At 71.1% G+C, this 57,047-nt stretch carries 52 protein-coding genes (2 of these 52 running past the window's edge); 29 read left to right on the forward strand and 23 right to left on the reverse strand.

Going from position 1 to position 57,047, the window contains the following annotated elements:
* Positions 1-156 carry the 3' end of a ThiF family adenylyltransferase gene (locus tag ACWCYY_RS10605; protein WP_449795679.1) on the forward strand. Its footprint begins 984 nt before the window's first position, so only the last 156 of its 1,140 coding nucleotides appear in the window; the start codon falls outside the window, past its left edge; the stop codon is at positions 154-156.
* A gap of 199 nt (positions 157-355) precedes the next feature.
* Here the strand turns inward: ACWCYY_RS10605 and ACWCYY_RS10610 are convergent, their stop codons facing one another.
* Together ACWCYY_RS10610 and ACWCYY_RS10615 are read right to left on the reverse strand one after the other, a co-directional pair.
* On the reverse strand, positions 356-1,723 hold the full coding sequence (locus ACWCYY_RS10610; protein WP_449795680.1) for an aminotransferase class V-fold PLP-dependent enzyme: 1,368 nt from the start codon (positions 1,721-1,723) through the stop codon (positions 356-358).
* A 287-nt stretch (positions 1,724-2,010) separates the two neighbouring features.
* Positions 2,011-2,835, reverse strand: a complete 825-nt coding sequence (locus ACWCYY_RS10615; protein WP_449795681.1) for a LuxR C-terminal-related transcriptional regulator — start codon at positions 2,833-2,835, stop codon at positions 2,011-2,013.
* 285 nt (positions 2,836-3,120) lie between these two features.
* On the opposite strand from ACWCYY_RS10615, the gene ACWCYY_RS10620 reads away from it, so the two are divergent.
* The 11 genes from ACWCYY_RS10620 (at position 3,121) to ACWCYY_RS10670 (ending at position 14,350) form a co-directional block, all read left to right on the forward strand.
* Positions 3,121-4,593, forward strand: a complete 1,473-nt coding sequence (locus ACWCYY_RS10620; protein WP_449795682.1) for a nitroreductase family protein — start codon at positions 3,121-3,123, stop codon at positions 4,591-4,593.
* A 3-nt stretch (positions 4,594-4,596) separates the two neighbouring features.
* Positions 4,597-6,033: a class I adenylate-forming enzyme family protein gene (locus tag ACWCYY_RS10625; protein ID WP_449795683.1), complete on the forward strand. Its 1,437-nt coding sequence runs from the start codon at positions 4,597-4,599 to the stop codon at positions 6,031-6,033.
* Positions 6,034-6,056: 23 nt separating this feature from the next.
* Positions 6,057-6,326, forward strand: coding sequence for a hypothetical protein (locus ACWCYY_RS10630; protein WP_345290321.1), 270 nt, complete (start codon positions 6,057-6,059; stop codon positions 6,324-6,326).
* The gene (locus ACWCYY_RS10635) at positions 6,319-7,068 is read left to right on the forward strand and encodes a dihydrodipicolinate reductase C-terminal domain-containing protein (RefSeq protein WP_345290320.1); all 750 of its coding nucleotides are present in this window, start codon (positions 6,319-6,321) and stop codon (positions 7,066-7,068) included. Before ACWCYY_RS10630 ends, ACWCYY_RS10635 begins: the two co-directional genes overlap by 8 nt.
* Positions 7,065-7,799 carry a class II aldolase/adducin family protein gene (locus tag ACWCYY_RS10640; protein WP_345290319.1) on the forward strand — a complete coding sequence of 245 codons (735 nt, stop codon included), beginning with the start codon at positions 7,065-7,067 and terminating at the stop codon, positions 7,797-7,799. The genes ACWCYY_RS10635 and ACWCYY_RS10640 overlap by 4 nt, the downstream gene beginning before the upstream one ends.
* Complete coding sequence (locus ACWCYY_RS10645) at positions 7,796-8,530, forward strand: 4'-phosphopantetheinyl transferase family protein (protein ID WP_345290318.1); 735 nt, start codon at positions 7,796-7,798, stop codon at positions 8,528-8,530. The genes ACWCYY_RS10640 and ACWCYY_RS10645 overlap by 4 nt, the downstream gene beginning before the upstream one ends.
* Entirely contained in the window at positions 8,527-9,699 is a 1,173-nt protein-coding gene (locus tag ACWCYY_RS10650) for an acyl-CoA dehydrogenase family protein (protein ID WP_345290317.1), read from the forward strand. Before ACWCYY_RS10645 ends, ACWCYY_RS10650 begins: the two co-directional genes overlap by 4 nt.
* Before the next feature lie 17 nt (positions 9,700-9,716).
* Positions 9,717-11,348, forward strand: coding sequence for a GMC oxidoreductase (locus ACWCYY_RS10655; protein WP_449795684.1), 1,632 nt, complete (start codon positions 9,717-9,719; stop codon positions 11,346-11,348).
* Positions 11,345-12,331, forward strand: coding sequence for an aldo/keto reductase (locus tag ACWCYY_RS10660; RefSeq protein ID WP_449795685.1), 987 nt, complete (start codon positions 11,345-11,347; stop codon positions 12,329-12,331). The genes ACWCYY_RS10655 and ACWCYY_RS10660 overlap by 4 nt, the downstream gene beginning before the upstream one ends.
* Positions 12,332-12,393: 62 nt before the next feature.
* Entirely contained in the window at positions 12,394-13,170 is a 777-nt protein-coding gene (locus ACWCYY_RS10665; protein WP_270147342.1) for a class I SAM-dependent methyltransferase, read from the forward strand.
* Positions 13,171-13,432: 262 nt separating this feature from the next.
* Positions 13,433-14,350: a PEP/pyruvate-binding domain-containing protein gene (locus ACWCYY_RS10670; protein ID WP_449795686.1), complete on the forward strand. Its 918-nt coding sequence runs from the start codon at positions 13,433-13,435 to the stop codon at positions 14,348-14,350.
* A gap of 53 nt (positions 14,351-14,403) precedes the next feature.
* On the opposite strand, the gene ACWCYY_RS10675 is transcribed toward ACWCYY_RS10670, so the two are convergent.
* On the reverse strand, positions 14,404-14,907 hold the full coding sequence (locus ACWCYY_RS10675; protein WP_345290313.1) for an FBP domain-containing protein: 504 nt from the start codon (positions 14,905-14,907) through the stop codon (positions 14,404-14,406).
* 234 nt (positions 14,908-15,141) lie between these two features.
* On the opposite strand from ACWCYY_RS10675, the gene fusA reads away from it, so the two are divergent.
* The gene (gene fusA / locus ACWCYY_RS10680; protein WP_345290312.1) at positions 15,142-17,274 is read left to right on the forward strand and encodes an elongation factor G; all 2,133 of its coding nucleotides are present in this window, start codon (positions 15,142-15,144) and stop codon (positions 17,272-17,274) included.
* A 144-nt stretch (positions 17,275-17,418) separates the two neighbouring features.
* Positions 17,419-18,015 (forward strand): TetR/AcrR family transcriptional regulator, encoded by a 597-nt coding sequence (locus ACWCYY_RS10685; RefSeq protein ID WP_345290311.1) that lies wholly within the window; start codon positions 17,419-17,421, stop codon positions 18,013-18,015.
* Between the two features lie 58 nt (positions 18,016-18,073).
* Here the strand turns inward: ACWCYY_RS10685 and ACWCYY_RS10690 are convergent, their stop codons facing one another.
* On the reverse strand, positions 18,074-19,288 hold the full coding sequence (locus tag ACWCYY_RS10690; RefSeq protein ID WP_449795687.1) for a PP2C family protein-serine/threonine phosphatase: 1,215 nt from the start codon (positions 19,286-19,288) through the stop codon (positions 18,074-18,076).
* Between the two features lie 254 nt (positions 19,289-19,542).
* Between ACWCYY_RS10690 and ACWCYY_RS10695 the strand changes: the two genes are divergently transcribed.
* The 5 genes from ACWCYY_RS10695 (at position 19,543) to ACWCYY_RS10715 (ending at position 21,758) form a co-directional block, all read left to right on the forward strand.
* Complete coding sequence (locus ACWCYY_RS10695; RefSeq protein ID WP_345290309.1) at positions 19,543-19,908, forward strand: PRC-barrel domain-containing protein; 366 nt, start codon at positions 19,543-19,545, stop codon at positions 19,906-19,908.
* Between the two features lie 65 nt (positions 19,909-19,973).
* Positions 19,974-20,147, forward strand: a complete 174-nt coding sequence (locus tag ACWCYY_RS10700; protein WP_345290308.1) for a CsbD family protein — start codon at positions 19,974-19,976, stop codon at positions 20,145-20,147.
* A gap of 146 nt (positions 20,148-20,293) precedes the next feature.
* Positions 20,294-20,668 carry a helix-turn-helix transcriptional regulator gene (locus tag ACWCYY_RS10705; protein ID WP_345290307.1) on the forward strand — a complete coding sequence of 125 codons (375 nt, stop codon included), beginning with the start codon at positions 20,294-20,296 and terminating at the stop codon, positions 20,666-20,668.
* Between the two features lie 111 nt (positions 20,669-20,779).
* Positions 20,780-21,178 (forward strand): STAS domain-containing protein, encoded by a 399-nt coding sequence (locus ACWCYY_RS10710; protein ID WP_449795688.1) that lies wholly within the window; start codon positions 20,780-20,782, stop codon positions 21,176-21,178.
* Positions 21,179-21,575: 397 nt separating this feature from the next.
* On the forward strand, positions 21,576-21,758 hold the full coding sequence (locus ACWCYY_RS10715) for a DUF6479 family protein (protein WP_345290305.1): 183 nt from the start codon (positions 21,576-21,578) through the stop codon (positions 21,756-21,758).
* Between the two features lie 87 nt (positions 21,759-21,845).
* Here ACWCYY_RS10715 and ACWCYY_RS10720 read toward each other — a convergent pair whose 3' ends face one another.
* Positions 21,846-22,001, reverse strand: a complete 156-nt coding sequence (locus ACWCYY_RS10720; protein WP_345290304.1) for a DUF6131 family protein — start codon at positions 21,999-22,001, stop codon at positions 21,846-21,848.
* Positions 22,002-22,061: 60 nt separating this feature from the next.
* Positions 22,062-22,289: a DUF6296 family protein gene (locus tag ACWCYY_RS10725; protein ID WP_449795689.1), complete on the reverse strand. Its 228-nt coding sequence runs from the start codon at positions 22,287-22,289 to the stop codon at positions 22,062-22,064.
* Positions 22,290-22,877: 588 nt separating this feature from the next.
* Between ACWCYY_RS10725 and ACWCYY_RS10730 the strand changes: the two genes are divergently transcribed.
* Positions 22,878-24,071 carry a carboxylate-amine ligase gene (locus ACWCYY_RS10730; protein WP_449795690.1) on the forward strand — a complete coding sequence of 398 codons (1,194 nt, stop codon included), beginning with the start codon at positions 22,878-22,880 and terminating at the stop codon, positions 24,069-24,071.
* Between the two features lie 32 nt (positions 24,072-24,103).
* Here the strand turns inward: ACWCYY_RS10730 and ACWCYY_RS10735 are convergent, their stop codons facing one another.
* Positions 24,104-24,592 (reverse strand): DUF6328 family protein, encoded by a 489-nt coding sequence (locus tag ACWCYY_RS10735; protein ID WP_449795691.1) that lies wholly within the window; start codon positions 24,590-24,592, stop codon positions 24,104-24,106.
* Positions 24,593-24,599: 7 nt separating this feature from the next.
* The gene (locus tag ACWCYY_RS10740) at positions 24,600-25,013 is read right to left on the reverse strand and encodes an ATP-binding protein (RefSeq protein WP_449795692.1); all 414 of its coding nucleotides are present in this window, start codon (positions 25,011-25,013) and stop codon (positions 24,600-24,602) included.
* Between the two features lie 238 nt (positions 25,014-25,251).
* Between ACWCYY_RS10740 and ACWCYY_RS10745 the strand changes: the two genes are divergently transcribed.
* Positions 25,252-26,055: a SigB/SigF/SigG family RNA polymerase sigma factor gene (locus tag ACWCYY_RS10745; RefSeq protein ID WP_449795693.1), complete on the forward strand. Its 804-nt coding sequence runs from the start codon at positions 25,252-25,254 to the stop codon at positions 26,053-26,055.
* 24 nt (positions 26,056-26,079) lie between these two features.
* On the opposite strand, the gene ACWCYY_RS10750 is transcribed toward ACWCYY_RS10745, so the two are convergent.
* The 11 genes from ACWCYY_RS10750 to ACWCYY_RS10800 all read right to left on the reverse strand — a co-directional run bounded on the left by ACWCYY_RS10750 (position 26,080) and on the right by ACWCYY_RS10800 (position 40,655).
* Positions 26,080-26,394: a DUF3040 domain-containing protein gene (locus tag ACWCYY_RS10750; RefSeq protein WP_449795694.1), complete on the reverse strand. Its 315-nt coding sequence runs from the start codon at positions 26,392-26,394 to the stop codon at positions 26,080-26,082.
* 1,257 nt (positions 26,395-27,651) lie between these two features.
* Positions 27,652-29,313, reverse strand: coding sequence for a hypothetical protein (locus tag ACWCYY_RS10755; protein WP_449795695.1), 1,662 nt, complete (start codon positions 29,311-29,313; stop codon positions 27,652-27,654).
* Between the two features lie 235 nt (positions 29,314-29,548).
* Positions 29,549-30,871, reverse strand: a complete 1,323-nt coding sequence (locus tag ACWCYY_RS10760) for a cellulase family glycosylhydrolase (RefSeq protein WP_449795696.1) — start codon at positions 30,869-30,871, stop codon at positions 29,549-29,551.
* 344 nt (positions 30,872-31,215) lie between these two features.
* Positions 31,216-32,868 (reverse strand): cellulose binding domain-containing protein, encoded by a 1,653-nt coding sequence (locus ACWCYY_RS10765; protein ID WP_449795697.1) that lies wholly within the window; start codon positions 32,866-32,868, stop codon positions 31,216-31,218.
* A 61-nt stretch (positions 32,869-32,929) separates the two neighbouring features.
* Positions 32,930-33,544: an SGNH/GDSL hydrolase family protein gene (locus tag ACWCYY_RS10770; RefSeq protein WP_449795698.1), complete on the reverse strand. Its 615-nt coding sequence runs from the start codon at positions 33,542-33,544 to the stop codon at positions 32,930-32,932.
* 78 nt (positions 33,545-33,622) lie between these two features.
* Positions 33,623-34,927: a glycoside hydrolase 5 family protein gene (locus tag ACWCYY_RS10775; protein WP_449795699.1), complete on the reverse strand. Its 1,305-nt coding sequence runs from the start codon at positions 34,925-34,927 to the stop codon at positions 33,623-33,625.
* Positions 34,928-34,988: 61 nt separating this feature from the next.
* On the reverse strand, positions 34,989-36,182 hold the full coding sequence (gene manA / locus ACWCYY_RS10780; protein WP_449795700.1) for a mannose-6-phosphate isomerase, class I: 1,194 nt from the start codon (positions 36,180-36,182) through the stop codon (positions 34,989-34,991).
* Between the two features lie 94 nt (positions 36,183-36,276).
* Positions 36,277-37,305: a LacI family DNA-binding transcriptional regulator gene (locus tag ACWCYY_RS10785; RefSeq protein ID WP_449795701.1), complete on the reverse strand. Its 1,029-nt coding sequence runs from the start codon at positions 37,303-37,305 to the stop codon at positions 36,277-36,279.
* Positions 37,306-37,402: 97 nt separating this feature from the next.
* Positions 37,403-38,284, reverse strand: coding sequence for a carbohydrate ABC transporter permease (locus tag ACWCYY_RS10790; protein WP_449795702.1), 882 nt, complete (start codon positions 38,282-38,284; stop codon positions 37,403-37,405).
* Positions 38,281-39,246, reverse strand: a complete 966-nt coding sequence (locus ACWCYY_RS10795; RefSeq protein WP_449795703.1) for a carbohydrate ABC transporter permease — start codon at positions 39,244-39,246, stop codon at positions 38,281-38,283. The genes ACWCYY_RS10790 and ACWCYY_RS10795 overlap by 4 nt, the downstream gene beginning before the upstream one ends.
* A 101-nt stretch (positions 39,247-39,347) precedes the next feature.
* On the reverse strand, positions 39,348-40,655 hold the full coding sequence (locus ACWCYY_RS10800; RefSeq protein ID WP_345290282.1) for an extracellular solute-binding protein: 1,308 nt from the start codon (positions 40,653-40,655) through the stop codon (positions 39,348-39,350).
* A gap of 349 nt (positions 40,656-41,004) precedes the next feature.
* Here ACWCYY_RS10800 and ACWCYY_RS10805 point away from each other — a divergent pair, with 349 nt between their 5' ends.
* From ACWCYY_RS10805 to ACWCYY_RS10815, 3 genes are all read left to right on the forward strand, one after another.
* A complete protein-coding gene (locus tag ACWCYY_RS10805; RefSeq protein ID WP_449795891.1) occupies positions 41,005-41,997 on the forward strand; it encodes an ROK family protein in 993 nt (330 codons plus the stop codon).
* Between the two features lie 3 nt (positions 41,998-42,000).
* A complete protein-coding gene (locus tag ACWCYY_RS10810; protein ID WP_449795704.1) occupies positions 42,001-43,026 on the forward strand; it encodes a LacI family DNA-binding transcriptional regulator in 1,026 nt (341 codons plus the stop codon).
* Between the two features lie 106 nt (positions 43,027-43,132).
* Positions 43,133-44,161, forward strand: coding sequence for a LacI family DNA-binding transcriptional regulator (locus ACWCYY_RS10815; protein ID WP_449795705.1), 1,029 nt, complete (start codon positions 43,133-43,135; stop codon positions 44,159-44,161).
* A 28-nt stretch (positions 44,162-44,189) separates the two neighbouring features.
* Here the strand turns inward: ACWCYY_RS10815 and ACWCYY_RS10820 are convergent, their stop codons facing one another.
* On the reverse strand, positions 44,190-45,230 hold the full coding sequence (locus ACWCYY_RS10820) for a LacI family DNA-binding transcriptional regulator (protein WP_449795892.1): 1,041 nt from the start codon (positions 45,228-45,230) through the stop codon (positions 44,190-44,192).
* Between the two features lie 364 nt (positions 45,231-45,594).
* Here ACWCYY_RS10820 and ACWCYY_RS10825 point away from each other — a divergent pair, with 364 nt between their 5' ends.
* From ACWCYY_RS10825 to ACWCYY_RS10845, 5 genes are all read left to right on the forward strand, one after another.
* On the forward strand, positions 45,595-46,896 hold the full coding sequence (locus tag ACWCYY_RS10825; protein WP_449795706.1) for an ABC transporter substrate-binding protein: 1,302 nt from the start codon (positions 45,595-45,597) through the stop codon (positions 46,894-46,896).
* A gap of 236 nt (positions 46,897-47,132) precedes the next feature.
* Entirely contained in the window at positions 47,133-49,547 is a 2,415-nt protein-coding gene (locus tag ACWCYY_RS10830; RefSeq protein WP_449795707.1) for a glycoside hydrolase family 2 protein, read from the forward strand.
* Positions 49,548-49,713: 166 nt separating this feature from the next.
* The gene (locus tag ACWCYY_RS10835; RefSeq protein WP_449795708.1) at positions 49,714-50,637 is read left to right on the forward strand and encodes an MOSC domain-containing protein; all 924 of its coding nucleotides are present in this window, start codon (positions 49,714-49,716) and stop codon (positions 50,635-50,637) included.
* 423 nt (positions 50,638-51,060) lie between these two features.
* Complete coding sequence (locus ACWCYY_RS10840) at positions 51,061-52,332, forward strand: tyrosine-type recombinase/integrase (RefSeq protein WP_449795709.1); 1,272 nt, start codon at positions 51,061-51,063, stop codon at positions 52,330-52,332.
* Positions 52,333-53,329: 997 nt separating this feature from the next.
* Complete coding sequence (locus ACWCYY_RS10845) at positions 53,330-54,205, forward strand: S-4TM family putative pore-forming effector (RefSeq protein WP_449795710.1); 876 nt, start codon at positions 53,330-53,332, stop codon at positions 54,203-54,205.
* Between the two features lie 3 nt (positions 54,206-54,208).
* Here ACWCYY_RS10845 and ACWCYY_RS10850 read toward each other — a convergent pair whose 3' ends face one another.
* From ACWCYY_RS10850 to ACWCYY_RS10860, 3 genes are all read right to left on the reverse strand, one after another.
* Positions 54,209-55,066, reverse strand: a complete 858-nt coding sequence (locus ACWCYY_RS10850) for a CBASS oligonucleotide cyclase (protein WP_449795711.1) — start codon at positions 55,064-55,066, stop codon at positions 54,209-54,211.
* 576 nt (positions 55,067-55,642) lie between these two features.
* Positions 55,643-56,296 carry a YdcF family protein gene (locus ACWCYY_RS10855; RefSeq protein ID WP_449795712.1) on the reverse strand — a complete coding sequence of 218 codons (654 nt, stop codon included), beginning with the start codon at positions 56,294-56,296 and terminating at the stop codon, positions 55,643-55,645.
* Positions 56,293-57,047, reverse strand: partial view of a GntR family transcriptional regulator gene (locus ACWCYY_RS10860; RefSeq protein ID WP_449795713.1) — the 3' portion only. 40 nt of this gene lie beyond the right edge of the window; only the last 755 of its 795 coding nucleotides appear in the window; the start codon falls outside the window, past its right edge; the stop codon is at positions 56,293-56,295. Before ACWCYY_RS10860 ends, ACWCYY_RS10855 begins: the two co-directional genes overlap by 4 nt.

Consider the following 57,047-nt stretch of genomic DNA (forward strand, 5'->3'; position numbering starts at 1 on the left):
ACCGACCGCAGGATCGTGTTCCTGTGCCGGTCCGGGATCCGCTCCGCCGAGGTGCTGGCGGTGGCCAGGCGAGCCGGCCGTCTGGACACCGCGCACCTGGGCGGCGGCATCGTCGCCTGGGCCGAGCGGATCGACCCGTCGCTGCCGACCTACTGACCCCAGGGAGACTACGCTCCGTAATCGACTTCCTGGTTCGTGGCCGCCCGGACCCCGCCCGGGCGGCCTCCCTTCGGCCTACCCAAACAATATTCCCGGCGGAAATCGACCGACGCGCACCAGTCGCTTTCCGAAAAGAAATGTGCGCCCGCGCACCCGAATTCCTCGGGCAATGCGGGCGCACATCTCGGCGTTCCCGTCAGCGCACCGGAACGCAGCGGCCGCCCTCGGTCCGGTAGGTCCAGCGGGCGCCGTTCGCGACCAGGTCCGCCACCGCTGCGACGAACCGGTCCAGGTGCTCCACGGGGGTCCCCGCCCCGAAGCTCATCCGCACCGCGTTGGCGGGCCGCTCGCCCGGTCCGGCCGGCTCCGGGGCGGCGCACTCCTGGGGCTGGTCCGGGTCGGCGCCCAGCAGCCGGCGCACCATCGGGTGGGCGCAGAACATGCCGTCGCGCACCCCGATGCCGTGCTCGGCGGACAGCGCCGCCGCCAGGTGGGAGCTGTTCCAGCCGTCGACGACGAGGCCGATCACCCCCACCCGGGGGCTGGTCCGGCCCAGCAGGGAGAGCACCCGCACCTCGGGGATGCCGGCCAGCGCGGTCAGCGTCCGCTCCAGCAGCGCCTCCTCGCGGGCGACCAGCGTCTCGAACCCCGCGGCGCTCAGCGCCCGGCAGGCCGCCGCCACCGCGTACACGCCGATGACGTTGGGCGAGCCGGCCTCGTGCCGCGCGCTGCCCTGCTGCCACTGGACCGACAGGCCCTGCTCGCCGTGCACGACGAGCCGGCTGGCGCCGCCGCCCGCCAGGTAGGGCTCGGCGGCGGCCAGCCAATCGGGGCGGCCGGCGAGCACGCCGGCGCCGAACGGCGCGTACATCTTGTGGCCGGAGAAGGCGATGTAGTCCGCGCCCAGCTCGGCGAGGTCCACCGGGCGGTGCGGTACCAGCTGCGCGGCGTCCACCACCACGCGCACCCCGGCGGCGTGGGCCACCTCGGTGATCTCGGCGATCGGCCACAGCTCGCCGGTCACGTTGGAGGCGCCGGTGACGCACACCAGGCCCGGCCGGTGCGGGTCGCGGCCCGCCAGCGCCTCGGCCACGGTCTCGACCGCCTGCTGGCGCGACGCCGGCGCGGGCAGGACGGTGACCTCGGCGCCGCGCCAGGGCAGCAGCGCGGCGTGGTGCTCGGTCTCGAAGACGTAGACCTGGGTGCCGGCCGGGAGCACCGAGGCCAGCAGGTTGAGCGAGTCGGTGGTGGAGCGGGTGAAGACGACCTCGTCGTCGGCGCGACAGCCGAGGAACTCGTGCACGGTGACGCGGCTGGCCTCGTACAGGTCGGTCGACAGCTGCGAGAGGTAGCCGGCGCCGCGGTGCACGCTGCCGTAGTACGGCACGTACCCGCACACCTCCTCCCAGACGCTGCGCAGGGCCGGGGCACTGGCCGCGTAGTCGAGGGCCGCGTAGGGCACGTCGTCGCCGGTGACGAGCGGCACCATGACGTCCGTTCCCAGGACGGGCAGGGGCGGCGCCGAGACGGCGTCGATGGTCGGGGCGTTGCGGGCAACACGCATGGCGGACTCCCGGGGGGAGGGCGGATGGGGGTGGCCGGGGCGCGGGCGAGCGGGTGCGACCGGGTGGGCGCATCCGGCGGGCGCGCCGGCGGGCGGGGCACTGGAGAAGGGGATGCGCGGCGGTCGACGGCACGCCGTGCGCGCAGGGCAGCGGGCCGGAGCACCGGCCCGGTCAGGGGCCGCGGCAGCCCGTACCGCTCGATTCTGCCAAGCGCGCGCCGCGCGCGGCAGGGGGCAAGTTGGCCGCTGACGGCCAGGGCTCGGCGCGCCGCCCTGGCCGCCGGGTGTCAGGAGTGCGGGGGCAGCGGATCCGGGTCGGGCAGCAGCTGGTGGGTCCGCGCGGCGATGACGCCGGCCTCGAAGCGGCTGCTCACGCCCAGTCGGCGCAGCAACGAGGACACCGTGCGGCGCAGGGTGCGCGGGGAGACGTGCAGTTCGCGGGCGATCTCCAGGTCCTGGCGGCCCTTGGCCCACAGCCGCAGGATGACCAGCTGCTGCTCGGTCAGGCTCACCGGGGCCCCGGTGCCGGCCGGCCGGTCCTCCGGGCACGGCCCCTCGTCCTCCGCCGCGCCGGTGCGCAGGTCGCGCGCGTCGTCCCAGCAGTACTCGAAGATCCGGATGAGGACCTGCAGCAGGGCCGGCTGGCGCACCAGCAGCGTCGAGTCCGGCAGGCACACCAGCGCCATCTCGTCGTCGACGACGACCAGCCGGAACGGCAGCAGCGGCGCCACCCGGATCTGGACCCCGCGCCGGGAGAGCTTCTCCAGGTGGGAGACGGCCGTGGCGTTCTGCAACAGGCCGCTCTGGTGGATCGTGCGCACGCTGACCCGCGACCCGCGCTCCCGCCAGTCGCCGCCCAGGCGGTCGATGACCAGGTGGCGGGCGATGACCGACGGCTGGATCAGGCGGATCTGACCGCGGGCCAGCGCCACCGCGGCGTCGAGCAGCTCATGGGCCCGTGCCGGGTCGTGGACCTCCACCGGGTCGCCGGTGTGGCCGGCCGGGACCGCGGCGCGGTGCACGGCCAGCGCGGACACGTGGGACTCCAGCAGCCGGGCGCAGTCCGCCGCGCTGACCAGCGCCCGCTGCTGCCTTTCCAGTAGCTCCGACAACGTTCCCACGGCATTCCCCGCCATTTCATCCTGCTGTACCGGCACCTCGCGGCCTCCCTGCTGGCATGTCCCCCGGCGGCCATGGCCGCTCCAGGCCACTAAATGGTCTACACGGCTTTGATCTCCTCTGGCAAGATTATTTCACCGGATTAATTGGAAATCCCGTTCCCCGTCTTCGGCAGTGCTCACTCTGCGTAAGCAAACACCTTGGCGCGACCCATCCGTCAGTGGCAGCCGCAGGTGCTGACGCCGCTCCGTCTTGGCAGGAAAGGAGAAGCGAAACCGGTGAACGATCGAGACTCTCTGGTGTGCGACCGGGCCGCAGGGCACCCCCTGGGGGGCCTGGCCGACCCGGCCGGCGGGCTCGGCACCGAGCGGGCCGAGCAGACCGCGCAGCGCCTGTGGCGGCGGATGACGCTGGTCGCCGCCCCCCACGGCACGCCGCGCCCGCGGCCGATGGCCGTACCCGCCGAACTGCACGCCGCCCTGGCCCTGTTCGAGGCCTCCGCGCAAGGCTCCGCCACCGGCGGTCACAGCGCCCCCTCGGCCGGCGCGCTGCAGCCCTACGAACTGCGGGTGGTCACCGGCGGTCCGGACGGGCCGCGGGTGTTCTCCGTGGACGTGGCCCGGCGCACCTGCTACCTCACCCACGAAGGCGAGGAGGTGGACAAGGCGCTGTGCGACGGCGGCCTCGCGCTGCCGGGCCCTGACACCAGCCTGGTGCTGCTCGTGGTGCGGCCCTGGCTGTCCATCCGCAAGTACGACGAACGCGGCTATCTGTACGCCCAGTTGGACACCGCGCACCTGGGCACCCACCTGCTGTGCCTGGCCGCGGCCGGACACCGCCGGGCGCAGTGGCTGACCGGTGCCGCGACCGGCCCGCTGAACACCCTGCTCGGCCTGGGGGACGACTACCTCCTGCCGCACAGCGTGCTGCTGCTGGACGGCCCGGCCGGCCACCGGCCGCCCGAGCCGGGCGCCTGGAGCTGCACCGACCACCGGGACACCCGCCGCTCGCCCCGGCGGCCCGAGCACTTCGAGTACCGATGTTGGCAACAGCTGGCCGAATTCCGCCACGAAGGGCCGACCGCGTCCTCGGGCACCCCGCCGCTCAGCCTGCTGGACGGCACCGAGGCGGCCGCGCCGCCGCAGCCGGCCCAGCTGGCCCGGTTGGCCCGGCTCGCCGCCGTCCGGCGCTCCGCCAAGGACTTCGGGCCCGGCCCGGTGCCGGCCGACGCGCTGCGGCGGGCGCTGGCCGCCATGAGCACCCCGCTGCCCACCGACCTGCCGCCCGCGGACGGCTTCGGCGCCACGCTGGTCGCCCGCCGGGTGGACGGTCTGGCCCCCGGCGCCTACCGCGTCCTGCGCGCCGGTACCGAGGACGCCGCACCCCGCGGTCGCGTCACGAGCAGTGACGACGACCTGGTGCGGATCTGCATGGGGCAGGAGCACCTGCGTCACACGGCCGCCGCCGTCGTCTTCCACGGCCGCCGGGAGCAGGTCTTCCGGCACGGCATGGCCGGGATCGACCACGCGCTGCTGCGCGCCGGGGCCCTGGCCCACCTGCTCTACCTGGGCGCCACCGACGCCGACGTGGCGATCACCACCATCGGTGGCTTCGACGCCGCGGCCTGGCACCGCCTCGCCGGGCTGACCGATCAGGACGAGGTCCTCTACGTCGCGATGCTCGGGCCGCGCGGCGCCGCCGTCCGGAAGACCGACCGCCTACAGGGCGCCTACGCCCACGGGGGGCGCTGACCGATGCTCGCCGACATCATGACCAAGGCCCTGCGCGACGGCGGCGGCCGGGCGCAGGTGACGGACCGTCACACCAGGCTCACGTACCGGGAGCTGGACCGGGCCGCCGACGAGCAGGCCACCCGGCTGCGCGCTCTGCTCGGCCCCGGCGAGCGGCACCGGGTCGCCGTCCAGTCCGGCAACTCGGTCGCCTATCTGGTTGCCTACCTGGCCGTCCTCAAGGCCGGCAGCGTGCCCTTCCTGATCGACCGGGCCAGCGGCCCGCGCGAGGTGCAGCTCATCTGGCAGGACTGCGGGCTCGACCTGCTGCTCCAGGACGAGGCCGCGGCCGCGCCCGAGGTCGGCACCCCGCGCGGCACGCTGGGGTCGCTGCTGGCGACCGGCCTGCCCGCGCGGGAGGAAGCGCCCGCGCTGCACGACCTGACCGAGGTGTGCCGGTTCACCTCCGGCTCCACCGGCCGTCCCAACTGCATCGAGTTCGCCGGCACCGCGGTGCACCGGGCCGCGGCGAACTGGGCCGAGGGCACCGGCCTCTCGGGCGGCGACAGCATCCTGTGCTTCGCCTCCCTCTCCAACGGCCTGGCCTTCAACACCTCGCTGCTCTCCGCCTTCCTGGTCGGTGCCGACCTGCACCTGGGCAGCGGACTGCCCACCGGCGGCGCGGTGTCGCGGCTGCTCGCGAGCACCGCCGCCACCCGGCTGGTCGGCTTCCCGGCGCTCTACGAGTCGCTGGTCCGCCGCCCCGCCGACGGCACCGCACCGCCGAACCTGAGGATGGCGGTCTCCTCGGCGGCGCCGCTGCGCCCCGACACCCGGAGCGAGTTCACGGCGCGCACCGGCGTGCCGCTGCAGAACTACTTCGGGGTGGCGGAGGCCGGCCCGCTGACCTTCGCCGCGGACCCGCTGACCGATCCGGGCCTGGGCCAGCCGCTGCCCGGCGTGCGCCTGCGGTCCGGTACCGCCGCCGCACCCGAGGTGGTGCGGGTGCACAGCCAGTCCATGGGCACCCGCTACCTCAACGCGCCCGGCGTACTGGAGGGCCGCATCGACCAGGACGGCTTCTACCACACCGGCGACACCGGCTACCTCCGCGACGGCAGCCTGGTGCTCACCGGACGCACCAGCCAGAAGATCAACGTCGGCGGGCGCAAGATCGACGCCCTCGAGGTCACCCAGGCGCTCCTCGACGTCCCCGGCGTCACCGACGCGGTCGTCCTGGAGACCCCCGACCGGCACGGCGGCAGCGCACTGGCTGCCGTGATCACCGCCGAACCCGGCTTCGACCCGGCCGAGGGGCGCCGCCGGCTGGCCGAGCGCATCTCCGCCTACAAGGTCCCCAGTCTCATCCGCGTCGTGCCCCAGATCCCCCGCGGCTCCACCGGCAAACCCGCCATGGCCCAGCTGCGCGGCCTGTTCATCACCACTGGCCAGCCCCAGTGACGACCCGCCAGGAGAACGCCGTCATGCCCGTGTCCTCGAACCAGATCCGTCCGCGCATCGTGCGCATCGTGCTCGGCGCCGCCGAGGGCGATCTGACCGAGCAGGCCCTCGCCGCCGCCAACTGGTCGCTACCGGCCGTCAGTTACTCCTCCCTCGCCTACATCCGGATGATCGACACCGTGGAGAACGAGCTCGGTGTCTACCTGGACCCGGAGGAGGACAGCGAGCGCTTCGAGACCATCGACAGCATCGTCGACCTGGTCTGTCAGCAGTTGGAGTCCGGCGATGCCTGAGCCGGTCCTGGGGATCGTCGGCACCGGCCGGCTCGCCGCGGCGGTCGGCGGACTCGCCCGGGCCGAGGGGCACTCCGTGCGGGTCTACGAGCCCCGCGCCGTGGACACCTGGCGCCGAGGCCCCGCGGCCGACGTCGTCATCGACTGCTCCGCCCCGGCCGTCACCGGCCAAGTCGCCGACCTGTGCGCCGAGTTCGGACTGCCGCTGGTCGAGTGCGTCTCCGCGCTGCCCGAGGTCCAGGTGCGGCGACTGCGAGCCCTGGCCGCCGGGGTGCCGGTGGTGCTGGCCGCCAACCTGTCGCTGGGCAACTACCTGCAGACCCGCGCCCTGCGCGGCGTCGCGCAGGTGGTGACGACGATGGCGCGGGCCGGCATCGACGGCGCCGTGCCCGAGGCCGCGGTGCTGGAACGCCACCCGGTCACCAAGGCCCACCGGCCCAGCGCCACGGCCGAGTTGCTGGCCCGGGAGTGGACCCGGCAGACCGGGGCCGACCCCGCCGACGTGGCCTCGCTGCGCCACGGGCCCGCCGTCAGCGACCACACCGTCAGCCTCGGCTGGCCGGAGCAGAGCCTGGTGATCAGCCATCACGTCACCTCGCTCCGGGCGGCCGCGGCCGGCGCCATCGGGGTCGCGACCTGGGCCGTGGGCCACACCCCCGGCAGCTACACCGTCCACGAGGTGTTCGACGACATGGTGGCCGCCATGGAGCGCGCCACCGGCCGAGCGGAGGGGGTCCGGTGACGGCGACCACGACCGGAGCCCGGGTGCCGACCCGGATGGCCGAGCAGATCGCCCTGGGCGCCCGGATGCTCTCCCTGGACGGGCACGACGACTTCAACCAGGGTCAGATCTCCGCGCGGATGCCCGGCTCGGACACCTTCTACATCAAGAACGCCCTGGTGGGGTTCGACGAGGCGGGTCCCGACCAGATCGTGGCGGCCGACACCGACCCGGCGGCTCCCGTCGATCCGCTGGCCCCACCGGAACTCCCGCTGCACCAAGCGATCTACCGCGCCCGCCCGGACGTCAACGGCATCGTGCACAGCCACGCCCCGCACACCCTGGTGTTCGGCGCCACGGACCTGACGCTGCGACCCGTCTCGCACGACGGCGCGCACTTCGTCGACGCCCTGGGCCTGTTCACCCTGACCAGCAACACGGTCCTGGACCAGGAGACCGGCGAGGCCATCGCCCACGCGCTCGGCGACGGCAACGGCGTCCTGCTGCGCAACCACGGCTCGGTGGTGATCGGCCGGAGCGTGCGGCACGCGGCCGTGTTCGCCCAGGTCCTCGAGCGCGCCTGCCGGCTGCAACTGCTCGCCGAACAGACCGGCGTCCCCTACAGCTGGTCGAGCGACACGGACGTCGCCCTGAAGCGCGACTTCGTCTACGCCGACCTGTCGGTGCGCTCCTACTGGGACTACGCCGTGCGCCGGGTCCGGCGCAGCTGGCCGGACATCAGCACGTGGTGAGACATCAGCACGTGGTGAGCGGCCACGCCACCTCCGGCATCCTGGTGGCCGTCTGCGACGTCGCCACCGCCGCGGACCGCTACGGGCACCTGCTCAGCGCGGTCGAACGGACCGGTGCGGCGGCCTACCCGCCGCACCGGGCCCGGGAGTTCACCGCCGGGCGCGGACTGCTGAGGTGGGCTCTGGGCCACACCCTCGAAGCGGGGGCCGCCGCCAGCCGGATCGTCCTGACCGACCGCGGCAAGCCCGTGCTGGCGGACCGGCCGGCGACCGGCATCAGCCTGTCCCACAGCGGCGGGACCGTCGCCGTGGCCGTCGCCGTCGGCCGCGCCGTCGGCATCGACCTCCAGGCGCCGGTCCCGGTCACCGACGGCCTGCTGCGGCGCTGCTGCACACCCGAGCAGCAGCGCGAACTGGCCGCCCTGGAGCCCGACCGCCGTCCCACCGCCCTGGCCCGGCGCTGGACGATCCTCGAGGCACACGCCAAGGCCACCGGACGCGGTCTGACCCGTTCCCCGGGCCGGTTCCCCGGGCCCTTGCTGGCCCGGCGCGGCCACGGCCGGGACTTCGCCTGGCGCACGCTGCCCCCGCTGGGCGGCTGCGCCGCGGCCCTCGCCTTCGACGGACCCGCCCACCGGGTCCGCCTGCGCATCGCGCTGCCGGCCGGCACCCCCGGCCCCCGCCGTACCGTCCACGACACCCATCCTCACCGAGAGGCGCCGACCCGATGACCGCTCTACCCCTCGTCGCCGACGGACCCCGTGCAGCGACCAAGGAGGAGGTGCGCGAGCTCCTGGCCCTGGCCGAGGAGCTGGCGGACAAGGAACTCGCCCCCAACGCCGACACTTTCGAGGCGCAGTCGCACTTCCCGCGGGAGATCCTCGACACCCTCGGCCGGGCCGGGCTGCTCAGCCTGCCCTACCCCGCCGAGTACGGCGGCGGCGGCCTGGGCTACGAGGAGTACCTCACCGTCCTGGAGGTCCTCGCCCGGCGCTGGCTCGCCGTCGCCCAGTCGGTCAACATCCACGTCCTGTCCTGCTACCCGCTGGCCGCCTACGGCACCGACCGCCAGCGCGAGCGGTGGCTGCCGGACATGCTGGGCGGCCGGCGGCTCGGCGCCAACTGCATCTCCGAGGCCGAGGCCGGCTCCGACATCTCGGCGCTGGCCTGCACCGCCCGCCTGGACCGCTCGCAGGACGCCTACACGCTCCAGGGCACCAAGTCCTGGATCAGCCACGCCGGTCAGGCCGACTTCTACAACATCTTCTGCCGCACCGGGGGCGAGGGCGCGCGCGGACTGTCCGTGCTGCTCACCGCCGCCGACACCCACGGCCTGGTGGTGCAGGGCCTGGAGAAGAAGATGGGCACGCGCTCGTCACCCACCGCGGCCATCGCCCTGGACGGCGCGCAGGTGCCGGCCGAGCGCCTGATCGGCCGGCCCGGCAAGGGGTTCCTGATCGCCTCCGGTCTGTTCGACCGCGGCCGCCTGGGCATCGCGGCCTGCGCCGTGGGGCTGGCCGCGGCCGCCGTGGACTACGCGGTCGCCTACGCCAAGACCCGCCGTCAGTTCGGGCGCCCCGTCGCCGACTTCCAGGGGCTGGCCTTCATGCTCGCCGACATGTCCACCCAGGTCGCGGCCGCCCGCGCGCTGGTCCGCGAGGCCGCCCAGGCCCTCGACCGGGGGGCCGCGCCCTCCGCCGTCACCGCCGCGGCCGCCCGCGCCAAGCTGTTCGCCACCGATACCGCGATGCGCGTCACCACCGATGCCGTGCAGGCCCTGGGCGCCTACGGATACGTCCAGGACCACCCGGTCGAACGCTGGATGAGGGAGGCCAAGCTGCTCCAGATCATCGAAGGCACCAACCAGATCCAGCGCATCGTCATCGCCCGTTCGCTGTGACCGAGGGGACCGCAGCCGTGTCCGAACCGCACTTCACCGAGCACGTCGACGTCGTCATCGTCGGCAGCGGCCCCACCGGGGCGGCCTACGCCCGTCTCGTCACCGACGCCCGGCCCCGGGCCCGGGTGCTGATGGTCGAGGCCGGCCCCGCCGTCACCGACCCGCCCGGCGCGCACCTGGCCAACCTGACCGACGCGGGAGAGCGCGAACGCGCCGTCCTCGCCTCCCAGGGCCCCCACCAGCACCGCTACCCGCTCTCGGCAGCCTCGGCCGTCGCCCAGCACCGGACCCCCGAGGACCGCGCCCGCGCGCTCCTCACCCGGCCCGGGCTGATCCCGGTGGGCTCCGGCGAGCCCGCCGGCGACGGATGGCCGGCGGCCCAACAGGCCTGCAACGTCGGCGGCATGGGATCCCACTGGTTCGGCGCCAGTCCCCGTCCGGACGGCACCGAGCGGATCCCGTTCCTCGACCCCGCCGTCCTGGACGAGGCCCTCACCGTCGCCGAGCGACTGCTCGACGTCTCGAGCACGCAGTTCCAGGGCTCGGCCTTCGCCGCCCACCTGCGGCAGGTGCTCGGCGCGGACCTGGACGAGGACCGCGCCCCCGGGCGGCGGGTGCAGCCCATGCCGATGGCAGTCCGCAACACCCCGGCGGGCCTCCGGCGCTGCGGCACCGACGTGGTCCTCGGCGAGCTGGCCGCCGGCGCGAACAAGCACTTCGAACTGCGCCCCGGCACGCTCTGCGAGCGGATCCTCACCGCGGACGGCCGCGCCCTCGGGGTCCGGCTGCGCGACCGCGCCGACGGCACCGCGTACCAGGTGCGGGCCGAACACGTCGTGGTGGCGGCCGACCCGCTGCGGACCCCGCAGCTGCTCTTCGCCTCCGGCGTGCGCCCCGCCGCCCTGGGCCGCTACCTCAACGAGCACTCCCAGGTCTCGCTGCTGGCCGAGGTGGACCTGCCCGAGGCCGAGGCCGTGGCAGCGGAGTCGACGGGCCCGGCGCCGGTGATGTCGGACTCCACGGTCTCCACCCTCGCGGCCAGCGGGGTGACCTGGATCCCCTGCGACGGCGAGGAGTACCCGTTCCACGGCATGCTCACCCGGATCGACCCGGCCACCCTGGCCCGCCCCGGTACCGGCGAGCCGCCCGCCAAGCCCCTGCTCTCCGTCCACCTGTTCACCGCGCAGGAGCCGCGGCGCGACAACCGGCTGGAGTTCAGCGACACCGACCAGGACTGGCTGGGCATGCCGGCCATGACGATCCGTCACACCCTGGGCGAAGCGGACCGCCGCGTCCTGCGCCGCGCCCAGGCCGAGGCGCTGCGACTGAGCGGGCTGGTGGGCAGGCCGCTGGCGGAGGAGAGCCCGTGGGTCCTGCCCGGCGGCAGCTCCCTGCACTACCAGGGGACCGTACGGATGGGCGCCGCCGACGACGGCAGCAGCGTCTGCGACCCTGCCTGCCGGGTCTGGGGCCTGGAGAACCTCTACCTGGCGGGCAACGGGGTGATCCCGACGCCCACGGCCTGCAACCCCACGCTCACCAGCGTCGCGCTGGCGGTGATCGGCGCGCGCGACCTGGTGCGCCGGCTGCCCGACACCACCCAGGACCTGGCCGTCGCGTCAGGGCCGTCGGAAGGGAAGACCACGTGATCCACACACGGCTCGGCCGCACCGGACTGCGCGTCAGCAGACTGGTCCTCGGCACCGTCAACTTCGGCGGCCGGGTGGAGGAACCCGAGGCGCACCGGCTGATGGACCACGCCCTCGCCCAGGGCATCAACGTCGTCGACACCGCCAACACCTACGGCTGGCGGGTCTACAAGGGCCACACCGAGGAGGTCATCGGCCGCTGGCTCGCCAAGCAGCCCGCCCGTCGCGACCAGGTGGTGCTCGCCACCAAGGTCGGCGACCCGATGGGCGACGGCCTCAACGACCAGGGCCTGTCCGCCCGCAACATCGTCGCCGGCTGCGAGGCCTCGCTGCGCCGACTGGGCACGGACCACATCGACCTGTACCAGATGCACCACATCGACCGGTCCGTCGGCTGGGACGAGATCTGGCAGGCGATGGACCTGCTCGTCACCCAGGGCAAGGTGCGCTACGTCGGGTCCTCGAACTTCGCCGGCTGGGACATCGCCTCCGCCCAGGAGGCGGCCCGGCGCCGCAACGGCCTGGGCCTGGTGTCCGAGCAGTGCGTCTACAACCTGGTCACCCGCCACCCCGAGCTGGAGGTCATCCCCGCGGCCGCCGCCTACGGACTCGGCGTGCTGGTCTGGTCGCCGCTCCACGGCGGCCTGCTCAGCGGCGTGTTGCGCAAGATCCGCGACAACGACGCCGTCAAGTCGGCCCAGGGCCGGGCGGCGGAGGCCCTGCTGGAGCACCGGGACACCATCGAGGCCTACGAGAAGCTGTGCGCCGACTTCGACACCGATCCCGCGCAGGCGGCGCTGGCCTGGACGCTGTCCCGCCCCGGGGTGACCGCCGCGGTGATCGGTCCGCGCACCGAGCAGCACATCGACGGTGCGCTCGCCGCCCTCACCTCACCGCCGCCCGAGGCCCTCCTGTCCCAGCTCGACCAGCTGTTCCCGCCGGTCGGACGGGGCGGCCCCGCCCCCGACGCATGGCTCTCCTGACCACCACACCCACGGATCCGCCGGACCGGTCGGCCCGGCACCACTCGAAAGGACAACCTCCCATGACGGCAGAGAAGTTCACCGACCCGCTGATCGTGCCGCACGAGTCGGCCCAGGACCGCGACGCCCGCGAGCGCCTGACCAAGCTGCTCGTCGAGACGCCGATCCCGCCGCAGTACCTGATCGACAACCTCGCCGTCTACATGCGCCGCCACCAGCTGGCCGACCTGCTGTCCATGGACCAGCTGTACCGCATGCTGGGCGACGTGCCGGGCACCATCATGGAGTTCGGTGTCCTCCACGGCCGCCACCTGGCCACCCTGACCGCGCTGCGCAGCATCTACGAGCCCTACAACTCGCTGCGCCGCATCGTCGGCTTCGACACCTTCACCGGATTCCCCGAGGACATCGACTCGGTCGACAAGGTCAGCACCAGCGCCGTGCCCGGCCGCTTCGCCGTGCCCGACGGTGAGGTGCAGCACCTGCGCGAGGTGCTCGCCGCCCACGAGGCCACCGAGCCCTTCGGCCACACCCAGCGCTCCTTCGTCGTCCAGGGCGACGTCCGCGAGACGGTGCCGCAGTACCTGGCCGACAACCCCGAGACGATCATCGCCATGGCCTACTTCGACCTGGACCTGTACCAGCCGACCAAGGAGCTGCTCGAGGCGATCAAGCCGCACCTGACCAAGGGCAGCATCCTGGCCTTCGACGAGCTCGCCCACCCCAAGTGGCCGGGCGAGACCACGGCCCTGCGCGAGGTGCTCGGCCTGGACTTCGCGCCGCTGAAGCAGCTGCCCGGCCGTGAGCCGCCGGTGATCTACATGCAGTGGGGTCAGTGACGGCGAGGCGGGCCGCGGGGGCGTCGACGCCCCCGCCCCGGAAACGCGTCGGGTGCCGCAGGCCACGGCCGGCGGCACCCGACGCGCTGTGCGGTACGGCATGCGACACCGGCGATCGGGTGAGGAGGAGGCACCGGTGATATCGGAACAGGCGCGACTGGCCGCGACGGCGGATGCGCGGGGCGGACGACGGGCGGCGGCGCCGGCGGCGCACCGACTGGTCTTCCCCGGGGGCGCGACGCAGGCCGCCGATCCACTACTGGTGGGGCACAAGTTCGCACGTCAGGCTCGACTGCTGGCCGCCGGGTACCGGGTGCCGGAATTCGTGTGCGTGTCGGTCGAGGCCTTCGACGCGGTGCGGGCCGAGACCGGCATCGGCGCTCCGGCCGTGCGGGATTCGGGGGAGCTGGCGGCCTGGGCGGCGCGGGCCCGTGCCCGGGTGCGCGCCGCCGGGGTGCCGGACGCCCTGGCCGCGGCGCTGCTGGAGGCGTACGACCGCCTGACCGACGACGGTGGCACCGTGATGGTGCGGTCCTGTGCGGTGCCCGCCCGGGCAGGAGCGCACGGCGGCGGGGAGGAGGCGGCCCCGGCCCCGGGTGGCGGCTTCCCGGTGGTCGGGCGCGATGAGCTCGTCGACCGGGTGTCCCAGTGCTGGGCCTCGGCCTTCACCACCGAGCGGGTGCTCGACCGCTTCGCCCGCGGCGGTGACCCGGCGGCGACCCGGATGGCGGTGGGGATCCAGCGACTGGTACGGGCCGAGCGGTCCTTCGTGGCCGTCAGCCGCGATCTCCGCAGCGCCCCGGACACCGCCGACCAGGCTCATCTGGCGGCGGCCTACGGACTGGGCGAGGGCGTGACGGGAGGGAGGGCGGACGTCGACCACTTCTCGGTGGACGTCGGCACCGGCGTGGTCGAGCTGCGCACGGTGCGCAAGACCCGCCGACTGGTGCCCGCCGACACCGGGGGCACCACCGTCGTCGAGGTGCCCGAGGACCTGGCGCACCGTCCGGTGCTCGACGTCCAGACCGCACGCCGGATCGCCCGGCTGGCCCGCGGGTTGGAGAGCCACTTCGGCGGGCCCCAGGAGATCGAGGGCGCCATCACCGCGGACGGCGAGATCCACCTCGTCCAGGCCCGCCCGGCGGTCGTCACCCGGCTCGGGCGGCGCCGGCCCCGCTGAGAGCGGCCGGTACGGGTTCGGCGGGAGCCGAGGCCGTACCGGCCCCACAGTTCCTAGGCCGTGACGACCCTGGTCAGGAACTTCGACAGGTTCACCCGGGTGCGGGTGATCTTCTCCTCCGTGGTGAGGTTCTCCTTCATCCGGATCCCCGACGCGTCCGCGCGCTTCTTCTCCCGGACGTACAGCGAGCAGGCGAGGTCGCTGCAGAAGTACTCGCCGGCCGACACGTACTCGTCGTCGCTGGCCCGGCGCGCCTTACGGGCCGTCATCAGGGATACGCCCGAGGCGACATGCGTGGTCAGGCAGATCGAGCACATGGAGCCGTGGTGGGCGCCGACGGTCCGCTGGGCGAAGCGCAGCGCGACGCCGACGAGCCGGCCGTCGTGCTCGGCGACGATGTAGCTCCGGGTGGGGGCTCCGGGGTCCCGCCAACCCATGAAGTCCATGTCCTCCCAAGGGAGTTCGTCCAGGTGGCGCGGCAGCGCGATCCGGCTCGCTTCCCCCTTGGTGCAGTTGACGAACGATGCGCGGATCTCCGGGTCAGTCAGTGCCTTCATGCTTCCTCACGATAGCGCCCCTGTGTATATTAGGCAAAAGCCAATCCATCCTAGGTATAGGGTCGTGTCCAGCGGATCCCCCGCTCATACCATGGGTGCCCTCACGGCATCCGTCGAGCGCCATGCCTGGTGCCGTCCGTCCTGAACTCGGCCGTTTCCGCCGGACTCTGACGACGCGTCACAGGAGAAGCCCGACTCGACCATCCGTCCACCGCGCAGGAAGTACTGATCGTCATGGCTGAGAACTCGCTCGACCTGGCTGCCGTCCGCAACATCGGGATCATGGCGCACATCGACGCAGGCAAGACGACGACCACCGAGCGGATCCTCTTCTACACCGGTGTGTCGTACAAGATCGGCGAGGTCCACGACGGCGCCGCCACGATGGACTGGATGGAGCAGGAGCAGGAACGAGGGATCACCATCACCTCGGCCGCGACCACCTGCCACTGGGAGTTGGACGGCGTCGACCACACCGTGAACCTGATCGACACCCCCGGGCACGTCGACTTCACCATCGAGGTGGAGCGCAACCTGCGGGTGCTCGACGGCGCGGTCACCGTGTTCGACGGAGTGGCCGGTGTCGAGCCGCAGTCGGAGACGGTGTGGCGGCAGGCCGACCGCTACGGGGTGCCGCGGATCTGCTTCGTGAACAAGCTCGACCGCACCGGCGCCGACTTCCTGCGCTGCGTCGACATGATCTCCGACCGGCTGGGGGCGCACCCCCTGGTGATGCAGCTCCCGATCGGCGCCGAGGCCGACTTCCGGGGCGTGATCGACCTGGTGCGGATGAAGGCGCTGCTCTGGTCCCCGGACGCGGCCAAGGGCGAGATGTACGACGTGCTCGACATCCCGGCCGAGCACGCCGAGGCCGCCGACCTGTGGCGCGGCCGGCTGATCGAGGCCGTCGCGGAGAACGACGAGCAGATCATGGAGCTGTACCTGGAGGGCACCGAGCCCACCGTGGCACAGCTGGACGCCGCGGTCCGGCGCATCACGATCGCCTCCACCGGGGCGGGCGGCAGCAGCACCGTCACGCCGGTGTTCTGCGGTTCGGCGTTCAAGAACAAGGGCGTCCAGCCACTCCTGGACGCGGTGGCGCGCTACCTGCCCTCGCCCCTGGACATCGGTGCGGTGGAGGGCCACGCGGTCGCCGACCCGGAGGAGGTCCTGCGGCGCGAGCCCAGCGACGACGAGCCGCTCTCCGCCCTGGCGTTCAAGATCATGTCGGACCCGCACCTGGGCAAGCTCACCTTCGTCCGGATCTACTCCGGCCGGCTGGACTCCGGCAGTTCGGTGCTGAACCCGGTCAAGGGCCGTCGGGAGCGCATCGGCAAGGTCTACCGGATGCACGCCAACAAGCGCACCGAGATCGACGCGGCCGGGGCCGGCGACATCGTGGCCGTCATGGGCCTCAAGCAGACCGTCACCGGCGAGACCCTGTGCGACGAGCGGCAGCCGGTCGTCCTGGAGTCGATGGACTTCCCCAGGCCGGTCATCGAGGTCGCCATCGAGCCCAAGTCGAAGGGCGACCAGGAGAAGCTCAGCGTGGCGATCCAGCGCCTGGCCGAGGAGGACCCCTCCTTCCAGGTCCACGCGGACGAGGAGACCGGGCAGACCGTCATCGGAGGCATGGGGGAGTTGCACCTGGAGGTGCTGGTCGACCGCATGAAGCGGGAGTTCCGGGTCGAGGCCAACGTCGGCAAGCCGCAGGTCGCCTACCGCGAGACCATCCGCAAGGCCGTCGAGCGCGTCGACTACACCCACAAGAAGCAGACCGGCGGGTCCGGCCAGTTCGCCAAGATCCAGATCGCGATCGAGCCCCTCGAGGACGGCGCGGAGGCCACCTACGAGTTCGTCAACAAGGTGACCGGCGGGCGGGTGCCCAAGGAGTACATCCCCTCCGTCGACGCCGGCTGCCGCGAGGCGATGAAGTTCGGCGTCCTGGCCGGCTACGAGATGACCGGCATCCGCGTCACCCTGCTCGACGGCGGCTACCACGAGGTCGACTCCTCCGAACTCGCCTTCAAGATCGCCGGTTCGCAGGCCTTCAAGGAGGCCGCCCGGATGGCCCACCCCGCGCTCCTGGAGCCGATCATGGCCGTCGAGGTCACCACCCCCGAGGACTACCTGGGCGAGGTCATCGGCGACATCAACTCCCGCCGCGGCCAGATCCAGGCCATGGACGAGCGCGCCGGCGCGCGCCTGGTGCAGGCCATGGTGCCGCTGTCCGAGATGTTCGGCTACGTCGGCGACCTGCGCGGCAAGACCTCCGGCCGGGCCAGCTACAGCATGCAGTTCCACGGCTATGCCGAGGTCCCGCGCGCCATCGCCGAGGGGATCATCGCCAAGCTCCGGGGCGAGTGAGCCACCGGTGTCGCCCGCGTCCCGCACCATCGCCCCCGGCGGTGCGGGACGCGGTGCTTCACCGTCACCCCGCCGAACCGGAAGCCTTCCGTCGTCCCGCCCTACCGTCCGCGTCGGGCCGGTCATGCTTGAGGAGCGAACGAATTGGGTGCACGCGTCGGCCTGACCACCAGCCGCATCGTCCACGCCGCGGCCGACCTGGCCGACAGCGTCGGCTTCGCGAACGTCACCATCTCGGCGCTCGCACGCGGCTTCGGAGTCAAGGACGCCAGCCTCTACTCCCACATCGGGGGCCTGCACGAAATGCGCGCCCGGGTGGCTTCGCTGGCGGCCGAGGAACTGAGCAGCCGCCTCGCCGAGTCCATCGCGGGCCGGTCCTCGCCCGGTGACCGCCTCACCGCCTTCGCCCACGCCTACCGGGGCTACGCGCTGCGCCACCCCGGCCGCTACGCGGCGACCCAGTTCTCGGCGGACACCCTCCTGCCCGCCGACACCGGCGGGTTCACCCACAGCACCGGACTGACCTACTCGGTGCTGCGCGCCTACGACCTGCGCGAACCGGACCTGACCGACGCGGTCCGGATGATGCGCAGCGCCTTCCACGGCTTCATCGACATCGAGTCCAGCGGAGGCTTCGGGCACCCGCACGACATCAACGACTCCTGGACCAAGGTCGTCGTGTCGATGCAGCAGATGCTCGAGCGCTGGCCCCGCGCCCGCCGTCCCGAGCCGGAGGCGTAGCGGCCCGGTCTCGTGCCCAAGAGGCCGCACCTTCGAATCCTGCCGTCCCGACCGGCGTTCACACAGGTCGGAGGCCGTCCTCGCACGGTACGGCTCGGGTGGGGTGCCATTCGGCGAGCAGGATCGTGGCGTCGTCGTCCAGTGGGTCGAGGTGGTGGTCGAGGACGGCGCGGATGAGGCGGCGCAGGGCTTCGGGGGCCGGTTCGTCGGCGGCCAGGGAGCGGGTGACGAGGTCGGTGAGCTGCTGTTCGCCGTAGCGTTCGCCGGTGCGGGAGCGGGCTTCGGTGACGCCGTCGGTGTGGATCAGGATGCGGTCGCCGGGTTCGAGCTGGGCCTGGTGGACGGTTCGGGTGGTCCGGTAGGCGGGTCCGAGGCCGAGGGGTAGCTCTCCGGGAGGGTTCAGGGCGTCGGCGACGACGTGGTTGGCACGGATCAGCAGCGGTGGTGGGTGGCCGGCGTTGATCCAGCTGAGCTGTCCGGAGGTGAGGTCGAGGCGCGCGAAGATCCCGGTCAGGAGCCGGCCCGGCAGCCACTGGTCGAGGTCGGCGTCGATGCGGTCGGTGATGTCGGTGAGGGTGCCCGTGGTGCGGCGGGTGGCCCGGCCGCCGGCCAGGGCGACGGCGGAGGAGAGTCCGGCCGCCAGGTCGTGGCCCATGGCGTCGACCACGGTCAGGTGGAGGTGGCCGTCGTCGAGTCCGTGGTCGAAGGCGTCGCCGCCGACTTCGTAGGCCGGTTCGACCACGGCGGTGGAGGTCACCTGCTCGGTGCCGATGGTCTGCGGCGGCAGGAACGCCCACACCATCTCGGCGGCGGTGGTCATCCGCCTGGTCCGGACCGTCCGTGCGTACTCGTCGCTGAAGGCGCTCTTCGACACCACGACCACCGCGACCACCGCGGCGAGCCCGGTGGCGGCCTCCAGCCGCTCCGGGGTGAGACGGTCGGCGGTCACCCGCAGCACGCCGAGGCGGGTGATCCCGTCGAGCAGCGGCACGTGTGCCACCCCGGGCGCGTGCGGCGACACCTGCGGCGTCACGGTCCGGTAGGCCCGCCCGGCCACCGAGCCGTCGATCTCCTGCTCCTCGGGGTTCACGACGGCGGACCGACCCGGTAAGGGCACCAGTCGTTCCTGTTGGACGTCGGCGAGCAGGACGGTCGCGGAGTCCAGACCCAGGTGGCGCGCGGTCTCCTCGACGAGCGCGGCCACGTCCTGGGGCGCCAGGGAGTGCGAACGCTCCAGGAACCGGGCCAGCGCTGACTGCCATCGTCCGGACATTCCGGCACCCACCTGTCGCGACGGAACCTTCCGCTTCGAGTGTGGAGCCGATCAGCGGCCGCCGCCCGACCGTGCGGCAGGAGCGGCGACCGTGAAGGTTCCCTTGGCCAGTCGTCGCCCTCGCCCTGATCGGTCGTCACACCGGGCAGCAGGTTCAGGTCGGCAGGCATGGGTTCGGCGGTCACGGGGCAGGCGCGGCCCGAGGACGCACTGCGGGAGACCGTCCGCGGTGCGGCGAGATGGGAGGCAACACGATGGGAACCGTCGACATCTGGGCGTTCCGTGCCGACTCCGGCCACGTCTCCGGAGCCGACCTGGTGGGCTTCAAGGTCGAGGCGACCGACGGCCACATCGGCAAGATCGACCGGCTCTCCGAGGAGGCCGAGTCGAACTACCTGGTGGTGGACACCGGGCCGTGGATCTTCGGCAGGCACGTCCTGCTGCCCGCCGGGACCGTCTCCCGGGTGGACCTCGGGAACGAGGTGGTCCACGTCGACCGGACCAAGGACGAGATCAAGGACGGCCCCGAGTTCGACCCCCACAAGCACGAGGACGACACCGACTACCGCGAGCGGTACGCCGGCTACTACGGCCCCTTCTACGGCGGTCCGGTCTTCTGACGACCGGTCATCGGAGGCGAGGGACGGCGGCGGTACGGGACCGCTCCGACGGAACGGAGGACGGCATGAGCGCGAGCGACAAGGTCAAGAACGTAGCGGAGAAGGCGAAGGGCAAGGTCAAGGAGGCCACCGGCAAGGCGTCGGGGAACGAGCGCCTGGAGGCTGAGGGCAAGGTCGACCAGGCCAAGGGTGACCTCAAGCAGGCGGGCGAGCACGTGAAGGACGCCTTCAAGCGCTGACCCGCCGTCACGGGGCCCGCCACCATCCGAGCGAGGACGGTGGCGGGCCCCGTGACCGTCTCGGCGCCGCGCTGTGGTTCCAGGAGCCGCCCGGCGTCCCCGCACTCCGGAGTTGCCATGCCGGAATGCGGGTGCACACTTGAGGGGTGGCGGACAGGCGTGAGCCCCGTACCAGCTGGACGTTCCTGACCCAGCACGCGCGGGTGCTGCTGACGGTCTCGCGCGACCCGGAGGTGCGGTTGCGGGATCTGGCCGCCACGTGCGGCCTCACCGAGCGGGCGGTGCAGTCCGTGGTGTCCGACCTGGAGACGGCCGGCTACCTGACCCGGGTCCGCCACGGGCGGCGCAACCACTACGACGTCGTCCGGCACATGACCTTCCGTCATCCCGCCGAGGCACGTCACGAGATCGCCGGACTGCTGGAGCTGTTCGACGATTCCGGCCACGGTGGTCCTTCTGCTCCGGTCCGGCTCCCTCTCCCTCCCGGTGGTGACCGAGATGAGCGTGACGAGCACCTCTGACCCCACCCGGCGGGCCCGGCAGCACACGGGCGGACCCTGCCCGGGCCGATCCGGTGGAGCACGGCCCGGCCCCGGCACGGCGCCGACTCGTTCCTTGAGGGGAGCGCGCTGATGGACCCCTCGCACATCACCCCGCACCCCGAGGGCTGGTCCCCGCCGCTCCAGTTGACGATCACCGAGGACAGCACCGCCGACGGCGCCACGGTCGTGCACCTCGCCGGGGAGATCGACCTGGACGAGGGGGCCGCGCTGGAGGACGTCCTCACCCGGGCCCTGGAGGCCCGGCCGTCCCGCCTGGTCGTCGACATGAGCGGGGTCGGCTACTGCGACTCGGCCGGCCTCAACGCCCTGCTGAAAACCCGCACGGCCGCTGCCGCCGCCGGAGTCGACCTCGTGGTCGCCGGGGTCGGCGAGCGCATCGGCCGGCTGCTCTGGGCCACCGGCACCACGGACGTGTTCACCATCACCGAGACCGTCGAAGCCGCCCTCGCCCACGGCCAGGAGGAGTGAGGGCCGCGCCCCGCTCCCGTCGTGGTGAATGCCGCGCGCGAGCGACCGCATCGCCGGAGTCGGCCGTGCCAACCGCTGATCCCGGCTGCTCCGGCGGGCTGCGCACCGCTGGGGCGGATCACCGACCGCGGCCTGATCGAAGCCGAACTCCCCAGCGGCATGCCGGGGTTGCGGGTGACCGCTGCGCGAGGCGAGCGAGCGGTTCGACCTGTGGGGGTACCGCCGGGCCGGATCCTGCGGAACGTGTTGGTCGCTGCTCACGGCACTGCCTCGCCAAACGGGTCGCCGGGCGCCTGCCCGGCCGGGGCGGGGTTCACCCCGGGCAGGGCGGAACGGATGCCGGCCGGACGACCGTGCGCCGATGTTTCCTCGTCGTCGATCCGGAAACGCGCCAGGCATGGACATCAAGGACTTCGCACTGCAGACCCAGCTCGCCGGAGCCGGCGGCAGCGCGCTGTGGCTGATCCTGGCCGGCGTGCTGATCGTCGTCGTGATCCTCTCCGCCTTCGTCCTCGGCCAGCGTCGCAAGGACCGTGAACCGCCGCCCACCGGCCTGCACCGGCGGGGTGGCCGACGCTGACGCACCTGCTCAGGTCCGCCACCCGTTACGTACGGGTGGCGGACCTGAGCAGGTGCGTCAGCGTCCGGGGTGTTCCGGGAGGAGGACTCACCAGTAGTGGTTGCGGCCGCCGACCGCGTGGCCCAGGGCTCCGGCGATCCACAGCACCAGGCCGATGACGACGAGCACCAGGCCGATCGTCCACAGGATCGAGATGCCGGTGACGAATCCGATGATGAGCAGGAGCACTCCAAGGAGGATCATGGTTGCCTTCTCCGGTCGAGGACTTATGTCCGTTCCCCCGCTGTGTGGTGCCGTCCGCCGTCAGAGCAGGGGAGTGGCGGGCAGGCAGGTGTGGCCGTTCGGCCCGGTAGCGGCGGCCAGCACGTGGGCGATGCCGTCCGCGATGTCGACCCGCAGGGCCCCGGCCGCGAAGACGGGCCGGCCCCACTCGCTCATCTCGCCGGTGGCGTGGACGATCACCGCCTCCTGAGGGCGGTGCGAGCCAGGCCGGCCTGGCAGGGTGATCACGTAACGCGTCGGGACGTCCACGGCCCTCACCGACCGTGCGACGGTCGGCCGCCGGTGGTCGCGAGCGCGGCGAGGAGGCGCGAGCGCGCTTCCCACCACCGTCCGCCGCCGGGGGGATGGGCGTGCCCCCGAGGTGGGAGGCGGTGCACCGGCCGGTGCTCGTGCGGGGCGCGCGAGGCCGAGCTCGCGGTTCGTGCCGTGTTGGACGGCTTGGACATGGTCGGACCCCCTCTCGGAGGGGAAAGCGGTCCGGTCACAACCTGCCCGGCTTCGGCTCCGGCAATCAGCCGGCGAGAGTCCGAGCCTTCACCCCTCCGGGACGGTTCCGCCCGAAGGGCCCGTCGGTGGTTCCGCCCGCCACCGGCGCGGGTCGTCCAAGGCTGGACCTGGCAGGTGCCCGCTCGCCCGCGACGGTGCGTGATTCCAGGGTCGGCCGCCGTCCCGCCCCGACATCCCTGGCGGGCAGGCAGCGCTCCCCGAGACCGGCGGCCAGTGTTTGTCACCGCGCAGCCCGGGCAACCGCTGCCTGTCACTCCTTTCCACCCGGCCACCAGGGCGGCCGCGGAGCAGACCAGGTCCGCCCGCGCGGCTCGTCCCCGGAGGCTCACCGTGGCCGTGCAAGCCCGCACCCGGCTCCGCGCCGACCCGGTACCCGACCGTCCCCCGCAGCCGGCGGACTCTCCCCGGCGCCGCGCCGGCGCGGCACTGGTGCCCACCCTCGGCGTCGAGGAGGAGTTCCTGCTCGTCGACCCGGACTCCCGGGCCCCGGTCGCCCGGGCCCCGGAGGTGCTGGCAGGCGAGCACGGACTGGGTGCGCTGCTCCAGGCCGAGTTCTACACCTGCCAGCTCGAGGTCTGCACCGAACCGGTCATCACCCTGCCCGACCTCCGCGCCCAACTGCTGCGGCTGCGCGACTCGGTGGCACGGGCCGCCGCCGACTCGGGCTGCCACGTCATCGGCTCGGGCTGCGCCCCGCTCGCCGCCACCACCCCGGTCCCGGTCACCGACACCCCGCGCTACCGCCTGATGGCCCGTCACGTCGGCTCCGTCGCGGACCACCGCACGGGCACCGTGTGCGGCTGCCACATCCACCTCGGTGTCCGCGACAAGCCCGAGGCCCTGCTGCTCGGCGCCCACCTGCGGCCCTGGCTCCCGGCCCTGCAGGCCCTGGCCGCCAACTCGCCCGTCTGCCAGGGCAAGGACACCGGCCACGCCAGCTGGCGCGCACTCTGCTGGGCCCGCTGGCCCACCGTCGGCCCCATCCCCGTCCTCGACGCCGCGGCCTACGAGGCCCTCGCCGACTCCCTGGTGAGCTCCCGCCTGCTGCTCGACCGCCGGATGATCTACTGGTACGCCCGCCCCTCCGAGCACGTGCCCACCCTGGAGGTGCGGATCGCCGACGTCAGCGCCGACCCGGACACCACCGTGCTGCTCGCCGGCCTCACCCGCGGCCTGGTCGCCCGGCTGCGCCGCGACGTCCTGGAGGGCCGCCCGGTCCCGGCCGTGTCCGACGCCCTGCTGCGGGCCGCGCACGGCTGCGCGGCCCGCGCCGGTCTCGCGGGCCAGGGCCTGGACCCGCACTCGGGCCGGACGACGCACCAACGGCACCTGCTGGACCACCTGGTCGAGTACGCAGGCCCCGGGCTGGCCGCCGCCGGAGACCTGACCACGGTCACCGCCCTGCTGGAGCGGACGCTGCGCGAGGGCACGGGCGCCGAGCGGCAACGCGCAGCACTCGGCCGACGCGGCCGCGCCGAAGACGTGGTGGACTCCCTCGTGGCCACCTTCACCGGCCACGCCTGAGAGGCCGCGTTCGAGAGGCGGCCGCGCCGCCCTCACCGGCCCTTGCGGCGCAGCACGCTCACCGGCAGCAGCACCCAGCACAGCGCGAACCAGGCCGCCACGCCCCCGGCGATCGCCCAGGCGGCCCAGCCCAGCCCGGCCACCCTGAGCAGCAGGAACAGGGCCGCGCAGACCGTGACGGCCAGCAGCACCAGACCGAGCGAGACCAGGCGGGCGGCGGCGTCGACCATCCGGGCCTTGACGTGCTCGCCGGTCAGCAGCCGGTGGTAGGAGACCGGGGCGATCAGCGCCCCGACGGCGAACGCCCCGAGGGTCACCACCGTCGCGTACAGGGCCCGCTCGAATCCGTCGATGGTGGCGAAGCGCGGGGTGAAGGCCACGGTGAGCAGGAAGCCGAACATGATCTGGGCACCGGTCTGGGCGATCCGCACCTCCTGGAGCAGCTCGTCCCACCGGCGGTCCGCCCGCTCCTCCGCCGTCTCGTCGCGCCCGCCGTCACGGCCGCCCGGCTGCTCCTTCACCGCAACCTCACCCGCCCTCACCTGCCTTCGGCGGCCCGCCCGGCGCCTGCGGGGCGTCGCCCGGGATCTCGGCCCACACCGTCTTGCCGCCCGGCACGGCCATGGTGCCCCAGTCGCGGCTGAGCAGGTGGACCACCTGCAGGCCGTGCCCGCCGGGCCGCCCGGGGGAGGCCGGCCTACGCTGCGGAAGGCCCGGGCCGGAATCGGTCACCTCGATGCGCAGCGCCCCGTCGTCCAGCACCGTCAGCCTCAGCAGGCCGGGCCCGCCACCGTGCAGTGCGGCGTTGGCGACCAGTTCACCGGTCACCAGCACCGCGTCCTCGCAGGCCGGCTCGGGCACCGAGGCGACGGCCAGGGCACCGCGCACCGTACGGCGCGCCACCATGACCGGGTGCGGTTCCGCCGCCAGATCGACCTCCACCGGACGCACCGAAGGCGTTCCGGCCGGCCGGGACGAAGCCATGGGATCCGAAGCCACCTGCTCTCACCTCACCCCGCTCTGGCCACTGCCGCGATCACTCCCTGCCGTGCGCCTGCCCGGACAGGCGCGGTCCATCCCCCGGAGCGGCCACCAGGTAGGCACATCATCGGGCCTGCGGTGATTCCCCGCAGCCCAACCGGGCAGGAGCAAGAACGGGGGCCTGCGGAAGGAAGACCTGATGGCACCCGAGATCATCGCGAACCCGAGCACGGTCAGCACCGGTGACGCCCGCGAGCTGTCCAGGGAGCTGTTCCGCCGACTGGCCGAGGCCGAACCGGGCAGCGAGACGTACTCCTACGTCCGCGGCACCCTGATCGAGCTCAACATGTCCCTGGTCCGCTTCGCCGCCCGCCGCTTCCGCAGCAGCCACGAACCGATGGAGGACATCCTCCAGACCGGCATGGTCGGACTGATCAAGGCCATCGACCGCTTCGACCCCGACCGGGGCGTCGAGTTCGCCACCTTCGCGCTGCCCACCGTCCTCGGCGAGATGCGCCGCTTCTTCCGCGACACCACCTGGGCCGTCCACGTCCCCCGCAGCCTCCAGGAAGCCCGCCTCGCGGTCGCCCAGGCCACCGACGAACTCGAGCAGACCCTCGGCCGCCCGCCCGACAACACCGAACTCGCCGCACACACCGGCCTGACCGAACAAGGCGTAGCCGACGGCATCGCGGTCGCCACCGCCCGCACCGCCGGCTCACTCGACGCCCACACCCCCGGCGACGACGAAGACGAGCACCCCGGTGCGGTGGACCGGCGCCTCGGCCACGAGGACCCGTCCTTCGTCACCGTCGACGACATCCAGTCCCTCAAACCGCTGATCGCCACCCTGCCCGAACGCGAACGCGCTGTCCTCGCCCTGCGCTTCACCGGCGACCTCACCCAGGCCGAGATAGGCCGCCGCCTCGGCCTGTCCCAGATGCACGTCTCCCGCCTCCTCAGCCACACCCTCACCGACCTACGCGCCGCCCTCACCGGCTGACGGTCGCCCGGCCACCGACCAGGCTCAGGTGCGCCGGTGACGACGCAGCCCCCGCAGGGTGACGGCCCGGCGCGCCGCCCACACCACACCGACAGCGGCCAGCGCCCCGGCTGGCACGAGCCCGCCCTGACCCAGCGCCCCGGCCGCCACGAACGCGCCCACCGATGCCACGAGCAACGCCACGGCCAGGACCACGGTCATGCGGACGCTGCACCACACCGACCAGCACGGCCCGGCCCGCCACGTCCGCAGCCGACGCTCCAGTTTCCGGTCCTGGCGCAGCCCGGCCTCGATGTCGACCAGCATCTTCTTCTCCCACCCGGAGAACCTCGCGCTCATCTGCGCTCACCTCACCGCACCGGCAGCCGCGTAGCCAGGCGTCTTCCCCAGGACGTGGCAGACATGCCGTCCCGCGGATCGGTACCGCCCCGACCAGATGCGACGGCCCGAGACCACCGTCGCGCCTCTCCGCTGCAGGCAAGCGTCGAACGAGGGTCAAGTCCCTTGCCTGCGAGAGCGGTTAGGCCCTGGTCCGTGGCGGCCCGGATCGGTGACGGCGAACTCAGGGCCGTCACGCCCCGTCTCGAGCTCCTCGTGGGCCGGCGGCGGAGCGCCCTCGGCGGTCATCCGCGCTTCCGGGGTCTCGGACGGTCGGACTCCGTCGGCCAAGACTCCGACCGAGGCGGCGCGCTAATCCACGGCCAGGGACGGGTCGGTCGAGCGGTGGGCCAGGTGCCCGCCGAGCGCGCCGACCAGAGCCACCACGCCGTTGCCCGCCAGGCCGTAGCCGATGCCACGCGACACGCAGGTACGGGCACACGGTGACCGCTTGTCCCGCCTTGGTGGCCTGGTAGCTGGCCTCGATCGCGCGTATGGCGTCGGCCCTGAGCGGTGACTTCGACCGACGACCGGACGTGCTGGACGTCCCCCCTGCGCGGCGGAGGTGGAGCGCCCCGGCCGCAGGTGCCGGCGACGAAGAGGTAGTCGCCTCCGCACGGGCGGAGGTAGAGCTGGTGACGAGCGTGGCTCGGCACCAGCTCGGCCAGTTCCCCCGCGAGGGCGGAGGTACAGCGGCCGGCAAGGCCAGCGAGCTGTTTTCAACACGAGCCCGCCAGTTGAGTGACCGTCAGGTGTGGCCAACTCCCGCCATGTGCGGTCGATTTCTGCCAGAACCGCTGCGGATTGATGGCAGTCACTCAGGGTGATTGGAGGAGCGGGCATTTCGGGCCACTGTGCCCCAATTCAAAGGGCACTCGTGGTGAGTTGGTCCCAAAGTGGTCCCAAGCAGCATGCGAACCGAATCGCCCGGTCTCGGATCGACTGTCACGCAAAAGGCCGCTGGCCTGGGATTTCTCCCGGCCAACGGCCCATCCGACTTGCGTCGGGACGACAGGATTTGAACCTGCGACCCCTTGACCCCCAGTCGCCCTCCGGTGCGCGTGTGCACACGTCATAGGGTAGACAGCACGGGTTTTTCGTTCACGGAATTGCACATCTGGAACTACGACCTACAACGCGTGGTCCCCAGGGTGTCCCCTAGGACGCAAATTGGCCGGTGCGTGGTGGTAGGGGAAAGTTGGTGTGTTTGCAGCAGGATCAGGTTCCGGTCGGAGTTTGTTGGCCCGGGAGGGCACTGCCGAGGTAGCGGATAGGGGGCGTCTCCGGCGAGATCGGGAAGGTGACAGTCGCCTCGCCCGTGCGGTCGAGCTGATGGCGTGCCTGGGGGAGGTTGGTGGCTGGCCTGGCTTCCACGACCTGGACCATCGGGCCCAGGTCGATCCGAGTCTTGCTGATCTCGTGGACGACGTTGGGGTGGACTGCGGCGAGCCGGACGTTCTCGTTTCCCTCGAGCTGGTCCAGCGCCTCGTGGCTGGTGACGGTCACGGTGATCACAGTGCTCGGGACTTGGACGTGTTCGCCGTTTAGGAGCGCGAGCGTCTCCTTGATCTCGCGAACCTCGTGGGGGTTGAGGTCTTCGGGGGTGACGGGGAAGTAGTGCCCGGTCAGCTCTTGGAGTTGGGCGAGATCGTTGAAGGCGTTGAACCACCATCGTGCGGCGTCGGGCGGGATCAGGTGGCCGGAGATGGGGCCGGAGACCTTCCCCCCGTGATGGTGCAGTTCGAACTCGAGCGTGCAGCCGGGCAGCATCGTGGACGCCAGGCGCAGCGCGGGCAGGTAGACGTGAGGCATTCCGCGCTCGGGCGGGATGAATGTCACGTTCAGCCGCGAGCGGCGGGTGTCCATCTCCAGTTGGAACTGGGCTCGGATGACGCCGGCTGCGTCGGCCCCGTAGAGCCGGCCGCCCGCTGTCCCGGTGGAGCGGTGGTCGAAGGTCAGGTGGACGGACGCGGACGGGGGACCTGAGTGCGGCCTGACCATGAGTGTGGCGGTGATCGGCTCGGGCAGTGGCTGGATGTTGGACAGCAGGGTCAGGGAGCCTCCGTCGGCAGTGCCGGTGATTCCGAGGGAAGCCGGTGCGGTGACGGAGAGGTCTCTCAGGTTCTCCGTAGGGATGTGGACGTCGGCACCGCCGAACTTGAGTGCTTCCTCGAACTCCCGGCGCCGGGAGTCCTGTGCGGGGTCCACCGTCGAAAAGACGATCTGCCCGTTGAAGGAGATCTCCTCCTCCTCGGGAATGTGCGCGCTCTTGGGCGAGATGTGGACGATGGGCTCGCCGGTGTCAGCGGTCTGGATGGTGAGTTCGTAGTGCGGCGACAGTTCCTTGGAGCGGGCAGCCAGAGCTGCATGTCGGGCCGCGAGATCGGGTATCCCACGCAGCATCACGTCCTGCTCGGCGCGGGTTTCGGCGATGAGCCTCACAAGTTCGTCGCTGTCACTGTAGACGGCGTAGCGCACCAGGTCGGGGTGTGCGGCGAAGTGGGTGTTCAGCCAGGTGAGGCCGTGCCAGTTCCGGACGAAGGGGAACTGGCTGCGCAGGCTGTCGAACCACTGCGCCTCGGCGGGGTTGGCGTCGATCGGGACCAGGAGGTCCCAGTGATCCGGCTGGTGGCGAGCAGTTGACCTCAGGGAGTCGGTGACCTGCTGGCGCCGGCCCTTCGTCATCCTGCCGGTGAAGGACTTGATCTCGTAGTTCATGAGTGCGCCAGTTTCGGTGTACTCGAAGAGGTCCCGGCCGCCGTCGCCGCCGGTGCCGTCCACCGGCACGGCGTTCGGGTGCAGGCGTATGAGCAGCATGCTGATCAGGTTCTCGACTGCCTTCGGCTGCGACGCCAGATCGCCCCACGGAATCTGCACCATCGGATCACGCTACCGAGTATTGAGGTGCAGCGCAGCAACTGGTCGGGGCTTCTGCTCCATGTGCTCGGCAGGGCAGTAAGTGCCGGGCCAGGACCTGTTCGGGTACCGCTGGGTGCGGTGCGGTGGAAGCTGGCCACGCGGCCGTAGGCGCGAGCCAGAAGCCGAGGCTTGCCACCCCCCCCGGGGGGGAGACAGGGGGTGGCACACCTCAGCGCTCTGCTGACCGGGGGAGCGGTCAGAAGTCGGCGCGGCTGCCGCGGACGACGCAGGAGGCGCTGTTCTCCCAGCCCCAGCCGTCGCCGTCCGGGTCGGAGGAGGCGCTGGCGCAGTACGGGTAGCCGTTCGGCGCCTTGGTGGGCAGCGGGGACTGGGACGGGGTGGTGCCGGTGTCGGCGCGGCTGCCGCGGACGACGCAGGAGGCGCTGTTCTCCCAGCCCCAGCCGTCGCCGTCGGGGTCGGAGGAGGCGCTGGCGCAGTAGGGGTAGCCGTTCGGCGCCTTGGTGGGCAGCGGGGACTGGGACGGCGAGGGCGACTGGGTGGGCCGGTCGTAGATGGTGGCGGGGCGGGCGGTGGCGGCGATGCCGTTGGCACCGTTGAAGAAGCGGTTGCCCCAGGTGGTCAGGGAGTTCTTGTCGAAGTTGTTGACCAGGTCGAGGTACTCGACGCCGCCGCCGTTGCCGCTCCAGGACCAGCCGATGTAGCCGACCTGGAGGGACTGGGCGGTGGCCATGATGGCGTCCTCGTCGGGGTTGCCGTCGCTGTGGTTGGCACCGAACTCGCCGACCACGATGGGCAGTCCGGCGTTGACGTAGCTGCGGAGGTAGGCCTGGACCTCGGCGGCGGTGTCGTAGACGCCGTACATGTGGATGGAGAAGACGGTGTTGCGGTCCGGGTCGGCGGCGAAGACCGAGGCGGCGTTGTCGCGCATGGTGTTGGACCAGTCCTGGCCCCAGTTCGGGCCGTCGACCATCAGGGCGTGGCGCAGGCCGGCCCCGCGGAGCTTGCCGATGGCGTTCTTGGTGGCGGCGGTCCAGGCGGTGTAACCGCTGTTGCCCCAGGGCTCGTTGGCGATGTTGACGACTACGTAGGCCTCCTGGCCGTTCAGGACGCTCTTGTTGTCGACCCAGAACTGGGCAGCCCGGTCGAGGGTGGTGGCGGTGGCGTCCTCGCCGTAGCCGGTGGCGTCGTGGACCTCCAGGACGCAGATGACCTTGGCGGCCTTGCACTGGCCGATGAGGGTGGAGATCTGCGCGGAGCTGGTGCGGGTCCAGCGGTCGCCGTTGCTGAGCACGACGCGGACGGTGTTGGCGCCCTTGGCGGCGATGTCGGCGATCGCGGTGGTCTGCCCGGAGTACCAGGTGTACGCGTGGTTGACCCCGCGCATCACGAACTGGTTCCCGTTGGCCTCCAGGATGCGGCCGTTGCTGACGTGGATGCCGGTGGCGGCGGCCTGGGCGCTGCCCGGGGCGAATCCGAACACGGCGATCAGCAGACCGAAGGCGGCTGCGATCGCCGCACCGATCGTCGTGAGCGCTCTGCGGCTCTGCGACGGGTTCATGGCTCTCCTCGAATCGTGGGTGGGGGTACGGCCGGCCCGCCGCCATGTCGAAAGCAGGGCCCTGCTGGGGCTGGGACAGGCGGAGGGAGCGCGGGCAAGCCGCTGGTCGACGTCCGGCCGGTCGACCCGCCGGGGGTGGGGGCGGGGAGTCGGTCCTCGTCGTCTTCGAGATGCTGACACACCATCAGTCGGTGGTCAACGGATCTGACTTAACCGATTAATTGAGTGTCAGAAGCATGCGGTCGAACGGGATGGTGCTGTTCAGTTGAGATGATCGGAGCTCAGCTGGGCCCTGGACGGCTTTCACTCTGAGGTGAACTGAACCAGTTAATACAAGGTTGCCGTCAGTAGGTGCTGCAGGTCTCCCCGTTGAGGGCGAAGGAGGAGGGCACGCCGTTGGTGCCGGGGGTAGAGGTGCCGCTGAAGCCGAAGTTCACGCTGGCTCCGGCCGCGATGACGGTGTTGTAGGAGCCCGGGTTGGTGGCCGTCACCTGCTTGCCGGACTGCGCGCTCACGGCATTCCACATGGCGGTGACGCGCTGGTCCCCGGGGAAGGAGAAGACCAGCTGCCAGCCGTTGACGCTGGTGCCGCCGGTGTTCTTGACGGTGACGTCGCCGTTGAAGCTGCCGCCCCAGTCGGAGAGGCCGTAGTGCACCGCGCAGCCGGCCGCCGGCACGGGGGAGGTGGACGGCGCGGAGGGCGAGGGCGGAGTCGAGGCGGACTCGCTGGCGGAGGGGGACGGCTCGTTGGGGGAGGCGGAGGAGCTCGGGCTCGGGGTGCCGGTCACCAGGCCCGACTTGGCGCGCATCCGCTCGGAGTGGTCACGGAAGACGGCGAGCTCGGGCGCGCCCGGCAGCACGCCGAACTTGCCGTCGATGTTGCGGTCCGAGTACCACCAGAACGCGCTTCCGTCACCGCCGGCCGCCTCGAAGTCCGCGTAGATCTCGCGCCACCACGCCGAGCGGTCGACGTTGTGCACGTTGAACTCGCCCATGTAGAAGGGCTTTCCGACCTTTTCGTGGGAGTCGCTGATCCAGGAGCGGACCAGGGCCTTGGTCTCCTGGATGTCCAGGTCCGCCCAGTGTTCGGTGGGGTAGGGGTGGGCGGAGGTGTAGTCGATGTACGGCGACTGCTGCACGTGGACGAAGGGGTTGCCCTCGTCGCCGCCGAAGCCGTACTCGGTGCCGTGCCCTTCGAGGCCGACACCCAGCAGGTGCTTGGAGTCGATGCCCTTGACGAACGCGCCCATCTCGTCGACCCAGGCCCGCAGGGTGGTGCCGTTGACGTTCTCGGCCTGGCTCTGGCCCTCGTAACGGGGCTCGTTCATCAGGTCCCAGGCGAAGACGGTCGGGTCGTCCTTGTACTTGACGCCGCTGTAGTGGTTGACCCGGTTCAGCGCGTAGGACACGTAGTTCTTGTAGGAGGTGAAGCAGCCGGGGCAGCGGGCCTTGTCGAAGAACGCGGCCCGGGCGGGCTGGCCGCCGGACAGGCCCTCCCAGCGAAGGCGGGCGTCGATGCCGCCGTACGCCTCCCAGTAGTTCTCGAACACCGGGACCAGTCGGACGCCGTGGGCCTTGGCCGACTCGATGACGTAGTCGAACAGGGCGAACTGCTGCTCGTCGTAGACGCCCTCGGATGTCTCGAAGCCGTGCCAGTTCTCGTGGTTGAACATCCACAGCCGCGCCACGTCGACCTTGTCCGCCTTCAGGTTGGCGAACTGGGCGTCGATGCGGGCCTTGTCCATGAACTGCGACTCGGTGTCGCCGGAGGCCGACCCGTAGGTGAAGAAGTCGTAGGTGTTGGTGCCCGCGAAGTAGTACTCCTTGCCGTCCAGGCAGAAGTGGACGCCGCAGCGGGTGGCGAACGACCCGGCGGTGTCGGCCTGGGCGGTGCTGGCCCGGCCGAGGGTCAGGCCGGTGGCGGCGAGGGCGGCGGCGAGCAGGACGGCCGTCGGCGCGAGGTTCGAGGTGCGGCGGGTCCGGAGTCTCTGGTACACGGAGGTTCCTTTCGTGCCATGGGTGGGGGTGGTGGTGCGGTGACGCGCCGGTGACGACGCGTCAGGCGTTGGGGGCGGCTGTCAGGGCCAGCCAGGCGTCGGCGAGCAGGCGGTGGCCGAGCGGGGTGGGGTGGACGCCGTCGGCCGCGATCAGGGTGGGGTCGCCTGCGGTGCGGGCTGCCTGGTTGAGCAGACCGTCGGCGGCCAGCAGGCGGGCGTCGTGGGCGGTGGCGAGGCGGCGGACGGCCTGGATCCGGGCGTCGAGGTCGGCCCGCCAGCTCCACTGCTCCGCCCGCACCGGCAGCAGGAACGGTTCGATCAGCAGCAGCCGAGGGGCGCAGTGCCCGCGCAGGTTGGTGAGCAGCCGGTGGTAGTCGCGCTCCCAGGTGCCGACCGGGCTGGGCAGCCCCTGGTCGTGGCGGCGCCAGGTGTCGTTGACGCCGATCAGGACGGAGACCAGGGCCGGGCGGTGGGCGAGGGTGTCGGCCTCCCAGCGCTCGCGCAGGTCGGCGAGGCGGTCTCCGCCGACGCCCCGGTTGAGCACCTGCGGGGCGCCGGGCAGCGCGGCGGCGGCCAGCGCGGCGTAGCCGTGGCCGAGGTCCTCCGGGCGGGCGCGGTCGCGGCCGGCCTCGGTGATGCTGTCGCCCTGGAAGAGAACGGTGGCGCGGGGCTGCATGCGGGGCTCCTCACGGCGGGGCCCGCGGCTCGGGCATGACGGTCACCGGGCGGCGGGCGGTCGGGGGCCGGCGAGGGGTCAGCTCGCCGCGGTCATCGCCTTCGCGTGGGCGGCGAAGAGCTGGGCGCAGGCCTGGGTGGGGTTGGCGGGGTCGTTGTTCCACATGACGCGGTGGCCGTCGTAGTCGGGGTAGAAGGAGCCGTCGTCGACGCGGGAGGTGAGCAGCCAGAACTGGTCGCCGGCCGCGCCGTTCGCGAGCGCGGCGTCGGTCCAGGCCCGGTAGGCGGCGTCGCGGGCGGCGGCGTCGGGGATGTCGCGGGCGGGGTCGATCTGGAGGCCGAACTCCTCGACGACGACGGGCTTGCGGAGCGTGCGGCCGTCGGCGAGGTGGTCGGTGATCCAGCGGGTGCCCCAGGCGGTGGCATCGGTGCCGGGCTTGGAGCCGCTGGTCTCACCCCAGTTCTGCGGGTAGACGTGGACGGTGCCGTAGTCGATCGAGGGCAGCGCGGTGAGCTTCAGCCAGTCGGCGCCCTCGTAGTCGGAGTAGGGGTAGTCGGCGTGGCCGGCCTTGCCGTAGAAACCCTCGTCGCCCACCGCGAGCAGCTGGCGCGGGGCCAGCGCCTTGACGTAGGAGCTCATCTCACGGGCCCAACCGAGCAGGGTGGCACCGGACTTGTCGCTGCGGCAGCGCGGCTCGTTGGCCAGCTCCCAGGCCATGACGGTGGGGTCGGCGTCGTAGCGCAGGCCGGTGTAGCGGTTGCGGCGCCCTATGACGTGCTTGGCCCAGGCCCGGTAGGCCTTCTTGCAGTTGGCGTCGGTGTAGAAGCGGTCGTGGTTGACGCCCTCGCCGTAGGAGTCGTCGGGCAGGCCGAGGAACCAGGAGACGTATTGGCGCATGCCGCCGTAGTCGGGCCAGTTGTTGACCAGAGGGAGGACCAGCCGCAGGCCGAGCTGCCCGGCCTTGTGGACGGCGTAGTCGAGGCTGTCGAAGGCAGCCTCGTCGTACCGGAACGGCTGCGGCTGCAGGGCGCGGTGGGAGTGGCCGTCACCGTCGGCGAAGGCCCAGGCGCGGATCACCGTCAGGCCCATCGTGGCGGCGTCGTTCAGCACTGCGTCGATCATGTAGTGGGACTGCTGGTGGAGGTAGTAGCAGTTGGTGCCGCCGAAGCGGAACTTCCGGCCGTTCAGGCGCAGTTCAGCGTCCCTGGCGGTGACGAACGAGCGCTTCGCGCCGTCTTCGCGGCCGCGGCCCTGCTGCTCGGCTTCCTGACCCGCGCCGGTGGTGGCGAGTGCGGTGCCGCCGATCAGGGGGGTGGTGGCGAGGCTGAGGGCGGCGGCTCCCAGCAGGGTGCGGCGGCTGGTGGTGCGGGGCTGGTCGTTCACGGGGCTCCTCCGGACAAGCGTGGGTGGGGTGGTTCCTGGGGGCGTGACGGGTGGGCTTCGGTCAGCGGGGCTGTGGGACCTTCGCGCGGAACAGGGTGGCGTCACCGTCCAGCCGGACGGGTCCGTCGGCGGCCGGGAGGTAGGCGGACTGCCCGGCGGCGAGTGCCGTGCCGCCGTCGATCCGGGCGGCGCCGCGCACGCAGAGCAGGATCTGCGGGCCGTCGTCGGCGATGTCGAGGGGTTCGCCGAGTTCGATCCGGGAGAGGCTGAACTCTTCGGCAGGTGTGAGGAATTCGAGCTCTCCGGGGCCGGTGGGAACGGCGGGGACGTGCTGCGGGGTGGTGGGGCGGAAGCCGACCACCGCAGCCAGTGCGGCGGTGTCGACGTGCTTGGGGGTGAGGCCGCAGCGCAGCACGTTGTCGGAGCCGGCCATGATCTCGACGCCGAGGCCGCGCAGGTAGGCGTGCGGGACGCCGGCGTCCAGGTAGAGGGCCTGGCCGGGGCCGAGGCGGACGTGGTTGAGCAGCATCGCGGCGAGGATCCCGGGGTCGCCGTGGTAGTCGCGGGCGGCGTCCCGGTAGGCGGCCCAGGTGGCCGCGTCCGCGTCGTCGCCCGAGGCCAGGGCGGTCAGGACGGAGGGGAGTTCGGCGGCGGCGCGCTCGCCCCTGGCCCGGTCGTCCGCGAGAGCGGCGGTCAGCACCGCGCGCAGCGCCTGGTCGGCGGGAGCGGTGCGCAGCTGCCGGATCCAGGGGGCCAGCACCGGCAGCGCCAGGCGCTCCCAGAGCGCGGCGGTGGCCTGGGGGTCGCGGAAGCCGCAGAGTGCCTCGAACTCGCCGAGCGCACAGATCAGTTCGGGCTTGTGGTGACGGTCGCGGTAGATCCGGTGCGGGGCGTCGAGCGGGATGCCGGCGGCCTCCTCGGCCGCGTACCCGGCCTCGGCCTGGGCGGTCGTCGGGTGGACCTGGACGGAGAGGGCGTGGTCGGCGGCCAGCAGCTTCAGCAGGAAGGGCAGGCGGGCTCCGAAGCGCTCGGCCACCCGCTCGCCGAGCTCGTGCCGCGGGGCCCTGGCGATGACGGCGTCGAGTGTCTCGCTGCCCCGGCCGCGGTCGATCAGGGCGGGTGCGCCGGGGTGGGCGCCCATCCACAGCTCGGCCTCGGGTTCGCCGGTGGGCCGACGGCCCGTCAGCTCGGCGAGGGCGGTGGTGGAGCCCCAGGCGTAGGGGCGGATGGTGGTGGTGAGCAGGTCGGCGGTCATGTCGGTGCTCCGGTGTGCGTGGGCCCCGGCCCGTCCCCGGGCTTCCTCACCCTCAAGAGGAGCCGGGGACGGGCCGGGAGTCTGTGGGAGGCGGTCAGCGGGACGGCGGTCCGCTGCTGCCGCGGGGTACCAGGACGGGTGTCGGGGCAGGCGCGGTCGGCGGGCGCCGGTGCTCGATGACGTCGAACAGGGTGCGGGTGACCTGGGCGCCGTAGCCGTGGACGTCGTGGCTCATCGCGGACAGCGGGGGGTGGGTGAGCCGGCAGAGCTGGGAGTCGTCCCAGGCGATCAGGGACAGGTCGGCGGGGACCTGGAGGCCGAGCTCGGCGGCGACGGCGATGCCGGCGACGGCCATGATGTCGTTGTCGTACACGATCGCGGTGGGGCGCTCGGCGGAGGACAGCAGCATCCGGGTGGCCCGGGCGCCGGCCCGGCCGGAGAAGTCCGTGGTCAGGCTGCGCGGCGGCTCCAGGCCGAGCTGAGCGGCGACGGCCTCCAGCGCCCGGGCGCGGATCGCGGTGTGGCCGAGGGCCGGGTCGCCGCCGACCCGGGCGATGCGGCGGTGGCCGAGCATCGCCAGGTAGCGGACGGCGTCCTCGACGGCGGCGGAGTCGTCGGTCCACACGGTGGCCACCGCCGGGCCGGCCAGGGCCGGGTGTCCGGCGGCGACGGCGGGCATGCCGAGCGCGGCCACGGCCGGGATGCGGGGGTCGTCCTCGGTGAGGTCGACCAGGACGGCGCCGGACACCCGGCGGGTGCGCCACCAGGTGCGGTGCACGGCGATCTCCTGCTCGCGGTCGCGCACCAGGCGCAGCAGCAGGGTCGCCGAGCGCTCCTCCAGCACGGTCTCGATGCCGGAGATGAACTCCATGTAGAAAGGTTCCAGGCCGAGTTGGTGGGCGGGGCGGGCGATGACCAGGCCGACGGTCCCGCCGTCCGGGTGGAGGGCGGCCAGGCTGCGGGCGGCCTGGTTGGGTACCCAGCCGAGTTCGGCGGCGGCGGCCCGGATGCGGTGCCGGGTGGGGGCGGAGACTCCGGGCCGGTCGTTGAGGGCGAGCGAGACGGCGCCGGGGGAGACTCCCGCGCGGGCGGCGACGTCGCGGATGGTGACGCGTCCGCTCATGGCCTCGGTCGCCTTGCCGTGGTGGGGGCGCCCTGCCTGGGCGGAGGCACCGCGGCGCAGGTGCGGTGCCTCCGGGTCGTCTGCCCTGGGAGCCGGCTCACTTGGTGGAGCCGGCGGCGAAGCCGGCGTAGATCAGGCGCTGCAGGGCGAGGAAGACGATCAGGGTCGGCAGGATGACCAGGATGGTGCCGGCCGAGATGATCTCCCAGTTGACGCCGAACGGGCCCTGGAAGCGGAACAGCGAGGTGGAGATGGTGCCGAGGTCGCTGGAGGGCATGTAGAGGAAGGGGATGAAGAAGTCGTTGTAGACGGTGACGCCCTTGACGATGACCACGGTGGCGATGGCGGGCTTGAGCATCGGCAGGATGATGCGCCGGTAGATGGTGAAGCTGTTGGCGCCGTCGAGGCGGGCGGCCTCGTCGAGGGAGACCGGGATCGAGCGGATGAACTGCAGGAAGATGTAGATCGAGATTATGTCGGTGCCGAGGTAGAGCAGGATCGGCGCCCAGCGGGTGTTGAACGCGCCGAGGTTGTCGATGATCTGGAAGGTCGCGACCTGGGTGGTGACGCTGGGGACCAGGCTGGCGAGCAGGAAGAGCGCCATCACGAGCTTCTTGAGCCGGAAGTCGAAGCGGTCGATGGCGTAGGCGGTCATCGAGCCGATGACGACCGTGCCGGTGACCGAGACCAGCAGGATGAAGGTGGTGTTGAGGAAGGCGGGCAGCATCTTGCCCTGGGTGAAGGCGATGCGGAAGTTCTCGAAGTTGAGCCAGTTGCCGGGCAGGTCCAGCGGCCCGGTGCCGAGGGCTTCCTGACGGGTCTTCAGCGCGGTGAAGAAGATCACCAGCAGCGGGATCAGGACGACGGCGGAGGCCAGGAGCAGGGAGAGGTACTTGGCGCCGCCGGCGACGGCGGACCGGGTGTGGATCCTGCGGGCGGCGCGCGGCTGCCGGGCGGGGGTGACGGGATTGGTGGTCACGAGAGTTCCACCCTCTCCTCCGGCACCAGGCGGCGCTGGATCCAGGTGACGAGCAGGATCAGGACGAGCAGGACGACGGCGCTGGCCGAGGCGAGGCCGAACTTGTCGAACTTGAAGGCCATGTTGATGCTCTGGATGACGAAGGTCTGCGAGCCGTTGGCGCCGCCGGTCATGATGTAGGGGATCTCGAAGACGGCCAGCGAGCCGGAGACGGCGAGGATCGCGCTGAGGCTGATGACGGGCTTGATGCTGGGCGCGATGATGTGGCGGAACTGCTGCCAGCGGCTCGCGCCGTCGAGGGCGGCGGCCTCGTAGAGGTGCGGCGGGATGGACTGGATGGCGCCGAGGAAGAGCACCAGGTTCAGGCCGGTGTAGCGCCAGACCGACACGCCGGCCAGGGACTTGTTGACCAGGTCCGGGTCGCCCATCCAGAGGTGGTCGCCGTGGATGCCCAGGAGTGCCAACAGGGAGTCCAGGGTGCCCTGGGGGCGGAAGAAGTAGAGGAAGACGAACCCGATCGCCACGCCGTTGATCAGGTAGGGGAAGAAGAGGATGCCCTTGAAGAGGTTGCGGAACTTCGTGTTGAAGCTCAGCACCGTGGCGAAGTAGAGCGCCAGGCAGATCTGCAGCACTGCGGCGATCAGGTAAACGCCGCTGACGAGGAACACCTTGAACAGCTCGGGGCGGGTGAACAGGTCGGTGTAGTTCTCGAGCCCGACGTTGCTCTTCTCGGGGCTGATGCCGTCCCAGTCGGTGAAGCTGTAGCCGAGCATGTCGGCGATCGGCAGGTAGGTGAAGGCGGTCAGCAGCCCGAGCGGTACCAGCAGGTAGAGCCACGGTGTGAACCACCAGTGCCGGCGGACACCCTTGCGCCGGGTGGCGCGGCCTCGGCCGACAGGGGCGGCGGAGGCGGTCCGCGCGGGGGGCTGTGCGGTGCCCCGGTCCCTCTGCAGTGCAGTCATCTTCGTTCCTTCGTTGGTCCTGGCGTCCGGTGAGCGGCACGGCCCGGCCCTGATGTCAGGGCGGGTGGGCGCGGGGCCGTGCCGCTCGGTCCCCGGGTGGGTCAGCCGACCGTCTTCAGCGACTCGGACCACTTCTTGTTGAGCTCGGCGAAGTAGCTCTTCTGGTCGCCGGGGGCGGCGCCGCGCGCGATGTCGACCAGCTTCTGCCGGTAGTCGGGGGCGTCGAGGTTGATCTCCGCGCCCTTGTCGATCTTCTTGACCTTGGCCAGCTGTTCCTGGTTCTGGCCGATCATCTGCACGCCCTTCTCGGTGAAGGGCTTGAGGGCGCTGGGCAGTTCGGTGCCCTTGACGGAGGAGATGCCCTGCTCGTTCTGCGCGGCGCCGGACTTGTTGATGAACCAGTCGATCCAGGCGCGGGCCGCCTCCTGGTTCTTGGAGTGCTTGTTGATCGCGTACTTGTAGTCCGGCTGCAGGACGGTGCAGGGCTTGCCGGTGGTGGACGGGAACGGCATGTAGCCGATGTCGTCCGGGTTGGCGCCGGCCTTGGTGGCGGCGTCGCGCACCTGCGAGATGGACCAGGAGCCGAGGTACATCGAGCCGACCTTGCCGGTGGCCAGCAGGACCTTGGAGTTGTCCCAGTTGGTGGTGGTCGGGTCGGTCTCGGAGAGCTTCTCGTTGACCACCGAGTACAGCAGGCCGTCGATGGTGAAGATGTCGTTGCCGCTGGTCCAGGGCAGCGGCGTGGTGGCCATCGCGTCCTTGGCCTTGGGGTCGCAGCTGGGGGAGCTGACCGCGTCTGTCCACTGCCGCAGCGGCCAGCCGTCGTGGTAGTTGGTGTAGTACGGGGTGGCGGCGCCCTTGGCCTTGATGGCCTTCAGTGCGGTGACGAACTCCTCGGGGGTCTTCGGCCAGTCGGTGACGCCGGCCTCCGCCCAGACCTTCTTGTTGTAGACGAAGCCGGTCACGGTGCCGTAGTTGGCTATGCCGTAGACCTTGCTGCTGACCGTCGAGTAGTCGGTCCACTGGTACTGCTTGGACAGCTCGGCGGCATCGCCCAACGGCGAGAAGAAGTTGGGGAACTGAGCGATCGACAGGTCCGAGGGGATCGGCAGCACGTCACCGTAGTTCTCGGTGTTCATGCGGATCTTGACTTCGCCCTCGTAGTCCTTCATCCCCTCGAACTTCACCTTGACGTTCGGGTAGAGCTTGGTGAACTCGGCGGCGTACTTGTCCAAGGTGCCGTCGCCCAGCTGGTCCGTACGGTTCGTCAGGACCGTGATGGAGCCGGACACCTTGGCCGGGTCGGAGTTGACCGTCGGGACCGAGGTGGCGCCGCTCCCGCCATTGCTGCTACACGCCGTGAGCGCCACCATCGTCGCGGCCACAACGGCCACCCATCCTCTTCGCATCTCGCCCATCCTTCGCGCTGATCGTCTTCTGAACACGGGGGAAGCGACATCCAGCGGACCTGACCGGCCTCCCTGGCTGCTGGACGCTTAACGTAGACGTCACTTTGCTGCCATGTCCATAGAGCGGTCAACTTTGATATCCACCAGTTTTGTTACCGATCAAGGCTGTCTTTACTAAAACTTTGCCTAACTCAACAGTGGATCGGCCCTGTTATCCGACTGCGATCGAGGATGGCTGGACAACGTTGTCAGAGAGGGTCAGAATCACCGGAAACGCCCCGGCGGCACCCGGTCCATCACTGCGGAGCCCCTCAGCCCGACACCCGGAGTAATCACGATGAGTTACGACATGGCCGGTGCCGCGACCACGGTCGGATCAGCGCCGGGGGGCATCCCCGCAGGACCGTTGATCGCGGCGCTCGACATCGGCGGCACCAAGATCGCGGGCGGCCTGGTCGACACGGACGGCACCCTGCTGCACCAGCTCCAGGTGTCCACCCCCGCCGACGGCGACCGGCACGAGCTGATGGCCGCCGTCGACCACGTCCTCGACGACCTCGCCCGCCTCCCCGGCTGGCAGCACGTACGGGCGCTCGGCATCGGCAGCGCCGGCCCCGTCGACATCGCCGCCGGAACCGTCAGTCCGGTCAACCTCCCCGGCTGGCGCGGCTACCCGCTGCGCTCCGAGGCAGCCGAGCACCCCGCCGTCCGCGACCTGCCGGTCGTCCTCGGCGGCGACGCCGTGGCCATGACCGCCGCCGAACACTGGCGCGGCGCCGCCCGGCCCTTCCGCAACGCCCTGTGCCTGGTGGTCTCCACCGGCGTCGGCGCCGGCCTCGTCCTCGACGGCCGCCTCCACACCGGCACCACCGGCAACGCCGGACACCTCGGCCACATCAGCATCGACTACGGCGGCCGCCCCTGCCCCTGCGGCTCCCGCGGCTGCCTCGAAGGACTCGCCTCCGGCACCGCCATCGCCCGCACCGCCGCCGAACTCGGCTGGCGCCCCGGCCCGGACGGCGACGCCACCGCGGGCGCCGTCGCCCTCGCGGCCCAGGCCGGCGACCCGCTCGCCCTGACCGCCTACGACCGCGCCGCCCGGGCCCTGGCAGTCGGCATCGCCGCCACCGCCACCCTCGTCGAACTCGACGCCGCGGTCATCGGCGGCGGCGTCGCCAAGGCCGGCCCCGTCCTCTTCGACCCGCTCGCCCGCCACCTCGCCTCCTACGCCACCCTCTCCTTCACCCGCGGACTGCGCCTGGTGCCCGCGCACCTGGGCACCGACGCGGGCCTGGTCGGCGCCGCCGCCCTCGCCCGCCCCGCACTCCCCGCCCACCGCTGACCGATGAGCACCAGCAGACACGGCGTCAGGCCGACCATGAACGACGTCGCCGCGCGAGCGGGCGTCGGCCTCAAGACCGTCTCCCGGGTCGTCAACCACGAGAGCGGCGTCACCCCCGCGACGGCCGAGCGGGTCCGAGCAGCGATCGCCGAGCTGGGATTCCGCCGCAACGACAGCGCCCGCCTGCTGCGCACCGGCCGCACCGCGAGCATCGCGCTGCTCCTGGAGGACATCGGCGACCCGTTCTCCTCACACCTGGCCCGCGCGGTCGAGGAGGTGGCCATCGAGCAGGGCTGCCTGCTGTTCACCGGATCCAGCGCGGAGGACGGGGAGCGCGAGCGCGAGTTGGCCACGGCCTTCTGCGCGCGCCGGGTCGACGGCCTGCTCATCGTGCCCGCCGGCACCGACCACTCCTACCTGGTGCCGGAGATCGCCTCGGGCACGCCGGTGGTGTTCCTGGACCGGCCCGCCGCGGCCATCGACGCCGACGCCGTCCTCAGCGACAACGCGGGCGGCGCCCGCCACGGCGTCACCCACCTGATCCGCCACGGACACCGCCGCATCGGGTTCGTCGGCGACCTGCCCGGCATCCACACCTGCGCGGAGCGGCTGCGCGGATACCGCCGGGCGATGGCCGAGGCGAACCTGCCGGTAAACGAACGCTGGATCGCCACCGGCCCGACCACCCCCGCCCAGGTCGCGCGATCCCTCGCCCGCCTGCTGGAGGGCCCCGAGCCCGTCACCGCGCTGCTGACCGCCAACAACCGGATCACCACGGCGGCCCTCGCCGTCCTCGCCCGTCACGAAGCGATGCCGGCCCTGCTGGGGTTCGACGACCTCGAACTCGCCGCGCTGCTCACCCCTGCTCTGACCGTTGTCGCCCAGGACCCCGCGGCCCTCGGCAGGAGCGCCGCCGGTGTGCTGTTCGACCGGCTTCGCGGCGACACCGGCCCGAGCCGCCGCGTCCTGATCCCCACCCGCCTGATCGTGCGGGGATCGGCGGAGACGGCCCCGCCGCCCGAGGGCTGACCCGAGGCGGACGGGCGGCCTGCCGCTGCTGTGCGACCTGACAGGATGGGACCCGGGTGCACGTGGAAGCGTGCCGAAGGCCCGCCAGCCGTCAGAGGGGAACAGCATGCCGCACCGGGTGACGATCCGAGACGTCGCCGCTCGCGCCGGGGTCTCCGCCGGTGCCGTCTCGCTCGCCCTCAACGACCGGCCCGGCGTCTCGCAGGAGACCCGCCGCCGCATCACCGAGGCCGCCCGGGAGCTCGGCTGGTCCCCCAACCTCGCCGCTCGTTCACTGGCCCGTGGTCCGCAGGTGCACACCATCGGGATGGCGATCAGCCGCGAAGCAGTGGACGAGGGACTCGACGCGCTCCACATGGCCCTCATCGGCGGCATCGAGCACGTCCTGTCAGAACGGCCCTGCTCCCTGCTGCTGCACCTGACCACCAGCCGGGAGATGGAGATCGCCCTCTACCGGCAGTGGTGGCAGTCCGGCCAGGTCAACGGGGCGGTGCTGACCGGGGTGACCGCGGACGACCCCCGGATCGAGTCAACCCACCACTTGGGCATGCCAGTCGTCGCCGTCACCCACCCCGACCACAGCGGCCCCTTCCCGGCGGTCTGGAGCGACGAGGCGGCGGCCGTCACGGAGGCGGTGCGCTACCTCGCCGTTCTCGGGCACCGGCGGATCGCCCACATCGCGGGCCCCGCCAAGCTCGGCAGCGCGCTGGTCCGCTCGCGGGCTTTCGAGGACATCGCCGTCGAACTGTCCCTGGAGGACCACCGCACCGTGGTCACCGACCTGTCGGCACATCAGGGCGCCCGGGCCACCCGGGAGTTGCTCACCGCCGCCGACCGGCCCACCGCGATCGTCTACGACAACGACATCATGGCCGTGGCCGGCCTGGCGGTGGCCGCCGAGCTGGGCCTGCGGGTCCCCGAGGACCTGTCACTCGTCGCCTGGGACGACTCGGACCTGTGCCGGATCACCCGGCCGAACCTGTCCGCCCTCAGCCACGACCCGTTCGCCTTCGGCTCGGAGGTCGCCCGGTGCCTGCTCGAACTCCTGGACACCGGACGGGCCGAGTCCCGCGTCTCCGGCACCCCCGAGCTGGTCCCGCGCGGGACCACCGGCCCACCGCCGCGCAGGCCGTGAGCCCGGCCCGCCCCAGGGGCCGGACCGCTCAGGCCCGCGGTGCCGCAGTGCTCCCGCGGGGCGTCAGCTGCGGAGCGGCGTCCTCGTAACCCTCGCCCTTCCCGCCCGCGATCAGCGCCAGCAGAGTCCGGGCGGCGTGCGCGCCGTAGGCGTGGATGTCCCGGGTCAGCGCGGTGAGCGGAGGCCGGACCACCTGGACCAGCGGGGAGTCGTCCCAGGCGACGATCGACAGGTCCCCGGGCACCTGGAGCCCCATCTCCTGGGCGACCGACAGACCGGCCACCGCCGTCATGTCGTTGTCGTAGAGGATCGCGGTGGGCCGGTCGGGGGAGAGCAGCAGGCGCCGTGTCGCCCGTGCGCCCTCCAGGCCGGTGTAGTCGGTGTGGACGACCGGAACGGCCTCCAGCCCGAGCTCCCCGCACACGGTCGTGAAGGCCGCGTCGCGCAGCGAGGTGTGCACCAGGCCCGTGAGCCCGGCCACCCGGCCGACCCGCCGGTGACCCAGCGCCGCCAGGTACTCCAGCGTCTCGCGGACCGCCGCGGAATCGTCCGACCACACCGGGGTCAGGCCGCCGGAGCCGGACGGGTGACCGATCACGACCGTCGGCAGGCCGATCTCCTCCAGGACCGGCACGCGGGCGTCGTCCTCCCGCAGGTCGACCAGGATCGCGCCGTCGATCTGCCGCTCGCCCCACCACCGCCGGTAAGCCTCCAGCCCCCGCTCGTGGTCGGCGACCACCTGCAGCGCCAGCGAGTAGGACGCCTCGGACAGGACGTTCTCGATCCCGCCGATGAGCTCCATGAAGAACGGCTCGGTCCCCAGCATCCGGGCCGGCCGCGCCAGCGCCAGGCCCACCGCGGAGGACTTCGCGCCGCTCAGCGCCCGGGCGGCACTGTTGCGCACGAACCCGATCTCCTCCGCGACCTCCGCGATCCGGGCCCGTGTCGCCTCCGAGACGCCCGACTGGCCGTTGAGCGCATTGGAGACGGAGACCTTCGACACGCCGACGATCTTGGCGATGTCGGCGATTGTGGGCCGCCGCGCGGCCGGACTCTGCTGCGGGGACACCTGATCCACGAGGACCCTTCTGAACCGATGAGGCAGACCTTGCGCCCCCAAGCTACTACGGGCCCGGCCGTCCGCAGTAGCCAACCCCGGACATGGATCGGAACCGGTTAACTGGCTATTGACAGTGATGAGAGGGCGGTCATAGCGTTCCCGGCGTTAATCGGTTAATCCAGCGGTTCGCGGAGCACGTTCGAGGCGACTGCCCCGGTGCGGCCCTGCCTCCGGGACCTCCGGCACCCGATCCGCGCACCGCCCGGCCCGCCAGTTGCCGGCCTGGGGCCCTTGGCGTCGCGCGCCGCGCACTCCCGCCCGCTGCTCCGGGCCCGCACCGATTCCCCCGACGACCAGCGCGAAGGACGAGCGAATGCGCACAGGATGGGTGGCCGTCGCCGTCGCGACGGCGATGCTGCTGACGGCCTGCGGTAGCGACGGCGACGGCGCCTCGCCCCCCGACGGCGGCGACACCCGCGTCTCCGGCGAGATCAAGGTCCTGACCAACCGCGTCGACCAACTCTCGGACGGGACGCTCAAGAAGTACGCGGACCGGTTCCGGAAGGCGTACCCGGACGTCAGGGTGCGGTTCGAGGCCCTCACCGACTACGAGGGCGGGATCGGCGTCCGGTTGGACAGTGGCGACTACGGCGACGTGCTGCTGATCCCCAACAGCATGACCCTCAGTCAGTATCCGGCCCACTTCGCGTCCCTCGGCTCCGCGGACGAGCTCGCGCAGACCTTCGACTTCACCGAGTACGCCACGGTGGCACACCAGGTGTACGGCCTGGCGAACATCGGCATTGCCACCGGCTTCGTCTACAACAAGGTCGTCTGGGAGCAGGCCGGCGTCACCGAGTGGCCGCAGACCCCCGAGCAGTTCATCGACGCCCTCAAGGCCATCAAAGCGAAGACCCAGGCCATCCCCTACTACACCAATTACCACGACGGATGGCCGCTGCGGCAATGGTCCGACCACATCGGCGGCCCGGGATGCAACAACTCCGCCCGGGACGCCCTCGCTGCCACCCCGGACCCCTGGAGCCCGGGCAGGGACCTCCACGCCATCGACGGCCTGCTCTACAGCGCCGCCCGCGAGAAGTTGACCGAGCCCGATCCCACCGCCACCGACTGGGAGAACTCCAAGACCCTGATGGGCACCGGGAAGATCGGTGCGATGTTCCTCGGCTCCTGGGCGATCCCGCAGATGCAGAAGGCCGCCAAGGCCGCCGGCCACAACCCCGACGACATCGCCTACATGCCGTTCCCGGCTCTGTCCAAGTCCCACTTCTGCACCGTCGTCCAGCCCGACTACAAGTACGCGGTGAGCGCGCGCTCCAAGAACAAGGCCGCCGCGCGGGCCTGGATCGACTGGTATCTGACCAAGTCGGGCAGCGCCCAGGCGGAGCAGGCCATCTCCACGGTCAAGGGCACCCCGCTGCCGCCGGCCCTCAAGGCCTTCGACGAACGCGGGGTGCGCATCATGACGCAGACCCAGGACAAGGCGGCCCTGGTGAGCGAGATCGACAAGGACGCCCGGATCGGACTGAGCTCGCCCGACTACCGCCGCAAGCTGGTCGACATCGCCCGCGGCGCGGCCCCAGGGGACCAGGCAGGCTACTTCGCCGACCTCAACAAGCGCTGGGCCCAGTCCCAGCGAAGGCTCGGGCGCTGACTCCCGCCTCCCGCGCCCGGCCCTTCATGAACCGGTAAAGATATGACCCTCGCGACCGGCCAGCTATCGGATGCTCGATGGGTCAATCCGGGGTCAGGGCATGCTCTCACAAGGGGTGTTCGCGTTTAGTTGAGCTCGCAAGCTTGGCCTAACCGGTTTATAGACAAGAGTGGTGCGGCGGGCTACGGTTGCTCCCGCCAGCCCCGGAACCACCCCGCAGCGAATGGAGCCGCACGATGAAGGACGTCACCCAGCTCGACCAGGGCTGGACCCTGCACCACGCGGGGAACCAGCTGCCCGCCGTCGTGCCCGGCTGCGTCCACACCGACCTGCTCGCCGCCGGCCTCATCCCGGACCCGTTCCTGGAGACCAACGAGACCAAGGTCGCCTGGGTCGGCCGCCAGGACTGGACCTACACCCTGGACCTGCCCGCCCACGGCACCCCGCACGAGCGCACCGACCTGGTCTTCGACGGCCTCGACACCGCCGCCACCATCACCTACGGCGGAACCGAACTCGGCAACACCCGCAACATGCACCGCAGTTACCGCTTCGACGCCACCGGCCTGACCGGCGAGCTGGCGGTCCACTTCACCAGCGCCTACCGCGAGGCCGAGCGCGTGCGCGCCCTGGTCGGAGACCGCCCCAACGTCTACCCCGAGCCCTTCCAGTACATCCGCAAGATGGCCAGCAGCTTCGGCTGGGACTGGGGCCCGACCCTGCCCACCGCTGGCATCTGGCGGCCCGTCAGGATCGAGCGGTGGAGCACCGCCCGCCTGGCCCGCGTCCGCCCCCACACCACCGTCACCGGCACCACCGGCACCGTCGAACTCCACCTCGACCTCGAACGCACCGCCACCGGCGCCGACCGCGAGCTCACGGCCACCGCCACCATCGGCGAGCACACCGCCACTGTCACCGTTCCGGCCGGCCAGGACACCGCCGTCTTCGTCCTGGAGGTCCCCGACGCCACCCTCTGGTGGCCGCGCGGCTACGGCGACCAGGCCCTCCATGACCTCGACGTCACGCTCGCCGACGCACAGGGCCCGCTCGACACCTGGCAGCGCCGCATCGGCTTCCGCACCGTCGAACTCGACACCTCCACCGACGAACACGGCAGTGGCTTCACCCTGGTCGTCAACGGCGTCCGCCTCTTCGTCCGCGGCGTCAACTGGATCCCCGACGACACCCTGGTCACCCGGGTCACCCCCGAACGCTACAAGGCACGCCTCACCCGCGCCGCCGAGGCCAACATCGACCTCGTGCGGATCTGGGGCGGCGGCATCTACGAGAACGAAGCCTTCTACGACACCTGCGACGAACTCGGCCTGATGGTCTGGCAGGACTTCCTCTTCGCCTGCGCCGCCTACCCCGAGGAGCAGCCCCTGCGCGGCGAGATCGAGGCCGAGGCCCGCGAGAACGTCGCCCGCCTCATGCCCCACCCCTCCCTCGTGCTGTGGAACGGCAACAACGAGAACCTCTGGGGCTTCCGCGACTGGGGCTGGGAGGAGGACCTCGCCACCGACTCCTGGGGCGAGGGCTACTACCTCGGCATCCTGCCCCGCATCGTCGCCGAACTCGACCCCACCCGCCCCTACACGGCCGGCAGCCCCTGGTCCGGCAGCTGGGACCACCACCCCAACGACGTCGACCACGGCACCCACCACTCCTGGGAGGTGTGGAACCGTCAGGACTACGCCGAGTACCGCGCCACCGTCCCCCGCTTCGTCGCCGAGTTCGGCTGGCAGGCCCCGCCCGCCCACGCCACCCTGCGCCGCGCCCTGCCCACCGAGGAGCTCGCAGCCGACTCGCCCGGCATGCTCCACCACCAGAAGGCCGAGGACGGCAACGGCAAGCTCGACGGCGGCGTCGCCCGCCACTTCGACCTCCCCGCCGACTTCGACCGCTGGCACTACCTCACCCAGGTCGTCCAGGCCCGAGCCGTCTCCGCCGGCATCGAACACTGGCGCTCCCACTGGCCCCGCTGCGCGGGCACCGTCGTCTGGCAGCTCAACGACTGCTGGCCCGTCTCCTCCTGGGCCGCCATCGACGGCGACGGCCGCCTCAAGCCCCTCTGGTACGAACTGCGCCGCGTCTTCGCCGACCGGCTCGTCACCCTCCAGCCGAACGCCGACGACGAGGCCACCCCCACCCTCGCCCTCGCCAACCAAGCGGCCCAGCCCTGGAACACCGTCGTCACCCTGCGCCGGGTCTCCGCCGACGGCACCACCACCACGACCACCGACATCCCGGTGACCGTCGAAGCCCGCTCGGTGCTGCGCCTGCCCGTACCGGGTGCGCTGACCCCGGCGGCCGGCTCGACCAAGGAGTTCCTGGCCGCCGACGCCGACGGCCTGCGCGCGGTGCACTTCCCGGTGACCGACAAGGAATTCGACTACGGGCAGCCCGAGTTCGACGTCACCGTCGAGCCGGTCGACGGTGACGACAGCGCCCTCGACGTCGTCGTCACCGCCCACACCCTCGTCCGTGACCTGCTCCTGCAAGCGGACCGGCTGGCACCCGACGCGGTCGCCGACCAGGGCCTGCTGACGCTGCTCGCCGGGGAGCAGGCCCGGATCCGGATCACCGGCGCACCCGGTACCGACGCCGACACCGCCCGCACCGCCCTGTACTGCGTCCAGCCCGCGTGACTGGCTCCGCCTAGCACACCGCCGGTAGCGGCGTGATCGAGCGGACCGCCGCCGGACCGAAGACGGTTCGCTGCCGCCGGGTGCCCACCGCCCGGCGGCAGCGAACCGCCCCGCCGTACCCGGCTCGGTTCCCCACACCCCGACAACCGACCCGCAGGACGGAGACATGCCCCAGCTGACCGCCCTTCACATCTACCCCGTCAAATCGACCTACCGCCACAGCCCGGACACCGTCGAGGTCCAACCGTGGGGCCTCGCCGGAGACCGCCGCTGGATGCTCGCCGACCCGACCGGCCGGGCGGTGACCCAGCACCGCGACCCCGCCCTCGCCCGGTACCGCACCGAGCCGCACCCCGACGGCTCACTGACCGTCATCGACCCCGCAGGCGCGCACATCCGAGTTCCGCCACCGGACGTCCACGCGGGCCCGGCAGCGCAGGGCATCCTCTTCGGGACCGGCTTCCCCACGGTGGAGACCACCACGGAGGTCCAAGCGTGGTTCCGCGAGCGCCTCGGCGATGTCCGCCTGCTGCACCTGGCCGCCCCCGCCACCAGCCGGATGATCCATCTCGATGAAGGATCACCTGACGCCAGCACCAGCATGGTCGACGGCTACCCGGTGCACCTGACGACCACCGCATCACTGGCCGCCCTCAACCACCATCTCGCCCAGGACCACCCGACGTCAGAGCCGCAGGCCGGGCCGCTGCCGATGAGCCGCTTCCGCCCCAACCTCGTCGTCACCGGCACCGAACCGTGGGAGGAGGACACCTGGCACCGGATCAAGGTGGGCGACGTAGTCCTCCGCACCGCCGAACTGTGCGGACGGTGCGTGGTGATCACCCTCGACCAGGAGACCGGAGAACGCCGAGGGGCCCGCCCACTCCGCGCGCTCGCGCGCCACCACCGGTACGGCAGCACGCTCGCTTTCGGACTGAGCATGGTCCCGGAACGGCCCGAGGGCCTGCGCGGCGACCGCCTGGGCACCGTGCGGCTCGGCGACGAGATCACAGTCCTGGCGACACGACCACGAGCACACGGCCCAACAGGACAGACCGAGCACGCGGACCGGGACACCACGACCCGCTGAGGTCATGTTCGGCCCACAACCGATCAGCTCCCCGGACAGCGAACCAAAGCCTCGGGCGACTGCCCGCGGCGCCCGTGGTGATCCCATCCCAGACCCCAAGAGGTCCTGCCCACACGTCCATCGGACTGCGGGGCCCGACCGCAGCCCGACGGAGCATCGGCCGCCCTAGGTCACTCTCCGTATCTGCCGTGCGGGCGCCTCGGCCGATCAGGCCGTCAGCCCTGGCCGTCTGCTGCAGGCCACCGCAGGTGTTTGTACCAAGCCCAGTGCTCGCACTTGGGCGCAAGTCAAGGGATCGCCGCAGGCCAGCGGCGGTTTCGGGGGAGTGGTGGTCGGGTTGTGGTCGTGCCCCTGGACCGTCATGAGCGGGCGGAGCAGGATGGGGATTGCCGCTCACCGGACCGCTGCCTGTAGGTGATCGTCATGCGTGCCCACCTCGCGGTGGGACGTGTCTACCGCCGCTGCGGCTGCCGCGACCAGCAGCGCCACCAGCTCGGCACCCACTGCCCCCGCCTCACCACCGAACCCTCCCACGGAACCTGGACGTTCGCCCTCGACCTCCCACCAGCCGTCCACGGCGGTCACAACCGCACCGTGCGCCGCGGCGGCTTCCCCACCGAGGGCGATGCCCGGGATGCGCTTCGCCGCTACCAGTCCGGCCGCAAGCTCGGCGTCAGCGTCGACCCGAACCAGACGGTGGCCGAGTACCTGACCACCTGGCTGGCCGGAAAGAAGCTGCAGCTCAAGCCCACCACCTGGGTGCGCTACCGCGACTACGTGACCAAGGACCTGATCCCCGCCTTCGGGAACCTGCGCCTGGACGACCTCGCCTACGAGCACCTGCTCGCCTACGTCCGCGCCCAACTCGCCGCCGGCCGGGGCCGGTCCACCGTCTGGCACATCCTCGCCACCCTCTCCTCCGCACTCGGCGAGGCCAAGCGCACCCACCGCCTGCCCGCCAACGTCGCCAGGCCCACGATCATCCCCCGCCCCCACTCGGAGGAGCGCACGATCTGGACCGTCGCCCAGGTGGTCACCTTCCTCCAGTACTGCCGCGTCGTGGACCCGAAGTTCGCGGACCTGATCGAGCTGATCGTCTGCTCCGGACTGCGCAAGGGCGAAGCCCTCGCCCTCCACTGGCACGACGTCCTCCTCCACCCCGCCCTCATCTACGTCCGCTGGACCCTGTCCGCCATCGACAACAACCAGCTCTGCATGACCACCCCCAAGACGGCGGCCAGTCGCCAGTGGGTCGCCCTCTCACCCCGCGCCCGACAGCTCCTGCTCCGCCTGCGCAAGGAAGCCGACCGCGCCACCCTCGACGGCTTCGTCTTCCACCACGACGACGGCAGCCCCCTGCACCCCGAGTACGTCCTCAACCACTTCCACCAGATCGCCCGCGCCGCGGGCCTGCCCGACTGCACCGTCCACGACCTGCGCCACTTCGCCGTCACCACCGCCCTCGACGAAGGCGTCGAGATGACCATCGTCTCCAAGACCGCCCGGCACTCCACCTACTCCACCACCGCCAACATCTACGCCCACCTCACCCGCAAGGCCGCCCACCAAGCCGTCGACGCCATCGCAGGCGCCCTCAAACGCGAAGAACGACGCCGCAACCGCCGACGGAGGACCAGGGGAACAGCGGGCGGCCAACCGACGCAGCATCAGACCCGCTTTGGACGAGCCGCGTGAACACCCATCAGTGACCGAGGACCGCAGCAGTACCGCACACGAGGGCGGTGACAATCAGCGACGGAGGGGGAGGGAAGCTCCAGCGATGGGCCGAGCGGGGCCGATCAGACATGCCCAGGTCCGTTCGGACTGAGGCGGAGCACAAGCCAACTGACGATCCATCAGCTCACCCTCGGGACTGCACGAGACGGCCCCGCCAGGGGAACGACCACCTGACGACCACCAACACGACAAAGCCGCCTCCACATTGCTGTGAAGACGGCTTCCGACCTGCGTAAACGCTGGTCGGGACGACAGGATTTGAACCTGCGACCCCTTGACCCCCAGGGTGACGACGTTTCCACAGGTCAGAGCCATCTTGACGCACGCCACGACGTTCGGGTGAGCTGGTGTTGCTCGTAGCCGCGCACAGCGCGTGGTCCCGCGCTGGTCCCGCCGTTGGGGTCTGTTGCATCGTGCGCTGCCGCCCTGGACTGGGGCGAGCCGGCAGATCTACAGTCCGCCGAGCGGACTACCGCTGACGTGCGGTCAGTCGGTGGCCCGCCTGCCGTGGTCCGCCGCTGGTCCGGATCATGGCAAACAAGCCTGGCTCAACCAGTCGGCCTCTTCGTCCCGAATCAACGTGGGTGTCTGCCTGGCGTGGGGTCAAGCTGCCGCTGACCTGCGCACACAGTCCCCGAGCGTCCGTGGTTGTCCGCCGAAGTAAAGGGCCGTTGTAGCGCAGATAGACGCTCAGTCCTGTGCGGGCAGCTGACTTGATGGCGGGGCGACGTCAATAAGCTCGAGCTTCAGGGGCGCCAGCCCCGACCGCCTCTGCCAGGGAACGCCGGGTTGCCAGCCCCTGCGCCCCGACCTAGCGCCCAATGAGCGCTTGCCAGCGGGGTCGATGACCGAGAAGATTCAAGATCACATCTGTCATCATCCGAGATTGCCTAGTCGCAGTACCTTGAGCACCTCTACGATTCGACGGAAGCAGCTCGTCTGGACAGAGGTGACCATGGCGATTAACGTGCGCCAAAATGAGACCAAAAGCATCGACCTTCTTAAGGCTAGCTCTGTTGCTTACAGGAGGATCAAAATGCTTGAAGGGGCAAGATACCTTGCCTCTTCTCTGCTTGCTCTCGCTGGAATTGGGGTATCGTTTGCGAAAATCACTGTCCCGGCGATATCAATTGCTGGCGCAGTGTGGGCTGCGATTTCCGCTCTTTTGATTGCGCCACTGCTTCGAACCAAGGCGGCGGAAGCTGCCGAGATTCAAGAAAAGTTTGATTGCTACGTGTATCAGATTAAGCCGTCTGCCAATCCTGGAATCCTGCCGCCAGAGCGGGTTCACGAGCTAGCCTCTCGATACAAGGGTAATGATCAAAGGCTTCGAGACTGGTATCCGGATGTAGCGTCAGCAAAGCGCCCCTTTGATATCTTGATCTGCCAAAGATCGAATGCGGCGTGGGATATCAGGCTGCGAGAGCGTTGGGCCGTTGCGATTAGGGTTTTTGTTGCCGCGTGGATGATTTTCGGGTTCATTGTTGGGATGGCCATGGATATGACCACTTCTCAGCTTGCGGCGCGCTGGTATGCGCCTTCAGCGGGCCTCATCCTTCTCGGATTCGAGCTCATTCACTCACAGCAACAAATTATCCTTGGCCGTAGTGAGCTGCGCGCGAGACTGACCGCAGAGCTCGAATGGATGAGCTCCGCGATAACGAGCAGCCGCACCAAATCGCTAGAGCGCAGTTGCCGATCGATCCAGGACGGCATCCTTGCCACGCGTTCCCAGGCTGGGTCAGTTCCAGACTGGTTCTATAGGCGCTTTCGCCCTGGTGATCAAGCGGCGATGGACTCGGCTGCTGGCGAGATAGTGTCTGGCGGCTAGGTGTCAAGCGGCCGGAAAGTAGCTACCGAACAGGAGGCGCCACTGTTCTATGGCCCGGAACATGTCGCCAGAGGCAGCGTACTGCTCCGCGCGCATTGCTCGCCCGAGAGCTGTCTTGAGGCGCGACTCTGCCTCGACGTAGTGCCTCTCGCTGTTGAGATAATAAGCGACATCAGTACCGTATCCGGCAGGGTCGGGAACTTGATATCGGATGGTTGAGAATGCCTTGTCGAAGAAGAATCTAATGGCCGTCCAGTCGTTGTTCATTTTAACGCCTCTGAAGATCTCCCATGCGAGAACCTCTAGATGGAATGATCTGAAGTGGCGGTCGATGTTCCTGTTCCATGCCTTGATCATTTTGATGACTGGCACCAGGCTGCCGCCATGAGCTGAGTTCTGCTGAGAGCTGTGAGACTCATGAATACGCGGATCGGTTGCGATGAATTTTCCGATCCCTCCGGAGGGGATTAGAAATCCGCCTCCGTTTCTATGGAAGGCTGGAACGACATCAATGATGAAGTCGTCGAATGTAATGGTAATGGCCTGGCCGTTCCTGCTGACTTTTGGGGTTGTGTAGGCCTTGAGGAGCGTATTTCGCATCAGGTCAAGAACTGCATTCGCGCCGCGATCATAATATTTCGGGTCGAGTACGGTGAAGATGTCGACGTCTGCCTGCTTGAGTGGACGGATTAGCGTGTGCCGAGCGTAGGACCCTGTCAAGAAGTCACTCAGAACATCGATCCTAGAGGAAACTTCTTGGCGGACTCTATTGTGTCGAGCGGAAACGATACTGCCCTGAATTTCTGTTAGCTCAAGCCGTGATCGAAAGTCCGCAAAAATTGCTGCCGCACTGCGCGCCATTGAAGCCTCCCAGCGGTTGCGCTTGGCTCGATCGCCTCACACTAGCGACTTCGGGCGTTGTAAGTGTAGAAGTTGCCCTAAATTAGGCAGACGAAGCTCTCGGCCGTGAGTCTGCGCAACTTGTGCAGTCAGGGTGGTGGAGCGGTTTTGGCCGGGGTCCTGTCGGGGGTGGGTCCGAGCAGGATCGGGGGGCCGTAAGCTGACCCGCGAATCGGGCAGGCTCCTCGCCTGCCCGCAATCTGGCCGAGTGGCCCCCCGGTCTTGCTCGGTGCGGGCCCCGGGCTCGACAGGTGGGTAAAACCGCGGAGCCGCCCGCCCTCAGGCACGGCGGGCTTGGCCCACCTCGGATCGTCCGTCGCCTGGCGCGGCCGGCCGCCGCCGAAGCGGGGCGAAGACAGGAGCGGCGGCGAGCGGCTGGGGCCGCGCGCGGCGCGCTTGCGCGCCCTTGAAGCTGTGGAGAGGATCTTTCCGCGCCCCAGGAGCTCGGCTGCCGAACGGCGTGCATCGCAGAACGAGGGTGGACTCGATCGAGTCCACCCTCGTTGGAGCGAAGAGCCGGAGATTCCGGAGTGACCGTCAGTCTGCCTGAATGAGGCGGCTGGTGTATCCGCTGGACACCAGTCGGTGGTAGGCCCCGAGGACCTCGGCGGGTACCTGCTGGCTGATCGTGAACCCCTGCTTTGGGTAGACGAGGAGGCGTTGGAGGGCGCCGACGAGCATGTCGATGACCTTCCGGTCGTCTCCGATGGAGGTGAGGTACTGGTCGAAGGTCTGCGTGGTAGACGTGCTGACGACGTCCACCTCGGGCCAGAGCTTCCGGGTGGTCGCGTAGGCTCGCCGCTCCTCGTACGGCTTGCTGACCAGCAGCACGGATGAGACTTCGACGCCGGCTTGTTCCAGCAGCTCCCGCGAGAACCGGATGTTGTCGCCGGTGTTGCGGGCCTGCGGCTCGACCAAGACGGCGGAGCCGGGCACCCCGAGTTCGAGGGCCCGCTCCCGGTAGTGGACGGCTTCGCCGCGCGGCATGACCGCCTGAGTCGTGGGGCTCGTCGCCCCGGTGAAGAGAATGAGCGGTACGAGGCCCCGGTGGTACAGGTCGGCGGTGGCGTCGGCGACGCCGAGGTCATGGCTGCCGAGACCCACGGCCACGGAGCACGGGCGCGGCTCGTGGTGCATCTGGTGGTAGTCCCAGATGATCTGAGCGTCTGCGAGGTCCTGTTGCGACGTCACTTGCCCACCTTCTCCGCCTGGCTGGAGTCGGGCACCTCGAAGTCGTACCGCCAGGCGAACCGCGATGCGGCGTGCACACCGACGGCGAACTCGACCACGGTGCCGTCGGCGGTGTACGTCGTCCGGTGCAGCTCCACGACCGGCTCGCCGGAGGGGAGTTGGAGGAGCTTCACCTCCTCGGGGGTGGCCGCCCGGGCGAACAGCTCCTCCCGCATGTGGTCGATCTCGAAGCCGGCGTCGTAGAGCACCCGGAAGCCGCCGCCACGGCCGGCCGGTCCGGGAGTCGGGTCCACCAAGATTGTCCCCTCAACGTGCTCGGGCCTGTAGTAGCTGGTCAGGGTGTGCGTGGGCTGTTCGCCTTCCTTGACGAGCCGTGCCCGCGCGTACACCGGGGAGTCGGCCGGCAGGCCGTGCGCCGCGGCGACAAGAGCCGGTGCGGCTATGCGCTCGACGGTCTGGGTCTGCTCGTTCCGCTGGTAGGCCCGCCCGGAAGCGACCCGGTCGGCGATGAAGGCTACCTCTTCACCGTGGAGCCACTTGGCCTTGTCGTACCGCTCGATCCCGATCCGCTTGAGCGGGGCCTGAGGGCGCACGATGGTGCCGTGCCCTCGGATCGAGGTGACGAGGCCCTCGGCACCCAGCGCCTTGTACGCCTGGCTGACGGTCGCCTTCGAGCCCTTGCCCGCCGCGACCTGGTCCCGGATCTCCGGCAGCTTCTGCCCGGGCTTGTAGTCACCGTTCCGGATCTGCT

The organism is Kitasatospora sp. NPDC001664 (genome assembly GCF_053596675.1).

Coding starts and splice junctions, on each gene's coding strand:
- ACWCYY_RS10610 (WP_449795680.1), bottom strand. CDS start 1,723: ATGCGTGTTGCCCGCAACGCCCCGACCATCGACGCCGTCTCGGCGCCG.
- ACWCYY_RS10625 (WP_449795683.1), top strand. CDS start 4,597: ATGCTCGCCGACATCATGACCAAGGCCCTGCGCGACGGCGGCGGCCGG.
- ACWCYY_RS10630 (WP_345290321.1), top strand. CDS start 6,057: ATGCCCGTGTCCTCGAACCAGATCCGTCCGCGCATCGTGCGCATCGTG.
- ACWCYY_RS10635 (WP_345290320.1), top strand. CDS start 6,319: ATGCCTGAGCCGGTCCTGGGGATCGTCGGCACCGGCCGGCTCGCCGCG.
- ACWCYY_RS10650 (WP_345290317.1), top strand. CDS start 8,527: ATGACCGCTCTACCCCTCGTCGCCGACGGACCCCGTGCAGCGACCAAG.
- ACWCYY_RS10665 (WP_270147342.1), top strand. CDS start 12,394: ATGACGGCAGAGAAGTTCACCGACCCGCTGATCGTGCCGCACGAGTCG.
- ACWCYY_RS10675 (WP_345290313.1), bottom strand. CDS start 14,907: ATGAAGGCACTGACTGACCCGGAGATCCGCGCATCGTTCGTCAACTGC.
- fusA (WP_345290312.1), top strand. CDS start 15,142: ATGGCTGAGAACTCGCTCGACCTGGCTGCCGTCCGCAACATCGGGATC.
- ACWCYY_RS10690 (WP_449795687.1), bottom strand. CDS start 19,288: ATGTCCGGACGATGGCAGTCAGCGCTGGCCCGGTTCCTGGAGCGTTCG.
- ACWCYY_RS10695 (WP_345290309.1), top strand. CDS start 19,543: ATGGGAACCGTCGACATCTGGGCGTTCCGTGCCGACTCCGGCCACGTC.
- ACWCYY_RS10700 (WP_345290308.1), top strand. CDS start 19,974: ATGAGCGCGAGCGACAAGGTCAAGAACGTAGCGGAGAAGGCGAAGGGC.
- ACWCYY_RS10710 (WP_449795688.1), top strand. CDS start 20,780: ATGGACCCCTCGCACATCACCCCGCACCCCGAGGGCTGGTCCCCGCCG.
- ACWCYY_RS10715 (WP_345290305.1), top strand. CDS start 21,576: ATGGACATCAAGGACTTCGCACTGCAGACCCAGCTCGCCGGAGCCGGC.
- ACWCYY_RS10720 (WP_345290304.1), bottom strand. CDS start 22,001: ATGATCCTCCTTGGAGTGCTCCTGCTCATCATCGGATTCGTCACCGGC.
- ACWCYY_RS10745 (WP_449795693.1), top strand. CDS start 25,252: ATGGCACCCGAGATCATCGCGAACCCGAGCACGGTCAGCACCGGTGAC.
- ACWCYY_RS10750 (WP_449795694.1), bottom strand. CDS start 26,394: ATGAGCGCGAGGTTCTCCGGGTGGGAGAAGAAGATGCTGGTCGACATC.
- ACWCYY_RS10755 (WP_449795695.1), bottom strand. CDS start 29,313: ATGGTGCAGATTCCGTGGGGCGATCTGGCGTCGCAGCCGAAGGCAGTC.
- ACWCYY_RS10760 (WP_449795696.1), bottom strand. CDS start 30,871: ATGAACCCGTCGCAGAGCCGCAGAGCGCTCACGACGATCGGTGCGGCG.
- ACWCYY_RS10770 (WP_449795698.1), bottom strand. CDS start 33,544: ATGCAGCCCCGCGCCACCGTTCTCTTCCAGGGCGACAGCATCACCGAG.
- manA (WP_449795700.1), bottom strand. CDS start 36,182: ATGACCGCCGACCTGCTCACCACCACCATCCGCCCCTACGCCTGGGGC.
- ACWCYY_RS10785 (WP_449795701.1), bottom strand. CDS start 37,305: ATGAGCGGACGCGTCACCATCCGCGACGTCGCCGCCCGCGCGGGAGTC.
- ACWCYY_RS10795 (WP_449795703.1), bottom strand. CDS start 39,246: ATGACTGCACTGCAGAGGGACCGGGGCACCGCACAGCCCCCCGCGCGG.
- ACWCYY_RS10800 (WP_345290282.1), bottom strand. CDS start 40,655: ATGCGAAGAGGATGGGTGGCCGTTGTGGCCGCGACGATGGTGGCGCTC.
- ACWCYY_RS10805 (WP_449795891.1), top strand. CDS start 41,005: ATGGCCGGTGCCGCGACCACGGTCGGATCAGCGCCGGGGGGCATCCCC.
- ACWCYY_RS10810 (WP_449795704.1), top strand. CDS start 42,001: ATGAGCACCAGCAGACACGGCGTCAGGCCGACCATGAACGACGTCGCC.
- ACWCYY_RS10815 (WP_449795705.1), top strand. CDS start 43,133: ATGCCGCACCGGGTGACGATCCGAGACGTCGCCGCTCGCGCCGGGGTC.
- ACWCYY_RS10825 (WP_449795706.1), top strand. CDS start 45,595: ATGCGCACAGGATGGGTGGCCGTCGCCGTCGCGACGGCGATGCTGCTG.
- ACWCYY_RS10830 (WP_449795707.1), top strand. CDS start 47,133: ATGAAGGACGTCACCCAGCTCGACCAGGGCTGGACCCTGCACCACGCG.
- ACWCYY_RS10835 (WP_449795708.1), top strand. CDS start 49,714: ATGCCCCAGCTGACCGCCCTTCACATCTACCCCGTCAAATCGACCTAC.
- ACWCYY_RS10840 (WP_449795709.1), top strand. CDS start 51,061: ATGCGTGCCCACCTCGCGGTGGGACGTGTCTACCGCCGCTGCGGCTGC.
- ACWCYY_RS10845 (WP_449795710.1), top strand. CDS start 53,330: ATGGCGATTAACGTGCGCCAAAATGAGACCAAAAGCATCGACCTTCTT.
- ACWCYY_RS10850 (WP_449795711.1), bottom strand. CDS start 55,066: ATGGCGCGCAGTGCGGCAGCAATTTTTGCGGACTTTCGATCACGGCTT.